Source organism: Streptomyces sp. NPDC029159 (assembly GCF_055564055.1).
On the sequence record NZ_JBVHWT010000001.1, the window covers coordinates 1 to 54702 of the forward strand.

52 protein-coding genes are annotated in these 54702 nt (G+C 72.0%); 21 read left to right on the forward strand and 31 right to left on the reverse strand.

The window, feature by feature from the left end; all coding sequences use genetic code 11:
• The first annotated feature begins 389 nt into the window (after nt 1-389).
• Nucleotides 390-1385 carry a tryptophan--tRNA ligase gene (gene trpS / locus ACZ4U4_RS00005; RefSeq protein WP_467867670.1) on the forward strand — a complete coding sequence of 332 codons (996 nt, stop codon included), beginning with the start codon at nt 390-392 and terminating at the stop codon, nt 1383-1385.
• A gap of 157 nt (nt 1386-1542) precedes the next feature.
• On the opposite strand, the gene proC is transcribed toward trpS, so the two are convergent.
• Complete coding sequence (gene proC / locus ACZ4U4_RS00010; RefSeq protein ID WP_467867672.1) at nt 1543-2352, reverse strand: pyrroline-5-carboxylate reductase; 810 nt, start codon at nt 2350-2352, stop codon at nt 1543-1545.
• Between the two features lie 415 nt (nt 2353-2767).
• Between proC and ACZ4U4_RS00015 the strand changes: the two genes are divergently transcribed.
• A complete protein-coding gene (locus ACZ4U4_RS00015) occupies nt 2768-4216 on the forward strand; it encodes a M1 family metallopeptidase (protein ID WP_467867674.1) in 1449 nt (482 codons plus the stop codon).
• 383 nt (nt 4217-4599) lie between these two features.
• Here the strand turns inward: ACZ4U4_RS00015 and ACZ4U4_RS00020 are convergent, their stop codons facing one another.
• Nucleotides 4600-5172, reverse strand: coding sequence for a hypothetical protein (locus tag ACZ4U4_RS00020; protein ID WP_467867676.1), 573 nt, complete (start codon nt 5170-5172; stop codon nt 4600-4602).
• Between the two features lie 126 nt (nt 5173-5298).
• Complete coding sequence (locus tag ACZ4U4_RS00025; RefSeq protein ID WP_467867678.1) at nt 5299-5613, reverse strand: SH3 domain-containing protein; 315 nt, start codon at nt 5611-5613, stop codon at nt 5299-5301.
• Nucleotides 5614-5800: 187 nt separating this feature from the next.
• Between ACZ4U4_RS00025 and ACZ4U4_RS00030 the strand changes: the two genes are divergently transcribed.
• Nucleotides 5801-8260 carry a serine/threonine-protein kinase gene (locus ACZ4U4_RS00030; RefSeq protein ID WP_467867680.1) on the forward strand — a complete coding sequence of 820 codons (2460 nt, stop codon included), beginning with the start codon at nt 5801-5803 and terminating at the stop codon, nt 8258-8260.
• 46 nt (nt 8261-8306) lie between these two features.
• Here ACZ4U4_RS00030 and ACZ4U4_RS00035 read toward each other — a convergent pair whose 3' ends face one another.
• A complete protein-coding gene (locus tag ACZ4U4_RS00035; RefSeq protein WP_467867682.1) occupies nt 8307-8447 on the reverse strand; it encodes a hypothetical protein in 141 nt (46 codons plus the stop codon).
• 47 nt (nt 8448-8494) lie between these two features.
• Here ACZ4U4_RS00035 and ACZ4U4_RS00040 point away from each other — a divergent pair, with 47 nt between their 5' ends.
• Together ACZ4U4_RS00040 and ACZ4U4_RS00045 are read left to right on the forward strand one after the other, a co-directional pair.
• Nucleotides 8495-8686 (forward strand): RICIN domain-containing protein, encoded by a 192-nt coding sequence (locus ACZ4U4_RS00040; protein WP_467867684.1) that lies wholly within the window; start codon nt 8495-8497, stop codon nt 8684-8686.
• 191 nt (nt 8687-8877) lie between these two features.
• Nucleotides 8878-9768 carry a DUF4190 domain-containing protein gene (locus ACZ4U4_RS00045; RefSeq protein WP_467867686.1) on the forward strand — a complete coding sequence of 297 codons (891 nt, stop codon included), beginning with the start codon at nt 8878-8880 and terminating at the stop codon, nt 9766-9768.
• 103 nt (nt 9769-9871) lie between these two features.
• Here ACZ4U4_RS00045 and ACZ4U4_RS00050 read toward each other — a convergent pair whose 3' ends face one another.
• Both ACZ4U4_RS00050 and ACZ4U4_RS00055 read right to left on the reverse strand, forming a co-directional pair.
• A complete protein-coding gene (locus tag ACZ4U4_RS00050; protein ID WP_467867688.1) occupies nt 9872-10543 on the reverse strand; it encodes a hydrolase in 672 nt (223 codons plus the stop codon).
• Between the two features lie 104 nt (nt 10544-10647).
• On the reverse strand, nt 10648-12030 hold the full coding sequence (locus tag ACZ4U4_RS00055; protein ID WP_467867690.1) for a gluzincin family metallopeptidase: 1383 nt from the start codon (nt 12028-12030) through the stop codon (nt 10648-10650).
• 221 nt (nt 12031-12251) lie between these two features.
• Between ACZ4U4_RS00055 and ACZ4U4_RS00060 the strand changes: the two genes are divergently transcribed.
• A complete protein-coding gene (locus ACZ4U4_RS00060; RefSeq protein ID WP_467867692.1) occupies nt 12252-13178 on the forward strand; it encodes an MBL fold metallo-hydrolase in 927 nt (308 codons plus the stop codon).
• 62 nt (nt 13179-13240) lie between these two features.
• Here the strand turns inward: ACZ4U4_RS00060 and cseC are convergent, their stop codons facing one another.
• The 5 genes from cseC to ACZ4U4_RS00085 form a co-directional block, all read right to left on the reverse strand.
• Nucleotides 13241-14542, reverse strand: coding sequence for a two-component system sensor histidine kinase CseC (cseC, locus tag ACZ4U4_RS00065; protein WP_467867694.1), 1302 nt, complete (start codon nt 14540-14542; stop codon nt 13241-13243).
• A gap of 8 nt (nt 14543-14550) precedes the next feature.
• Nucleotides 14551-15267 carry a two-component system response regulator CseB gene (gene cseB, locus ACZ4U4_RS00070; RefSeq protein ID WP_030288712.1) on the reverse strand — a complete coding sequence of 239 codons (717 nt, stop codon included), beginning with the start codon at nt 15265-15267 and terminating at the stop codon, nt 14551-14553.
• 9 nt (nt 15268-15276) lie between these two features.
• Nucleotides 15277-15948: a hypothetical protein gene (locus ACZ4U4_RS00075; RefSeq protein ID WP_467867696.1), complete on the reverse strand. Its 672-nt coding sequence runs from the start codon at nt 15946-15948 to the stop codon at nt 15277-15279.
• Between the two features lie 55 nt (nt 15949-16003).
• A complete protein-coding gene (locus ACZ4U4_RS00080; protein ID WP_078654326.1) occupies nt 16004-16609 on the reverse strand; it encodes a SigE family RNA polymerase sigma factor in 606 nt (201 codons plus the stop codon).
• Between the two features lie 416 nt (nt 16610-17025).
• Nucleotides 17026-17988, reverse strand: a complete 963-nt coding sequence (locus ACZ4U4_RS00085) for an HhH-GPD family protein (protein ID WP_467867698.1) — start codon at nt 17986-17988, stop codon at nt 17026-17028.
• 329 nt (nt 17989-18317) lie between these two features.
• Between ACZ4U4_RS00085 and ACZ4U4_RS00090 the strand changes: the two genes are divergently transcribed.
• Nucleotides 18318-18878: a pyridoxamine 5'-phosphate oxidase gene (locus ACZ4U4_RS00090; protein WP_467867700.1), complete on the forward strand. Its 561-nt coding sequence runs from the start codon at nt 18318-18320 to the stop codon at nt 18876-18878.
• Between the two features lie 90 nt (nt 18879-18968).
• On the opposite strand, the gene ACZ4U4_RS00095 is transcribed toward ACZ4U4_RS00090, so the two are convergent.
• Nucleotides 18969-19577: a phosphatase PAP2 family protein gene (locus ACZ4U4_RS00095; RefSeq protein WP_467867702.1), complete on the reverse strand. Its 609-nt coding sequence runs from the start codon at nt 19575-19577 to the stop codon at nt 18969-18971.
• A gap of 424 nt (nt 19578-20001) precedes the next feature.
• On the opposite strand from ACZ4U4_RS00095, the gene ACZ4U4_RS00100 reads away from it, so the two are divergent.
• Together ACZ4U4_RS00100 and ACZ4U4_RS00105 are read left to right on the forward strand one after the other, a co-directional pair.
• Nucleotides 20002-20850 carry a hypothetical protein gene (locus tag ACZ4U4_RS00100; RefSeq protein WP_467867704.1) on the forward strand — a complete coding sequence of 283 codons (849 nt, stop codon included), beginning with the start codon at nt 20002-20004 and terminating at the stop codon, nt 20848-20850.
• A gap of 220 nt (nt 20851-21070) precedes the next feature.
• Nucleotides 21071-22060 (forward strand): NAD-dependent epimerase/dehydratase family protein, encoded by a 990-nt coding sequence (locus ACZ4U4_RS00105; RefSeq protein WP_467867706.1) that lies wholly within the window; start codon nt 21071-21073, stop codon nt 22058-22060.
• 109 nt (nt 22061-22169) lie between these two features.
• On the opposite strand, the gene disA is transcribed toward ACZ4U4_RS00105, so the two are convergent.
• Together disA and radA are read right to left on the reverse strand one after the other, a co-directional pair.
• Nucleotides 22170-23294 (reverse strand): DNA integrity scanning diadenylate cyclase DisA, encoded by a 1125-nt coding sequence (gene disA / locus ACZ4U4_RS00110; protein WP_030288727.1) that lies wholly within the window; start codon nt 23292-23294, stop codon nt 22170-22172.
• A 131-nt stretch (nt 23295-23425) separates the two neighbouring features.
• The gene (radA, locus tag ACZ4U4_RS00115; RefSeq protein ID WP_467867709.1) at nt 23426-24838 is read right to left on the reverse strand and encodes a DNA repair protein RadA; all 1413 of its coding nucleotides are present in this window, start codon (nt 24836-24838) and stop codon (nt 23426-23428) included.
• A 257-nt stretch (nt 24839-25095) separates the two neighbouring features.
• On the opposite strand from radA, the gene ACZ4U4_RS00120 reads away from it, so the two are divergent.
• Nucleotides 25096-26901, forward strand: coding sequence for an RNA polymerase sigma factor (locus ACZ4U4_RS00120; RefSeq protein ID WP_467867711.1), 1806 nt, complete (start codon nt 25096-25098; stop codon nt 26899-26901).
• Nucleotides 26902-26959: 58 nt separating this feature from the next.
• Here ACZ4U4_RS00120 and ACZ4U4_RS00125 read toward each other — a convergent pair whose 3' ends face one another.
• Complete coding sequence (locus ACZ4U4_RS00125; RefSeq protein ID WP_467867713.1) at nt 26960-27853, reverse strand: DUF3109 family protein; 894 nt, start codon at nt 27851-27853, stop codon at nt 26960-26962.
• Nucleotides 27854-27974: 121 nt separating this feature from the next.
• Between ACZ4U4_RS00125 and ACZ4U4_RS00130 the strand changes: the two genes are divergently transcribed.
• From ACZ4U4_RS00130 to ilvD, 4 genes are all read left to right on the forward strand, one after another.
• Nucleotides 27975-28907 (forward strand): Ppx/GppA family phosphatase, encoded by a 933-nt coding sequence (locus tag ACZ4U4_RS00130; protein WP_467867715.1) that lies wholly within the window; start codon nt 27975-27977, stop codon nt 28905-28907.
• A gap of 38 nt (nt 28908-28945) precedes the next feature.
• Nucleotides 28946-29758 carry a sugar phosphate isomerase/epimerase family protein gene (locus ACZ4U4_RS00135; RefSeq protein ID WP_467868908.1) on the forward strand — a complete coding sequence of 271 codons (813 nt, stop codon included), beginning with the start codon at nt 28946-28948 and terminating at the stop codon, nt 29756-29758.
• 56 nt (nt 29759-29814) lie between these two features.
• Complete coding sequence (locus tag ACZ4U4_RS00140) at nt 29815-30411, forward strand: MBL fold metallo-hydrolase (protein ID WP_467867717.1); 597 nt, start codon at nt 29815-29817, stop codon at nt 30409-30411.
• A 207-nt stretch (nt 30412-30618) separates the two neighbouring features.
• Nucleotides 30619-32457, forward strand: coding sequence for a dihydroxy-acid dehydratase (ilvD, locus tag ACZ4U4_RS00145; protein ID WP_467867719.1), 1839 nt, complete (start codon nt 30619-30621; stop codon nt 32455-32457).
• A 389-nt stretch (nt 32458-32846) separates the two neighbouring features.
• Here the strand turns inward: ilvD and ACZ4U4_RS00150 are convergent, their stop codons facing one another.
• From ACZ4U4_RS00150 to ACZ4U4_RS00170, 5 genes are all read right to left on the reverse strand, one after another.
• Entirely contained in the window at nt 32847-33758 is a 912-nt protein-coding gene (locus ACZ4U4_RS00150) for a GNAT family N-acetyltransferase (protein WP_467867721.1), read from the reverse strand.
• Nucleotides 33759-33860: 102 nt separating this feature from the next.
• Nucleotides 33861-34328, reverse strand: a complete 468-nt coding sequence (locus ACZ4U4_RS00155) for a hypothetical protein (protein WP_467867723.1) — start codon at nt 34326-34328, stop codon at nt 33861-33863.
• A gap of 109 nt (nt 34329-34437) precedes the next feature.
• Nucleotides 34438-36033, reverse strand: coding sequence for an alpha/beta hydrolase (locus ACZ4U4_RS00160; protein WP_467867724.1), 1596 nt, complete (start codon nt 36031-36033; stop codon nt 34438-34440).
• Between the two features lie 14 nt (nt 36034-36047).
• Entirely contained in the window at nt 36048-36677 is a 630-nt protein-coding gene (locus tag ACZ4U4_RS00165) for a hypothetical protein (RefSeq protein ID WP_467867726.1), read from the reverse strand.
• Nucleotides 36678-36786: 109 nt separating this feature from the next.
• Nucleotides 36787-37395 (reverse strand): TetR/AcrR family transcriptional regulator, encoded by a 609-nt coding sequence (locus ACZ4U4_RS00170; RefSeq protein ID WP_467867728.1) that lies wholly within the window; start codon nt 37393-37395, stop codon nt 36787-36789.
• Nucleotides 37396-37612: 217 nt separating this feature from the next.
• Between ACZ4U4_RS00170 and ACZ4U4_RS00175 the strand changes: the two genes are divergently transcribed.
• Nucleotides 37613-38806 (forward strand): FAD-dependent oxidoreductase, encoded by a 1194-nt coding sequence (locus tag ACZ4U4_RS00175; RefSeq protein WP_467867730.1) that lies wholly within the window; start codon nt 37613-37615, stop codon nt 38804-38806.
• Between the two features lie 22 nt (nt 38807-38828).
• On the opposite strand, the gene ACZ4U4_RS00180 is transcribed toward ACZ4U4_RS00175, so the two are convergent.
• Genes ACZ4U4_RS00180 through ACZ4U4_RS00190 form a run of 3 tightly spaced genes read right to left on the reverse strand, consistent with a single transcriptional unit; the run spans nt 38829 to nt 40479 of the window.
• A complete protein-coding gene (locus ACZ4U4_RS00180; protein WP_467867732.1) occupies nt 38829-39320 on the reverse strand; it encodes a hypothetical protein in 492 nt (163 codons plus the stop codon).
• Nucleotides 39321-39352: 32 nt separating this feature from the next.
• Nucleotides 39353-39649, reverse strand: coding sequence for a DUF397 domain-containing protein (locus ACZ4U4_RS00185; RefSeq protein ID WP_467867734.1), 297 nt, complete (start codon nt 39647-39649; stop codon nt 39353-39355).
• Nucleotides 39625-40479: a helix-turn-helix domain-containing protein gene (locus tag ACZ4U4_RS00190; protein ID WP_467867736.1), complete on the reverse strand. Its 855-nt coding sequence runs from the start codon at nt 40477-40479 to the stop codon at nt 39625-39627. The genes ACZ4U4_RS00185 and ACZ4U4_RS00190 overlap by 25 nt, the downstream gene beginning before the upstream one ends.
• A gap of 167 nt (nt 40480-40646) precedes the next feature.
• Between ACZ4U4_RS00190 and ACZ4U4_RS00195 the strand changes: the two genes are divergently transcribed.
• Both ACZ4U4_RS00195 and ACZ4U4_RS00200 read left to right on the forward strand, forming a co-directional pair.
• Nucleotides 40647-40856, forward strand: a complete 210-nt coding sequence (locus ACZ4U4_RS00195) for a hypothetical protein (protein ID WP_467867738.1) — start codon at nt 40647-40649, stop codon at nt 40854-40856.
• Nucleotides 40853-41089, forward strand: coding sequence for a hypothetical protein (locus ACZ4U4_RS00200; protein ID WP_467867740.1), 237 nt, complete (start codon nt 40853-40855; stop codon nt 41087-41089). The genes ACZ4U4_RS00195 and ACZ4U4_RS00200 overlap by 4 nt, the downstream gene beginning before the upstream one ends.
• 118 nt (nt 41090-41207) lie before the next feature.
• On the opposite strand, the gene ACZ4U4_RS00205 is transcribed toward ACZ4U4_RS00200, so the two are convergent.
• Nucleotides 41208-41936, reverse strand: coding sequence for a DUF4232 domain-containing protein (locus ACZ4U4_RS00205; protein ID WP_467867742.1), 729 nt, complete (start codon nt 41934-41936; stop codon nt 41208-41210).
• A 205-nt stretch (nt 41937-42141) separates the two neighbouring features.
• Here ACZ4U4_RS00205 and ACZ4U4_RS00210 point away from each other — a divergent pair, with 205 nt between their 5' ends.
• Nucleotides 42142-43815, forward strand: a complete 1674-nt coding sequence (locus ACZ4U4_RS00210; RefSeq protein WP_467867744.1) for a helix-turn-helix domain-containing protein — start codon at nt 42142-42144, stop codon at nt 43813-43815.
• A gap of 125 nt (nt 43816-43940) precedes the next feature.
• Here ACZ4U4_RS00210 and ACZ4U4_RS00215 read toward each other — a convergent pair whose 3' ends face one another.
• Nucleotides 43941-45536 (reverse strand): MDR family MFS transporter, encoded by a 1596-nt coding sequence (locus tag ACZ4U4_RS00215; protein WP_467867746.1) that lies wholly within the window; start codon nt 45534-45536, stop codon nt 43941-43943.
• Nucleotides 45537-45714: 178 nt separating this feature from the next.
• On the opposite strand from ACZ4U4_RS00215, the gene ACZ4U4_RS00220 reads away from it, so the two are divergent.
• Nucleotides 45715-46329 (forward strand): TetR/AcrR family transcriptional regulator, encoded by a 615-nt coding sequence (locus tag ACZ4U4_RS00220; RefSeq protein ID WP_467867748.1) that lies wholly within the window; start codon nt 45715-45717, stop codon nt 46327-46329.
• Here the strand turns inward: ACZ4U4_RS00220 and ACZ4U4_RS00225 are convergent.
• Complete coding sequence (locus ACZ4U4_RS00225) at nt 46311-46949, reverse strand: M23 family metallopeptidase (protein WP_467867751.1); 639 nt, start codon at nt 46947-46949, stop codon at nt 46311-46313. The two genes, ACZ4U4_RS00220 and ACZ4U4_RS00225, sit on opposite strands and share 19 nt — an antisense overlap.
• 665 nt (nt 46950-47614) lie before the next feature.
• The gene (locus tag ACZ4U4_RS00230) at nt 47615-48214 is read right to left on the reverse strand and encodes a TetR/AcrR family transcriptional regulator (protein ID WP_467867753.1); all 600 of its coding nucleotides are present in this window, start codon (nt 48212-48214) and stop codon (nt 47615-47617) included.
• Nucleotides 48215-48307: 93 nt separating this feature from the next.
• Here ACZ4U4_RS00230 and ACZ4U4_RS00235 point away from each other — a divergent pair, with 93 nt between their 5' ends.
• Entirely contained in the window at nt 48308-49057 is a 750-nt protein-coding gene (locus ACZ4U4_RS00235; protein ID WP_467867755.1) for an SDR family NAD(P)-dependent oxidoreductase, read from the forward strand.
• A 231-nt stretch (nt 49058-49288) separates the two neighbouring features.
• Here the strand turns inward: ACZ4U4_RS00235 and ACZ4U4_RS00240 are convergent, their stop codons facing one another.
• The gene (locus tag ACZ4U4_RS00240) at nt 49289-51814 is read right to left on the reverse strand and encodes an ATP-dependent Clp protease ATP-binding subunit (RefSeq protein WP_467867758.1); all 2526 of its coding nucleotides are present in this window, start codon (nt 51812-51814) and stop codon (nt 49289-49291) included.
• 503 nt (nt 51815-52317) lie between these two features.
• On the opposite strand from ACZ4U4_RS00240, the gene ACZ4U4_RS00245 reads away from it, so the two are divergent.
• Nucleotides 52318-53058, forward strand: coding sequence for an SCO3374 family protein (locus ACZ4U4_RS00245; RefSeq protein WP_467867760.1), 741 nt, complete (start codon nt 52318-52320; stop codon nt 53056-53058).
• Here the strand turns inward: ACZ4U4_RS00245 and ACZ4U4_RS00250 are convergent.
• From ACZ4U4_RS00250 to ACZ4U4_RS00260, 3 genes are all read right to left on the reverse strand, one after another.
• Nucleotides 52989-53324: a histone-like nucleoid-structuring protein Lsr2 gene (locus tag ACZ4U4_RS00250; RefSeq protein WP_030289381.1), complete on the reverse strand. Its 336-nt coding sequence runs from the start codon at nt 53322-53324 to the stop codon at nt 52989-52991. The genes ACZ4U4_RS00245 and ACZ4U4_RS00250 overlap by 70 nt on opposite strands.
• A 157-nt stretch (nt 53325-53481) precedes the next feature.
• The gene (locus tag ACZ4U4_RS00255) at nt 53482-54000 is read right to left on the reverse strand and encodes an amino-acid N-acetyltransferase (RefSeq protein WP_051740001.1); all 519 of its coding nucleotides are present in this window, start codon (nt 53998-54000) and stop codon (nt 53482-53484) included.
• A gap of 9 nt (nt 54001-54009) precedes the next feature.
• A complete protein-coding gene (locus tag ACZ4U4_RS00260) occupies nt 54010-54567 on the reverse strand; it encodes a BlaI/MecI/CopY family transcriptional regulator (protein ID WP_467868909.1) in 558 nt (185 codons plus the stop codon).
• Nucleotides 54568-54702 lie beyond the last annotated feature (135 nt).

Consider the following 54702-nt stretch of genomic DNA (forward strand, 5'->3'; position numbering starts at 1 on the left):
CGCATAATCACGTCGCGGTGTGAAATTCGGGCATGCCGAAATTCGTCCCGGTGAGGAGTCGTGCAGTAGTGGTGTGCCGCGATGCGGCGGACGGCCGCCACAGAACCGTTACAGCTGTGTGGCAACTCGGGGAACAGTACACGAGGCCCCTGAGTGCTTCAAACCTGGGGCGGGCCCCGGATTTGCGGGGTAGCTTGGCCGCCATGACCCAGCATGCGCACGTACAGCAGTGGTGGCCCGCCTGACGGCGGCCGACCACAGCGCATGCACGACCACGGCCGCCGCCTCGGCGGCCGTTCGCGTTTCTCCCTCCCGCAGCCGGCCGTCGGGCCCGGTGGTCCGCGCGGCGCCGAACGGCGTCCGCGTACCGGACGGCAGGAGAGGACGACATGGCGAGGACGCGGATCTTCAGCGGGGTGAAGCCGACGGGGCATCTGACCCTGGGGAACTACCTGGGGGCGCTGCGGCAGTGGGCCGAGGTGGATCAGCACCGGGCGGACGCGCTGTTCTGTGTGGTGGATCTGCATGCGCTGACCGTGGCGCACGATCCGGCGCGGGTGCGGCGGCTGACCCGGCAGGCGGCGACGTTGTTGCTGGCCACGGGGTTGGATCCGGAGCGGTGCACGGTGTTCGTGCAGAGCCAGGTGGATGAGCACGCGCGGCTTTCGTACCTGATGGAGTGCACCGCATCCGACGGGGAGATGCGGCGGATGATCCAGTACAAGGAGAAGAAGGCGCAGGGCGGCGCGGAGGTGCGGCTGTCGTTGCTGACGTATCCGGCGTTGATGGCGGCGGACATCCTGGCGTACGGGACGGATGAGGTTCCGGTGGGTGAGGACCAGACGCAGCACGTGGAGCTGACGCGGGATCTGGCGGTGCGGTTCAACCAGCGGTACGGGCCGGTGTTCGTGGTGCCCCGGGCGACGCGCCCGCCGGTGGCGGCGCGGGTGAAGGACCTCCAGGAGCCCACGGCGAAGATGGGGAAGTCGCATGCGCGGACGGCCGGGATCGTCTATCTGCTGGACGAGGCGGAGACGGTGCGCAAGAAGGTGGGGCGGGCGGTGACGGATGCGTGTCCGGAGGTCGGGTACGACCCGGTGGAGCGGCCCGGGGTGGCGAATCTGCTGGAGATTCTGGCGGCGTGCACGGGAGAGCCGCCCGAGGCGCTGGCCGGGGCGTACGGCTCGTACGGGGCGTTGAAGAAGGACGTGGCGGAGGCGGTGGTGGAGCTGTTGCGGCCGGTGCGGGAGCGGCATGCGGAGCTGGCCGCGGATCCGGGGTACGTCGACGGTGTACTGCGGGGCGGGGCCGAGCGGGCGCGGGCGATGGCGCGGCCGCGGGTCGATGCGGCGTACCGGGCGGTGGGGTTGCTGCCGCCGGTGTGAGGCGGGATGGCCGTGCCCTGCGGGGCTGTGGGCTGGTCTCCCCTTACGGGCTCAGCTCTTGCCCGTAAGGCGCTCCCCTACGGGACCGGGGCGCAGGCCCCGAGCGGGCTCCCCTACGGGTCGTTGCCGGCCCGTAGGGGAGCCCCCTGGGGGAGGCTCAGCCGTTGCCCGAGGCGAGTTCGCGGCTGCGGTCGCGGGCGGCTTCGAGGGCGGCGAGGAGGGCGGCGCGGACGCCGTGGTTCTCCAGTTCGCGGATGGCGTTGATGGTGGTGCCGGCGGGTGAGGTGACGTTCTCGCGGAGTTTGACGGGGTGTTCGCCGCTGTCGCGGAGCATCACGGCGGCGCCGATCGCGGCCTGGACGATGAGGTCGTGGGCCTTGTCGCGGGGCAGGCCGAGGAGGATGCCGGCGTCGGTCATGGCCTCGACGAGGAAGTAGAAGTAGGCCGGGCCGGAGCCGGAGAGGGCGGTCGCGGCGTCCTGCTGGGACTCCGGGACGCGCAGGGTCTTGCCGACGCCCGCGAAGATCTCCTCGGCGCGGCGGAGGTGGTCGCCGGTGGCGTGGGTGCCCGCGGAGATGACGGACATGGCTTCGTCGACGAGGGCGGGGGTGTTGGTCATGACCCGGACGACCGGGGTGCCCGCGGCCAGCCGCTCTTCGAAGAAGGCGGTGGGGACGCCCGCGGCGCCGCTGATGACGAGGCGGTCGGCGGGGACGTGCGGGGCGAGTTCGGTCAGGAGGGCGCCCATGTCCTGCGGCTTGACCGTGAGGATCAGGGTGTCGGCGGCCGCGGCGGCCTCGGCGTTGGTGACCGCTTCGACGCCGTAGCGCTCGCGGAGTTGGGCGGCGCGCTCGGGGCGGCGGGCGGTGACCAGCAGGTCGGCGGGTGCCCAGCCGCCGCGGATCATGCCGCTGAGCAGGGCTTCGCCGATTTTTCCGGTGCCGAGTACGGCGACCTTCTGAGCCATGTTGCGCTTCACCTCGCCGGTGGTGGTGCCAGGGTGGGGTGCCGGTTTCCCGCCGGTCGCCCTGTCGGTTTCCCTTAGGGGCCCGGGCCGGGCGGGCGGTGGTGGCACGTCCTGGGGTTGCCTGATTGCGCGGCCATCCTCGCACTTGGGGGTGGGAGGCGGCGGGGGTGTTCCGGGGTGCGGACGGTGGGGTGGGGCCCGTAGGGGACGTGCCGGGGCGGCCGCGTGCGTGCCGGTCCCGTAGGGGATGCCCGGTGCCGCCGCCCCGTCCCCTTCGTCGCTCCTCACCGGTTCTGTCCCGTCCCGTACCGGAAAAGTCCGTAGGATCGACGGTTCGTGATCATGCGGGGCCGGACGGGGTGACCGGTGCGGTTTCGGCGCGGTGTGCCGCGTTCCGTTCTGTGTCTGGAGATTCATGAAGCGCCGGTCCCTTCGTTCCCGTCGCGCGGCCGGTGTCCCGTGCGCCGTGCTCGCCACCGTTCTGCTGGTGTCGTCCTGTACGCAGGGGGCGGCGGTCAAGGGGACGGCGGGGGCCGGCGGGGTCGGGGATCCGTTGTTTCCCTCGCTCGGGAACGGCGGGTACGACGTGCGGCATTACGGGCTGGATCTGGCGTACGACGTGGCGAAGAAGCGGCTTGAGGCGACGGCGCGGATCAGCGCCAAGGCGACGAAGGACCTCAGTGCGTTCCGGCTCGATCTTCAGGGGCTGCGGGTCACCTCCGTACGGGTCGACGGGGCGCCGGCCGGGTTCTCCCGTAAGGGACACAAGCTGACGGTGCGTCCGGCGGCGGGGCTGCGGAAGGGGAGCACGTTCCGGACGACCGTGGCGTACGACGGGGTGCCGCAGGAGATGACGGATGCGGACGGGGCGACGGAGGGCTGGGTGAAGACGGCGGACGGGGCGTTCGTTTCGGGGGAGCCCGCGGGGTCGATGACGTGGTTCCCGGGGAACAACCATCCGTCCGACAAGGCGACGTACGACTTCCGGATCACCGTGCCGCGCGGGTACACCGCGGTCGCGAACGGGGAGCTGCGGTCGAGCGTCACGTCCAAGGGCCGGACGACGTTCGCGTGGCACTCCGGGGAGCCGATGGCGACGTATCTGGCGACGGCGACGATCGGGCGGTTCGACGTGCATCAGTCGCGGACGGCGGACGGGCTGCCGCTGTACGTCGCGGTGGACCCGAAGGAGGCGGCGAGCAGCCGGAAGGCGCTCGACCGGTTGCCGGAGGTGCTGGCCTGGTCGCAGAAGCTGTTCGGGCCGTATCCGTTCGCGTCGGCCGGGGCGATCGTCGACCACACGCCGGAGCGGATCGACTGGTACGCGCTGGAGACGCAGACGAAGCCGGTGTACACGGGCGCTCCCGATACCCCGACGGTGGTGCACGAGACGGCGCATCAGTGGTTCGGGGACTCGGTGACGCCGCGGACCTGGGAGGACACGTGGCTGAACGAGGGTTTCGCGCAGTACGCGGAGTGGCTGTGGGAGGCGCACGAGGGCGGGCGCACGCCCCAGGAGCGGTTCGATGCGCTGTATGCGCTGGAGGATGACGACGAGGACGAGGCGGACGGCGATTCGTACGAGGAGTTGTGGGAGTTCCCGCCGGGGGATCCGGGGTCGGCGGAGAACGTGACGGAGACGCCGGTCTACGACCGGGGCGCGATGGTGCTCCAGCAGTTGCGGAACGCGGTCGGTGAGCAGGCGTTCTTCCGGATTCTGAAGGAGTGGCCGGCCGCCCATCGGCACGGGAACGCGGATTCCGAGGAATTCATCGACTTCTGTCAGGAGCGGACGGAGGTGGATCTGACGGATCTGTTCGACGACTGGCTCTACGGGGAGGGGCGGCCGGATTGGGAGTACTGAGCGGCCGGCCCTGGGCGGGGCGGGTGCGCGCCTCCGGGAGAGCGAGGCCCGCCCCGGGTCCAGCCGTGGGCGCGGCGGACGGCCGTGAGGTGGGTGGCGAGCGGGACGCGGCGGGTCCAGTGGAGCAGCCGGGGCGTGGGGCGCAGCTGGAGGGCGGCGAGGACGTCCGGGGCGGTTCCGGCGGCGGCTCGTGTGCCGTGGGGTGCGCCTTCCTGGGGCGGTCCCCGTACGGGTCGGGCTGCCTTGCCCTTACGGGTGCAGGGGCCGGGCCTGCCTTCTCCCCCACGGGGTGGTCCGGGCTCCGGCCCGTCGCCTCGCCCGTACGTCTACGGGATGCCCTTACGGGGCACGCGTGCCGGCCGCGCCCCGGGAAGGCGCGGCCGCTATTTCCGCTTCCCCTTGGGGGACTTCGCGTTCGGTCCGTTCTTCGTGCGCTTCGCCGCCGGGTTGCCCGTACGGGCCGTGCGGCGGCGTTCGTGGCGGGAGCGGGCGGCGGCGTACTCGGCGCGGTGCAGCTTCTCGCCGGGGGCCTCGATCAGGCTGCGGCAGAAGTAGGCGAACAGCGAGCCGAGGAAGCCGATCAGCAGAAGGCTCTGTGCGGAGCGGTCGGCGGCGCTCGCCGAGGACGGGTCGGGGCGGCGGACGAACCCGTCCCAGGTACGCCGGAACGCGAGCGCGCTGCAGACCGCGAAACCGGCGACGACCAGCACCGTCACCAGCGGGCCGACCTCGCCGATCGCCAGGCCCTGGAACGCGAACCGCAGCACGACGGCACCGGCCAGGGTGGCCAGCAGGGAGCCGGCGGCGACGGCGATGCGGCGCAGCGCGTAGCCGCGGTCGTGGTGGAGCCAGCAGGTGCCGAAGAAGCGGATCGGCTCCGGCGCGGGCCCGCCGTCGGCCGGGCCGGTGCCGGGTCCGCGCTCCGGGCCGCCGGGGGTCGTCCGCTCGTCGCTCATACCTCGATTATCGCCGCCCGCCCGGAGCGCCGCGGAACCGCGGGTCCCCTGGGGGACGTGCCCCGGAGCGCCCCTCGGAGCGCCCGGCTCACGCCCCGTACGGGCAACGGGCGAGCGGGCCCGGCATCACGAGGTGCACTGCGGTGCCACGAAGCCGCTGCTGCCCGTCCGTACGTAGCTGTCGGAGACGTAGCCGCCGCCCCCGATCGCGTCCCAGATGTCGGAGACGCCCGTCGGGCCGGAGACGCGCTGGCCGTGGCGCTGGCAGCGGATCTGGACGTACGAGCCGGCCGGGAGCTGCCGGACGACCGGGGTGGCGGTGCTGGGGCCCTGGCGGACGTTGACGCGGTAGCCGGGGACCAAGGGATAGGACTTCGCGGCTGCGGCGAGGGCCTCGACGTCGCCCGTAATGGCACCCGAAAGATCCTGGATGTCGCTCATTCGTGTACTCCCCCGTGGAGCGCGCGGTCGCGCGCGGTGGTGCGCCGTACCCGGGTGGCAGGCGCCTGTGCACCGGGCACGCTAGCAAGCCCCGTACGTCTCGTACGCGCCATCGACTAGGCTCCGCGCGTACCCCTGCGCCCTGTGGACGCGGGGTTCGGCACGGCGAAGGACACGGGGGTGGACGATGTCGCCGCTGCGGGATACCGGCGTGGAGCCGGAAGCGGAACATCCGGGATATGCGGGGCAGTACCGGCTGGAATCGCGGCTGGGCGCGGGTGGGATGGGCGAGGTGCACCTCGCCCGTTCGCCGTCGGGGCTGCCGCTCGCGGTCAAGGTCATTCATGCGCAGTTCGCGCAGGATCCGGAGTTCCGGGGGCGGTTCCGGCAGGAGGTGGCGGCCGCCCGGCGGGTCAGCGGGGCGTTCACCGCGCCGGTCGTGGACGCGGACCCGGACGCCGACCGGCCGTGGATGGCGACGCTGCACATCTCCGGGCCGACCCTCGCCGAGCAGGTGAAGCGGAACGGGCCGCTGCCGCCCGGTGAGGTGCGGGCGCTGGCCTGCGGCCTCGCCGAGGCGCTGCGCGACATCCACCGCGCCGGGGTGGTGCACCGCGATCTGAAGCCGAGCAACGTCCTGTTGGCGGCGGACGGGCCGAAGGTCATCGACTTCGGGATCTCGCGGCCGTCCGACAGCGAGATGCGCACCGAGACCGGAAAACTCATCGGGACGCCGCCGTTCATGGCGCCCGAGCAGTTCCAGCGTCCGCGTGAGGTGGGTCCGCAGGCGGACGTCTTCGCGCTGGGGTCGGTGCTGGTGCATGCCGCGACGGGCCGGGGGCCGTTCGACTCGGACAGCCCGTACCTGGTCGCGTACCAGGTGGTGCACGACGAGGCCGATCTGGACGGTGTGCCCGAGGAGTTGACGCCGTTGATCGCCGCCTGTCTGGCGAAGGATCCGGCGGACCGGCCGACGCCGCGCGCCCTGATGGACCGGCTGCGGACGGACCTGCCGACCGAGATCCATCTCGACCTGTGGGAGCGGCTGGCCGAGGACGGCCCGTCCGACACCCCGGTGGGTCTCGCGGCCGCACCGCGCATTCCAGGGCAGGCGGGGCCGCCCGACGGTTCGCTCGTTCCGGGGAATGCGGGGGCGCAGGCACGGGCTGCCGTTCCAAAGTGGCCCGCCGCGGATGCGCCGTCCGCGGAGGTGACGCACGTACGGGATGCGCTGCGGGAGGTGACGGAGGGGGAATCCGGCGCCGGGCCGGAGGCCACGTTCCAGGGTGGAACGGAGCCCGCTGCCGGGCCCGGGGCCGCGTTCCAGGATGGAACGGGGCCCGGTACCAGGCCCGCAGACGCGTTCCGGGCTGGAACGAAACCGGATGCCGAGGCTCCGTCCCGCCCCTCGAACGGCGCCTCCGGGAAGGCGCGGCGGCCGCGCCGTCGGCTCCTCGTCTGGGCCGCCGCCGCGCTCGCCACCACGCTGACCGGCGGTTTCGTCATCGCCTACGCCGCGTCCGGCGGGGAGGCGCCGCGCCGTCCCGCGCCGTCCCCCACCGCCGCGTTCCACCCCTGGCGTACGACGTTGCTGCCGCGTCCCGCCGGACACGAGGCCGAGATGCCGGCCTGTACGGCGGGGAGCGGCGGGGCCGTGTTCTGTGCGCAGCGCGGGGTGACCGCCGCCCGGCTCGATCCGGCGACCGGCAAGGTGGTGTGGCGCCGTGCCGCGCCGCCGCCGGGGAAGACGGACACCGCGCCGCCCGCGCCGCAGCTCTCCGGCGGCCTGCTCTACGTCACCTCCGCCGACCGCACCGAGCTGAGCGCCCTCGACCCGTCCGCCGCCGGCGGGGGCCGCACCCGTTGGTCCATCGACCTCACCGCCTACCAGGGCGGCGCCGCCCTCACCGGGAACACCGTCCTGCTGACCGCCGCCGACGGCACCGTCACCGCCCTCGACAGCGCCACCCACCGCACCCGCTGGCGCCGCACGTTCGCCGGGCACGCGCTGCCCTCGTTCCGGACGTACGGGGCGGACACCCGTACCGCGTACGCCGCCGAGAACAGCGCCGACGGCACCGCCACGCAGGTCACCGCCATCGACCCGGCGTCCGGCGACGTCCGCTGGCGGGCGCGGCTGCCCGGCATGCTGACCGTCGCCGGAGCGGGCGCCTCCGGGTCGCTCTATCTCACCGCCGGCGAGCCGCAGCTCGCCTCCCGGACCACCGCCGTCGTCCGCTACGACCCGCACGCCCGGCGCAGCCACCGGTTCCCGCTCGCCGCCCCGCTGGACGGCGTCCTCGCGACGGTGCGCGGCGAGACGGCGTATCTGCTGGCCGAGGGCGGTGCGCTCCAGGCCGTCGGGGCGCGGACGTGGGATGTCGAGACCTCCGTGGCGCGCGGTTCCACGCCCGTCGTCACGGCCGGCGACCGGCTGTACTTCTCCTCCGCCGACGGCCGTCTCCTCGCCCTCGACGCCCGCAACGGCGATCTGACCGGCCAGACCCCGCCGCGCCTCAAGGCCACCCGGCACAACGGTTTCCTGGAGACCGTGCCCGCTCCCGCGCCGCACGGCGACCGGGTCTACGGGGCGTCCCCGGACGGCACGGTCCTCGCCGCGACGGCGAAGGACCCGGCCATCTGGTGACCGGGCCCTGGGCCGCCGCCGCGGGGTCAGCCGTGGCGGTGCGGGGTCACGGCTTGTGGAACGTGGCGGTCTTGCCGTCGTTGCCGCTGTCGAACCAGCCGGTCATGCCCCAGTTGCCCCAGCCGCGGTCGCCGAGCGCCGGCCCCGTCCCCCGGGACGGACGAACCGCAGTTACCGCAGCCCGCATCCCGTACGGAGACCAGGACGGCCACCCTCCGCGGCCATGCCAACGCGATGCCGTACCTCGATGTGTTCCAAGGGCGTTCCGGCGACGGCACCGCCGTCACCACCTACGAAGGGACCGGTGAACACACCGGCCGCAACCAGTGGTGGACGCTCCACTCCTACGACGACGGCACCGTCGCCCTGGAGTCGGCCCAGACGCCCGGCAAGGTTCTCGATCTGGACCGGAACCACAGAGGGTGAGCCCGTGATGACGGGCCCTGCGAGCAGGGGAACGTGTGGCAGGAGTGGGCTCTCGGCAACGGCCCGAGTGCGGAGCTTCCTTGAGCGACGGCGGAGGGCCCGGTGGAGAGCCGGAAAACGGGCAAGGAACTCGCCAAACTGACTGCTATTGTCGCAGGTTCGTCTCTTTCGGATCGATACGAGGACTTCGCATGAGTGTGCCCGCTCCGCCCGGAGACCAGCAGCCCGACGGCAGACCCGAGGGCGCCGAGCGCGATCCCTGGGCACCGCCGCCGCCCGGGGCGGAACCGATCGAGCAGGCGCCCTACCCGATGGCGGCTCCGTGGGGCGCGCCGCAGCCCCGTAACGGCATGGGCATCAGCGCGCTGGTGCTCGGCGTCACCGGTGTCGTGCTCGCCCTCTTCGTCGTGCTGTTCTGGCTGGCGTGGCTGCCCGCGGTGCTGGCCCTGATATTCGGCGGCGTCGGCGTCTCACAGGCACGCAAGGGCGTGGCGACGAACCGTGGCATGGCGCTGGCCGGTGTGTTCCTGGGCGCCGTCGGACTGCTGATCGCCGCGGCGAGCGGGGTCCTGGCGGTGGTGGTCGTGGACAAGGCGGTCGACCACGCGCGGGCCGAGGTCAAGGAGATCAGGGCCTCCGACCGGGCGTCCAAGAAGGCGGAGGCGGCGGCGGAGAAGGCCCGCCATCTGGCGTTCGGGGAGGCGTACACCTTCTCCGACGGGCTGAAGGTCACGGTCGACAGGCCGGTGCCGTTCACGCCGGACGCGTTCGCCAACGGGCACGCCGAGGGCAACAAGGCCATCGAGGTCACCGTCACCGTGGTCAACACGGGCGACGAGCGGGTGCGGGTCAAGACCGGGCTGCCGGACGTCAGCGATGCGGACGGTGCGTCGGCGGAGCTGGTGATCGACGGCAGCGGGCGGCAGAAGGTCATCGACGGCTACGTCCTGCCGGGGCGGAAGGCGGCCGGCAGGTACGCGTTCTCGCTGCCGCCGAAGGCCGCCGGGAAGGCGGAGGTCGCGTTCAGCCCGGACGCGATGCAGTCGGACGACGCGTACTGGAGCGGGAGCCTGGGGCACTGACGCCCCGTGGGGGACGTATCCCGTAGGGGACGCAGGCCCAGCCCTGCCCGTAAGGGGCTCGTCCTCTACGGGCAGGGCCGGGCCCCGGGAAGCGGGGGCGGGCTCAGCGGAAGAGGGTGCCGGTCTGCTCGCCGATGGCCTGCTTGCGGCGGAAGTAGTCGTTGATGATCGTGCGGTAGAGGTCGGCGTCGGGGCGGGCCCAGTTGCGCATCAGCTCGCAGCCGAAGGCGAGCGAGGTGATCGGCCGGGCGCCGGCCTGTGTCATCCGTGCGATGGCGGTGGCGTGGGTGACCGGGGAGACGCCGCCGACCGCGTCGATCACCGGGTAGACCTCGAAGCCCTCGCGGAGCATGTCCAGGGTGGGGAAGGCGAGGCAGACCTCGGTCCACAGCCCGGCCATGACGATCTTCCGGCGGCCGGTCACCCGGACGGCGGCGCGGAAATCGGCGTCCTCCCAGGAGTTGACCCCGGTGCGGTCGATCTCCGGGACGCCGGGCAGCTCCGCGGTCAGCTCGGGGACCGTGGGTTCGTTGACGCCCATCCCGACGGCGACGGTGCTCAGCACGGTCGGGATCGCGTAGGCGCGGGCCAGTTTGGCCAGGGTGACGGCGCCGAGATCGATCTCCTCGCGGCTCGCCGAGCCGATGGTGGCGTACTGGCCCTCCTGGTAGTCGATGAGGACGACGGCGCAGTTGTCCGGGGTGAGCAGCGGGTCGGCGGCCGGGTCCCGGACCGGCTCGGGGTCCGTTTTGCGGCGTGCGGCATCGGCGGTCATGGGCGTCCCCCTTTCCTCCCCCAGCCTCTCAGGGTCCGGGCGCACCCGCTCGGGGGCGGCTGCTCACCCGGCCCCGGGGAGCGGGTGGTCGCGGCCGTGGCCCGTCAGCCCTTGGCCCAGGCGGGCCAGACGAAGTCGTCACCGGGGTAGCCGGGCGCCGCCGGGTACCAGGCGGCGAAGAACGGCTTCAGGTCCCTGCCGGAATGCCGTTCCAGGGAGGTCCGGAACGCGTCCCAGGCGGTGGGGCGGCCGGCGTGGGCGGGCAGCCAGCCCTTCAGGGCGCGGTCGAACGCCGCGTCCCCGACCAGCCGCCGGAGCGCGTACATGCTCACCTCACCGACGGTGTACACACTGGCGCGTTCCCACTGGATGTTCTTCACCCGTTCCCGGTACTTCGCGACGAGGTCCGCATCCCGGAACTTCTCCTGCCAGGCCCATTGCAGATAGGTGGGGATGGCCTCCTCCACCTTGTCGTCCTGGGCCGGGATGGCTTCCAGCCAGGTGTGGGCCAGCTCGTGGACCAGGACATCCTGGGTGATGGGACGTGTTTCCGTGCCGTCCGCGTATTCCATGGCCATGGAAATCGTGTTCCAGCCGGTCACGTTCGGTGTGTACGCGTCCTTGAAGTCCAGGAACGAGACGGTCAGGCTCTTGTGGCGGTACTTCCCGAACAGGCCCGCCTCCCAGGTGGCCGCTTCTGTCAGGGGCTCTGCCAGTTTCCGGGCACGCTCCGCGGCGCCGTCGCCGTGGACGAGGTGCACGGGGGTGCCGTCCGCCAGCTCCGTGTCTGCCTCGGTCCACTTGTCGCCGACGCCGAACTGCACGGAGGAGACCGGCATCGGGTCCGGGTTGTCCCACTCGTAGACCTTGCGGTCGCCGTCCTTCCCGGGGGCGCGGGACGGGCCGTTGGAGACGGCGGTCCAGCCGTCGGGGACGCGGGCCCGGAGGTGGACGGCCGAGCGGTCGGTGGCGTCGGTGTTGGCCGGGAAGAGGACGCCGGTGCTGTTGAGCGCGAGGTAGTGGCCGCCGTCCTTGGTCGGGGCCCAGGTCGGGTTCGCCTCGTCCGGGGCGTCGAGGATGTGGTTCGGATCGCCCACGTAGGTGACGCGCACCGTGTGCTTGCCCGGGGCGAGCGGGGCCTTCGGCTTCACGTGCAGGGTGCTCCTGTCGGCGGAGACCGTGGCGGCGGTTCCGTCGACCTGCACGGAGCGAGCGGGGAGTTGGAGCTTGAGGTCGAAGGCGTCCTGCCGGTCCTGGACGACGAGGTCCAAGGTGGCCTCCCCGGAGAGGGTGTCCCCGGCGGGGTCGTAATCGAGCCGGACATCGTAGGAGCCGACGCGGTATCCGGACGCGGCCGGGCCCGCCGCCGGGGCCGTTCCCGTGCCCGGGGCCGCTACCGACGCCGAGGCCGTTGCCGCAACTCCCAGGGCGGAGAGGAGGGTTGCCGCCGTCACGGCGCTGACACAGAGATTCTTCCGGGCGCTCATGGCCCCGACCCTAGGAAGGCGGTGTGCCCGGGGGATGCGTGGCAGATGATGCTTCCGTGACGGCGCCGCCGTGCAGCTGTGCGGCCCGGCGCGGGCCGCCCGGCCGGGGCGCTCAGGGCAGGTCCCGTACGGGTCCGCCCCGTAGGGCGCAGGACGACCCTTGAGGGGCTGTCGCCCCGGCCCGCGGTCTCTCCATACTGGCGGCGACGACAGGAGAGACCATGGCATCCACTGTCCCGAGCCCCTACTCCAGCGCCGTCCACTGGCCCGTGGGGGAGGCGACCCTGACGGCCCTCAGCGACGGGTTCTTCGCCGCCGATCTGGCGACCGTCCTTCCACGGTTCGACACCGGGGAGGCGGCGCGCCTCCAGAAGGCGTCGCACCGGCCGGAGTGCGCCGCCCTCACCCACACCATGTATCTCCTCCGCGGGCCGCGCCACCGACCCGCGCTGATCGACGCGGGCATGGGGCACGGCTGGGGCCCCACGCTGGGCCACCTGCCGCATGCACTGGCCGGGACCGGCGTACGGCCCGAGGAGATCGGGACCGTCCTGCTCACCCATCTTCATCTGGACCACGCCGGTGGGCTCGTCACCGCCGACGGCTCCCCGCTCTTCCCGCACGCCGAAGTCGTGCTCTGCACCGAGGAGCTGGCGTACTGGCTGCCGGACGGCGTCGGCGCGCCCGTACCGGAGCCCGCCGAGGGGCTGCCGCCGTGGGCGCCGGAGATCACCCGCGCCGGTGCGGCCCGCGCCCTGGCGCCGTACCGGGACCGGATCCGGACGTTCACCGGTGAGCACTCCGTCCTGCCGGGCCTCACGGCGTTCCCGCTGCCCGGCCACACACCGGGCCACTGCGGCTACCGGCTCACCGGCGGCGGCCGGACCGTCCTCCTCGTCGGCGATCTGCTGCACCTGCCGGCCGTCCAGGCACCGCGCCCCGACGCCACCGTCGTCTTCGACGTCGACGCCCCGGCCGCGGCCCGCACCCGGAAGGCGGTGCTGCGCGGCGCGGCGGCGGACGGCGCGCTGCTCGCGGGCGCGCACACGGAGTACCCGGGCCTGAGCCGGGTGGAACGGCACGGGACGGGATACCGGCTCGTCCCCGAGCTGTGGATCAGCGCGATGGTGGCGGAGGCGGGGCCGTGAGGGACGGCAGGGACCCGTAGGGGGCGGGCGGTTCCCTTACGGGTTGCCGCTCCCGTAAGGGATCACCGCTCCGGCAGATGGATCACCGGGAAGCTGCCCGTGGCCGTCGGGGCGTTCTCCGGGAGCCAGAGGATGGCGACGGCGCCGGTCGAGCCGTCGCCCAGTTCGTCGGCGTTGCGGAAGGTGAGGCGGGCGCCGAGGACCCGGGCCTGACCTGCGGCGATGGTCAGGCCGAGGCCGTGGCCACGGCCGGCGCGGTCGCTGCTGCCGGTACGGAACCGGCTCGGGCCCTCCTTCAGCAGCGCCTCCGGGAAGCCCTTGCCGTGGTCGCGGACGCGGATGATGCGGCCCTCGACCGTGACGTCGATCGGCGGTTTGCCGTGCCGGGCGGCGTTGGCGATGAGGTTGCCGAGGATGCGTTCCAGGCGGCGCGGGTCGGTGGTGACCTCCGCGTCCCGGACGATCTCGACGCCCACATCGGCGTTGAGGGCCCGCACCCGGCGGGCGACGAACTCGCCGAGCGCCACGTCCTGGAGCTCGGCGCGCTCCGCGTAGCCGTCGAGGCGCGCCACCTCCAGCACGTCCTCGACGAGGGTGCGCAGCACCTGCGCCCGGTCGCGTACCAGCTCCGAGGGGCGGCCCGGGGGCAGCAGTTCGGCGGCGGTGAGCAGACCGGTGACGGGGGTGCGCAGTTCGTGGGCGATGTCGGCGGTGACCCGGCGCTCCGCCTCGATGCGCTGCTGGAGCGCGTCGTTCATCGCGTCGACCGCCCAGGCCAGGTCGTCCGTCTCGTCCCGGATGCGGCCGCCGACCTCGTCCCGGATACGGACCGAGGTGTCGCCGTCGGCGAGCTTCCCGGCGGCGGCCGCGGCCTTCCGCAGCCGCTGCGAGAGCCGGCCGCCGACCAGGACACCGAGCGCGCAGCCGCCGACGACGACCGCGGTCGAGCCGACGACCAGCGCCTGGTCGAGGTCGTCGAGGACCTTGAAGCGGTCGTAGTAGCGGCCGTGCATCGACAGGACCCGGCCGCCGCCGAGCGGGGAGGCGGCCCACACCTCGGGGGCGGCCTCGCCGTTGTCCTGGAGGTAGGTGGCGCGGGTGTTGGTGAGGACTTCCTTGCGCAGCTCCGCGGGGATCGCCGGGTCGTCAATCTTGGCGCTGAACAGCAGCTGGCCGGTCGACTCGTAGATCCGCTGGGTGGAGTTCAGCCGCTCGATCTGGACGTCACGGCTGTTGTCGAGCATCGAGGCGCGCGCCGCGTTGTGCACGACGAGGCTCAGCGCCACCGCCACCAGCGCGCCGACCAGCGCGATGGCGGCACTGAGCTTCCACCTCAGCCCCGTCCGCAGGGGGAGCCTCAACACCTGGCGCGTCAGCCTCTCAGCTTGTAGCCGAAGCCGCGGACCGTCTCGATGCGGTCCTGTCCGATCTTGCCGCGCAGCCGCTGGACGTGGACGTCGACGACGCGGGTGTCGCCGCCCCAGCCGTAGTCCCACACCCGCTCCAGCAGGCGGTCGCGGGTCAGGACGGTGCCGGGGGCGTCGGAGAACTCCAGCAGCAGGCGCATCTCGGTCGGCGTCAGCGCGACCGGCTCGCCGCCCTTGCGGACCTCCATGCCCTCGGTGTCGACCTCCAGGTCCCCGAAGCGGAGTATCGCCTCGGCGGGCCCGGCGTCGGCGCCGGACGCCTGGCCTCCGCTGCGTGCGTCCGGGCCGCTGGCGTGGCCGAACCGGCGCAGCACCGCGCGGATGCGGGCGACGAGGACGGCGCCGTCGAACGGCTTGGTGACGTAGTCGTCGGCGCCGGCCTCCAGACCGAGGACGACGTCGATGGAGTCGGCGCGCGCGGACAGCATGATCACGGGGACGGTGGACTCGTCCCGGATGCGGCGGCAGAGGCTGACGCCGTCCAGGCCCGGGACCATCACGTCGAGGAGCGCGATGTCCGGTCGGTCGGCGCGGAACGCCTCCAGACCGGCGAGGCCGTCGGGCATCGCCGTGACGACGAAGCCGTCGCGTTCCAGGGCGAGTTGGGTGGCCTCGCGGATGACGTCGTCGTCCTCGACGAAGAGCACATGGGTGTCGGCCATGCCGTTGTCTCAACCCTCCGATGTGTCGTCGTCTCCGGGCCCGGGGCCGTCGACGGTGGCCTTGCTGTAGTCCGTGTGGTAGCGGTCCAGCTCCGTGAAACGGTCGTGGGACCAGCGGTAGGTGGTCACGTCCTCACCGGACGGGCAGCACACCGCGTCGCCGGTGTCGTAGGTCTGCTTGGAGACCTCCAGGTCCCCTTTGTCGACCCCGGCGGAGACGGACGGCTGCTCATCGCTGAACACGTTGTCATACCCGCCGCCGCCCGCGGCGCTCTTGCGGTAGACGTAGGCGCCGATACCGATGGAATCCGCGCAGGTCATGACGTTGACGATGACGTCGGGAGCCTTGCCGCCGGTGACTGAGGCGTACGTCACCTCGACCGGGTAGGCGTCCGCGACGCAGGGCTTGGCGAGGGTCCGCTTCACCTCGCCGCTGACCTTCGCGTCGCTCTTCAGCAGCGCCACCGCGTCGATCTTCTTCAGCGAGGCGCCGGTGGTGGGCGTGGGGTCGGTGGAGGGGGCGTGGCCGGGGGCCGGGGCGGTGCTGGTCGGCGTGCCCTCGCTGCGGACGCCCTCGCTGCCGGGGTGGCAGCCCGCGAGCAGCAGACCGAGCGCGGCCACCCCCGCCGTGGCCGCGCCTCCTGTGGTCAACCCGCCCGTGGTCAACCTGTTCCTGGTCAATCCGCTCCTGCTCACCGTGGTGTTCGCACGGCCGCCGTTCCTGATGCCGTACCGGTCAGGCCGCGCACCGGTCCCGCTCCGTCTCGCCACGCTCCAGCATGCGCGCGTCGATGTCACGGTCGGCCAGCTCCTGGCGGAGCCGGGCCAGGGCCCGGTGCAGCGTGCTCTTGACGGTACCTGTCGACATGCCGAGCGCGGCAGCCGTCTCCTCGGTGCTCATCTGCTCCCAGTGTCGCAGCACGACGACGCTGCGCTGCTTGGGTGCGAGCACCCCGAGGATGTCCATCAGGAGGGCGCGGTCGGCGCGCTGCTCGGTGCCGTCGTCGACGCTGGCGTCGGGCAGCTGCTCGGTGGGCACCTCTTCCAGCTTCCGCGCCCGCCACCACTCGGTACGGGTGTTGATCATGACGCGGCGGAGGTAGGCGTCGGCCAGCGACTTGTCCGCGATGCCGTCCCAGCGGCCGTACGTGCGCACCAGCGCCGTCTGCAGGAGGTCCTGGGCGTCCACGGGGTCCGGCACCAGCCGCCGGGCGCTGCGCAGCAGGGCCTCCTGCCGCGTCCGTACGTACTCCTCGAAGTCCAGTACCTTGCCGCCGCTGGTCGCCATCCCGACGCCTCCGCTCCGCTTGCGAATCCCCACGTTGACCGTGCCGGTGGTCATCTCCGGCACGAGGAGGACGCTACGGAGGGGGTGTTGCGGCGCAATGTGCGTCGGCACCACAGGCAGTGCACGGAAATCCGTCGGTTGTGTAACAGCGGGCCGGGGGTCCTACCAGGGACGGACGGCGGGTCCGAAATGCGTCATCCTCCGGACGGACGGGGGCCTCCGGAGGTACGAACGGGCCGGGACGGCGGGGGCGAGAGCCGGGATGCGGTGCCTGCGGCGACCGGGGTGCGGCGAGCCGTTCCGGAACGGTGCGGGGCCGTCCCGGGAACGGTGGCCGGACGTCCCTGGAACGCGTCCCGGTCACGGCGCCCCTGGAACGTGTCCCGGGAACGCGTTCCGGAACGGCGGAGGGACGCGCCCCGGGACGCGTCCCTCCGTCCGGCCGATCCGGCGACCGGATCAGATGGCCGTCAGGTGCGCGGCAGGCGGTAACGGCCGCCGGGCAGCGGTTCGACGAGACCGTCGGAGACCAGGCCGTCCAGCGCGCGGGCCCGCTGCACCGGCTCGTCCCACACCGCGTCCAGCGCCGCCTGCGGCACCGGCGCCAGCGCCTCCCGCAGCACGGCGAGGAGCTTGCCGCGGACCTGCCGGTCGGTGCCGACGTACGTCTGGGTGCGGCGGGCCGGGCCCTCGTGGGGCGGCGAGCCCGCCAGCTTCCAGGCGCACCGGGTGGCGATCGGGCAGCGCCCGCACTCCGGGCCGCGCGCCGTGCACACCAGTGCGCCCAGCTCCATCGTGGCCGCCGCCCACTTCGCGGCGATCCGCTCGTCGTCCGGCAGCAGCGCCCGCGCGAGCTTGCGCTCGGCGGCGGTGGTGGCGTTCGGCGGGAACTGGCGGCCCGTGACGGCGCGGGCGAAGACCCGCCGCACATTGGTGTCCAGCACCGCGTGCCGCTGCCCGTACGCGAAGGAGGCGACGGCGGCGGCGGTGTACTCGCCGACCCCGGGCAGCGCCAGCAGCTGGCCGTGCTCGCGCGGGACGTCCCCGCCGTGGCGTTCCTGTATGGCCAGCGCGGCGGCGTGCAGGCGCAGTGCGCGGCGCGGGTAGCCGAGCCGGCCCCAGGCGCGGACCGCCTCGCCGGGCGCCTCGGCGGCCAGGTCGGCGGGGCGCGGCCAGCGGGCCAGCCACTGTTCGTAGACCGGCAGCACGCGGCTGACCGGTGTCTGCTGGAGCATGAACTCGCTGACCATCACGCCCCAGGCGCCCGCCTCGGGGCGGCGCCAGGGCAGGTCGCGGGCGTGTGCGTCGAACCAGTCGGTGACGGGGGCGTGGAGCTGGGACCCGTCGGGCCCCTCCGAGGCCGGTACGGCGGCGGAGGGCAGGGAGGCGGCGGAGGGCGGGACCGTGGGGGTGGTGGCGGGGATGGAAGTCATGGCCCGACGATCCTGGCACGGGCGCCCCCGGCCAGGAAACGCGCCGGGCCCGCACCACCGCACGCCCACCCGCACGCGGGAGGCTCGGTACGTACGGGTGGCGGCTTACCGGGGGTAGGGGGCGGCCGCCGGACCGGGGCGCGGGACCGATTTCCGGGTGCGGCCCCTGGGGGTGGCGGCCCGGCCGTGCGGGGTCCGGTCCGTGCGCGGGTGCGGCTCCCCCGGGCGTGCCCCCGCCCGGGGACGGCCCGGCCGGGGCGGCAGAGTGGAGGGGGCGGGCGGCGAGCGCCGTCCGGCCGGTGCGGCACCAGGATCAGGAGACGGCGACGATGACCACGTACGAGGCGGACGGGCCCGAGGGCGGGGCACCCGGGGACGGCAGGCCCGGCGGCGCGGGCCCGGGGGCGGGCGGCGGGGCCGCGGCGGCCGGGTCCCGGGACTGCCCGGCCGAGATCCGGCAGGCACTGGCCGCCCATACGACGCTGACGCTCGCCTACGCGGACGACGAGGGGCCGCAGGCGTGCGCGGTGCTCTACGCGCCGGGCGGGGACGCCGCCGCGCCCCTGCTGTACTTCGTCACCGCGCACTCCACCCGGCACGGGCGGGCGCTGGCCCGGCCCGGCGCCCGGGTGGCGTTCACGGCGCAGCGCGACGGTCAGGAGTGGAGCGGGCTCACCGGGCTCCAGGGGCGCGGCGGGTGCCGGGAGCTGACCGGCGCCGCGCGGGCGGCGGGCTGGGACGCGTACACCGGCCGGTTCCCGTTCGTCGCCGGGGACGCACGGCTGCGCGCGGCCCTGGAACGGACCGCGCTGTGGGAGCTGCGCCCCGACTGGCTGCGCCTGATCGACAACGGCCGGGGCTTCGGCCACAAACAGGAGTGGCGGCCGTAGCGCCCCTCCGCCGGCCCGCACATACAGGAGTGGCGGCCCCAGGGCCCCTGGCCCTGTGCCGCCACTCGGTGCTCTCCCCCGCTGCGCCGGTCAGCCGGCCGCGTGCGACCCCCGGCGCGCCTCGACCAGCGGCTTCAGCGGTCCGGTGCGCAGCTTGCTCACCAGCGCGGTCATCGGACCGGCCAGCGCCAGCACGCAGACCGCCGCGATCACGGCGCCGAAGAGCAGTCCGGCGGCGACGTCGTGCGGGTAGTGCACGCCGACGAAGACCCGGGAGAAGCCGGTCAGCAGCGCCACCGGCACCGCGAGCCAGGCCGCCGCCCGCCAGGCGAGGAAGATCCCGACGGCGAGGGAGGCGGCGATCACCGAGTGGTTGCTCGGGAAGGACCAGTCCCCCTCGGGCGGACAGGTGGCGATCGACGCGGCGGCGTGCGCCACCGCCCGGCACGGCCGCTCCTCCTGGACGAAGCTCTTGAGGATCTCGCTCAGGAGGTAGGCGACGGCCGTGCCCACCGGCACCAGCACGGCCAGCGCGACCGCACGCGGTTCGAGGCGCCGCGCCCGCCACCAGCCGAGGACGGCCACCGCCATCAGGAGCAGGATCCCGCCTTCGGTACCGGCATCGGCGAAGGAATGGACCCACCCAGGGGTGCCGTGCGCGAAGTCGGTGACATCGCGATAGAGGTCGGTGCTGTTCATGAGGGCAGACGGTACGTAATGCCGGGCCCTTAGCGCATCTGGCCTACGGCTCCGGGACCCTCCGGCCAACGCGGGGCGCCCGTCCGGTGACCGTTCGGGAACGGTGCAGGACGGGACGGCCCCGGGACGCGCGGGACGGTGCGGGGGCACGGCCCGTTCCATGGCGCGGTCTGCCCCCATACGGGGGCGGAACCCTGGAACGGCGGGGAAACGCCCCGGAATGCCCTGGTCAGCCCCCTGGAACGGCCCCCGGGGGCGTCCCGGCCGTCCGCCCCCGGGACGTCCACGGAACGCTTCCGGGACGCCCCCGGCGGCGTACCGTTCCCGCTTCCCGTCCCGCCACCGGAACGATCATGAGAAAAGTTGCCGTTTCGTGCGGCGGGTACTGGCCGGTGCCGGGGGTGATCTCTCGTAGAGTTTCCGCGTGGGATCTCTGCGCAATCCGATCGGTCCGCTCCCCTCCTCCATCTACTGGCGGCGGAGAGCCGTTGCGCTGGGCATCTTCGCGCTGCTCGCCCTCCTGGTGGTGTGGATCCTCAACTGGGGCGGCGGCAACGGCCCCACCGACACCGAGGGCAAGGGCGCCGCGGACCACGGCCCGGCCGACGCCATCACCCCGGGCCCGTCCTCCACCGGCCCGGCGATCAGTCAGAAGCCGGGTGGCCGCGACGAGTCGGGCGCCGGCGGAGGCGGAGGCGGCACGGGCGGCTCGGGTTCGGGCTCCGGTTCGGGCTCCGGCTCCGGGGATTCCGGCTCCGGGGATTCCGGCTCCGGCGGCTCGGGCTCCGATGACGCGGGCTCAGGCGGCTCCGGCAAGGGCCCGATCGGCACGGGCACCGGCGGCGCTCCGGTGGCGGCCGGTTCCTCGCTGCCGAACTGCACGGGCAGCAGCGTCGAATTGACACTGCGCAGCGTCAAGGACTCCTACCACCCCGGGACGAAGCCCGAGTTCGAGCTGACCGTCAAGAACACCGGCGGCGCCGACTGCAAGGTCGACCTCGGCGCGAAGGCCGCGGTGCTGACCATCACCGACACCACCGCCGACGACCCGGTGTGGGCCTCCGACGACTGCCCCAAGGGCTCCGCCGCCGCCCTGATGAAGATCCCCGCGCACGCCACCGTCACCCGCACCGTCACCTGGGACCGCCGGGCCGGCGGCCCGCAGTGCGCCACCCCGAGCGCCGCCTCCGTCCCGGCCGGCAAGTACCGCGTCGAGGCCGCCGTCCCAGGCCTGACCGCGGTGCACACGGAGTTCACGCTCGCCAAGGACTGACCCCCCACGGGCCGGCCGGGCCGCCGCCCCACCGCCCCGCCCGGCCGCCCCGTCTCCCGCGTTCCAGCCTCTGACCTGCGCGTTCCAGGTCCCGTTCGGCGCAGCCCACGGCCCGCTCCCCCGCCCTCGGACGTACCGCCTCCGGTTGTTCCGCCCGCAGAGGATTCGCTGAGAGCATGCGCCCCTGGTGGGCCGCCGCCGGGCGGGGCACAGTCGGCGCATGAAGCTACTGATGCTGGGTGGGACCGAGTTCGTCGGCAGGTCGGTCGTCGAGGAGGCGCTGGGCCGGGGCTGGGAGGTGACGGTCTTCCACCGCGGGCATTCCGCGCCGCCCATGGGGGTGGAGGTGCGGATCGGCGACCGGAGCGTCCCGGGCGGGCTCGCGGCACTGGAGGACGGCAGCTGGGACGCGGTCGTCGACACCTGGAAGGGCGCACCGGCCGCCGCCCGGGACGCCGCGCGGCTGCTGTCCGGCCGCGTGGGGCGCCATCTCTACGTCTCCTCACGCTCGGTCCACCCGTTCCCGTGCGCCGCCGGGCTCGACGAGAGCGGCCCGGTGGTCGACGGCTCCCCCGACGACACCTCCGCCGACGATTACGCGCGGGCCAAGCGGGGCGCCGAGCTGGCGGTCCAGGAGGCGTTCGGCGACCGGGCGGTGCTGGCCCGCGCCGGGCTGGTGCTCGGTCCGTACGAGAACATCGGGCGGCTGCCGTGGTGGCTGGGCCGCATCGCCCGCGGCGGGCCGGTCCTCGCCCCCGGGCCGCGCGAGCTGCCGCTCCAGTACATCGACGCCCGTGACCTCGCCGTATGGGCACTGGACGCGCTGCACGACGGGATCCCCGGCGGTGCGTACAACCTCGTCAGCCCGACCGGCCACGCCACGATGGGGGAACTCCTCGACGCCTGCCTCCGGGTGACGGGCGCGGACGCCGAGCTGCGCTGGGCCGATCCGGACGCGGTGCTGGCCGCCGGGATCGAGCCGTGGACGGAGCTGCCGGTGTGGCTGCCGCCGGGTGAGCAGCACGACACGCTGCACCGCGGCGAGGTGTCGAAGGCGCTGGCCACCGGCTTGCGGTGCCGCCCGGTGACGGAGACGGTCGCCGACACCTGGGAGTGGCTGCGGTCGATCGGCGGCACCGCCCCGCTGTATCCGGGACGGCCCGCACCGGGACTGCCGCCGGAGAAGGAAGCGGCCTTCTGGGCGGCGTGACGGGCGGGCTGGGGTGCAGGGCAGCCCCCGGCCGGACATGAGCGCGGCGGGCCCGGAAGCCAACGGCCCCGGGCCCGCCGCATTCAGACGTACCGTCGGCGCTCCGCGCTCAGACGTACCGTTCGAGGATCGACGACTCGGCGAGGCGGGACAGGCCCTCGCGGACCGAGCGGGCGCGGGCCTCGCCGACGCCGTCCACCGCCTGGAGGTCGTCGACGCTGGCGGCCAGCAGCTTCTGGAGGCCTCCGAAGTGGTCGACGAGACGGTCGATCACCGCGCCGGGAAGGCGCGGCACCTTCGCCAGCAGCCGGAAGCCGCGCGGCGAGACGGCGGAGTCCAGCGTCTCCGGTGAACCGCTGTAGCCCAACGCACGGGCGACGGTCGGCAGTTCCAGCAGCTCGGTGTGGGTGAGCGCGTCCAGCTCCGCGAGCGCCTCGGGGACGGTGCGGGAGCGCTTGGCGGTCGGCTCGGGGACGTAGTCACGGGCGACCAGCTCGCGCTCCGGCTCGACACCGGCGATCAGCTCGTCCAGCTGGAGCGTCAGGAGTCGGCCGTCGGTGCCCAGTTCGACGACGTACTCGGCGATCTCGGTGGCGATCCGGCGGACCATCTCCAGGCGCTGGGCGACCGCGGAGACGTCCCGGACCGTCACCAGGTCCTCGATCTCCAGGGCGGAGAGGGTGCCCGCGACCTCGTCAAGGCGGAGCTTGTACCGCTCCAGTGTCGCCAGCGCCTGGTTGGCGCGGGAGAGGATCGCCGCCGACTCCTCCAGGACGCGCCGCTCACCGTCGACGTACAGGGCGATCAGCCGCATCGACTGGCTCACCGAGACGACGGGGAAGCCCGCCTGGATGGAGACGCGCTGCGCGGTGCGGTGGCGGGTGCCGGTCTCCTCGGTGGGGATGGAGGCGTCCGGCACCAGCTGCACCCCGGCGCGCAGGATCTTGCTGATGTCCTTGTCGAGCACGAGCGCGCCGTCCAGCTTGCACAGTTCGCGCAGGCGGGTGGCGGTGAACTCGACGTCCAGCACGAAACCGCCGGTGCACATCGACTCGACGGTCTTGTCGAAGCCGAGGACGATCAGTCCGCCGGTGTTGCCGCGCAGGATGCGTTCGAGTCCGTCACGCAGGGCCGTACCGGGGGCGACCGCGCTCAGCGAGGCGCGCATCAGGGCGTCGGTACCGGAACCCCCGCCGGACCTGCCGGGAGACGATGCCCGGTCGTTGGCTGCCACTGCACTCCTCCGTCGCAAGGTCTGTCGGTCCGCAGCCGCCCGGCCCCTGCCGTGGTGTCCTGCGGCGTATCAGGGAGCGTACGTGTCCCGGCGGCAGGACTGCGGAGGGGCGGGCGGGACCGGGGCAGAGTCTACCGGCGGACCTCCTCCTCCTGCGGGGCCGCTCGCCGGGGCCGCTTGGGCAACACCCGCAGCGCCTCACCGACGTCGGCGACCTCCAGCACCCGCATCCCGTCGGGGATCCTGCCCGGATCGGACGGCACCAGCGCATGGGTGAAGCCGAGCCGCGCCGCCTCGGCGAGCCGCCGCTGGACGCCGGTGACCCGGCGGACCTCCCCGGCGAGCCCGACCTCCCCGATGGCGACGAGGTTCTTCGGCAGCGGGGTGTCGCTCGCGGCGCTGGCCAGGGCGAGGGCCACCGCGAGGTCGGCGGCGGGCTCGGTGAGCTTCACCCCGCCGACGGTGGCGCTGTAGATGTCGCGCTTGCCCAGGGCGCTGATGCGGCCACGCTGTTCGAGGACGGCGAGCATCATCGAGACGCGGGAGGTCTCAAGGCCGGAGGTGGTCCGCCGCGGCGAGGGGATCTGCGAGTCCACGGTGAGCGCCTGGACTTCGGCGACGAGCGGGCGGCGGCCCTCCAGGGTGACGGTCAGGCAGGTGCCGGGCACCGGCTCGGCGCGGCGGGTCAGGAAGAGGCCGGAGGGGTCGGCGAGCCCGGTGATGCCCTCGTCGTGCAGCTCGAAGCAGCCGACCTCGTCGGTGGTGCCGTAGCGGTTCTTGACGCCGCGGACCAGCCGCAGCCGGGCGTGCCGGTCGCCCTCGAACTGCAGAACCACGTCGACGAGATGCTCCAGCAGCCGCGGGCCCGCGATGGCGCCGTCCTTGGTGACGTGGCCGACGAGGAGGGTGGCCATCCCGCGCTCCTTGGACGCGCGGATGAGCGCCCCGGCGACCTCGCGGACCTGCGCCATGCCGCCGGGGGCGCCGTCGATCTCCGGGGAGGCGACGGTCTGCACGGAGTCGAGGACCAGCAGCGACGGCTTGACGCTGTCGAGGTGGCCGAGGACGGCGGAGAGGTCGGTCTCGGCGGCCAGATAGAGGTCGTCGCTGAGCGCGCCGATGCGGTCGGCCCGCAGCCGGACCTGGCTCGCGGACTCCTCGCCGGTGACGTAGAGGGTGCGGTGCGCGTCGGAGGCGGCCTTGGCGGCGACGTCCAGCAGGAGGGTGGACTTGCCGACGCCGGGCTCCCCGGCGAGCAGCACGACGGCGCCCGGGACGAGGCCGCCGCCGAGCACGCGGTCCAGCTCGGGCACGCCGGTGGAGCGGGCGGTGGCCCGGCGGCCGTCGACCTGCCCGATCGGGACGGCGGCGGTGGTGACCCGGCCGGGCGCGGTGGTGCGGACCGCCCCGGCGCCGCCGGTCTCCTCGACCGTGCCCCACGCCTGGCATTCGGGACAGCGCCCGAGCCACTTCACGGTGGTCCAGCCGCACTCGGTGCATCGGTAGGAGGGGCGCTCCTTGGCCGACGTTTTACGGGTTGCCATGACGTCACCGTAACGGCGGGGTGTGACAGCGGGGTCCGGCGGCGACCGGCCGGGGCGACGGCGGACCGCCCTGCCCGGGCCTTGAGGGACCCGCGGGAAACGGCCGGAGGGCCCCGTCCCGCCCCCGTCGCCTTCGGGAGGCTTGGGCGGAACGGGTGGTTCATGTCCTCTTTTGAGTGAGATGCTCACTCGTTAGGGTTGAATGTGCGGCCAGACGGTAAAAGCGGCTGGATCATCGCCCTACCGTCGCCGGGGTGATGAGCAGGCCCGAGCACCCCACGCACACCACCGGCGCACACCGGTCGCGCAGCGGCGCTTCGCATCGGAGCAGGCCGCAGCCCCCCGGCCGACCGGTGCCCTCCGACCGTCCCGAGCAGGCCGTCCGCCCCGAGCGGTCGGTCCGCGTCGCCTGGCCCGTCCTGGCCCCGCCCCCGGGGACTCCGGGCGGGCAGCCGCATGCCGCGCGTCCCGGCACCCCCGACCGTCCCGGGCAGCCCGTCCGGGCCGCGGGCTACGAGCCGTATCTGGACGGGCTGTTCACGTACTGCCTGTCCGTGCTGTGCGCGCACGACGCGGCGGCGGCGGTGCTCGGGGAGACGCTGGCGCTCGCCGAGCGGCAGCACGGCAGACGCCCCGACGATCCGGGCCTGTACCGCCCCTGGCTCTACGCCCTCGCCCGCTGGGCGTGCCTGCGGCGGCTGGCCGATCCCGGTCCGCCGGACCCGGCGGCGGACCCGGAGTCCGGGCGGCGCGAGCTGGCCCGGCTGGCGTGGCCCGAGGCGGCGGGGATGACGCCGGAGCAGCGCGAGGCGCTGGAGCTGTCGGTCCGCCACCGGCTGCCCGCGGCGGAGGTGGCCGCGGTGCTCGGCACCGAGCCGGTCGCCACCCGGGCGCTGCTGGCCACCGCGTCCTGCGAGGTCGAGCGGACCCGTGCGGCGCTGGCCGTGGTGGAGCGCGGCCACTGCCCGGACGTGGCGCGGCTGGCCGGCGGCACCCGGATGCTGCTGGGGGCGGTGCTGCGGCGGGAGCTGGTGCGGCACGTCGACGACTGCGCCGAGTGCCGCTCCACCGCGGAGTGTGCGACGGCCGCCGGTCCCTGGCCGGGCACCGCGCCCGCGGCCCGGGGGACGCTGCCGCTGGTCGCGGCGCCCCGGGAGGCGGTGTTCGGGGCGCTGGCGGCGGCCCGGCGGGCGCGGTCCGGGCGGGCCGAGGGGGTGGCCGGTTCGGGTGTGCCGAGCGGCGCGCGCCGGACGGGCCGCAGCGGTGGGGCAAACGGTTCTCCACGCTACGACCGCCGGGGCTTCCCGGTCCGTGCGACGGATCTGGCGGCCCGCCGCGCGCGGCTGCGCAGCCGCGCGATGACGACCACGATCGTGGCCACCGTGCTGGCCGCCCCGGTGCTGGCCCTGTGGGCGGCGTACCGGAGCACCCCCGCGCCGGGTGCGGCGGAGAGCGCGCCCCCGGTGTCGGCTGTCGACTCGGACAGCGGGCAGCTGGACGGCCGCCCGTACGAGAACGCGGGCAACGCCGGGGCGACCCCGCGCTCGACGGTGTCCGGGGTCCCGGGGGAGGTGACGGCGCGGGTGACCGGCGCGGACGGCGGGCGCGCGCGCCGGGCGACCGGCCCCGGGCGGCTGACCGTGGCGGCGCAGCCGCACGGGGCGACGACCGTCATCACGCTCAGCGCGTCCGGCGGCACCCCGGTGCGCTGGACGGCGGCGGCGGGCGCCCCGTGGCTCCAGCTCAGCCGGACGGCCGGGGAGCTGGAGCCGGGGCGGACCACGGCGGTGACCGTCGTCGTCGATCACGACCGGGAGCCGGGCGGGCCGTGGCGGACCCGCATCGTCATCGGGCCGGGAGCCACCGCCGTCACGGTGGAGGGCCGGGGCGCCGACGCCCCGGGCCGCCCGCGCCCCACGTCCCCGGATCCCGCGCCGCCCCGCCCGGCCACCCCGGTGCCCCGGCCGACCCGACCGTCGCCGACGCCCCCGGCGTCACCGGATCCCACGCCCACCGGACCGACGCCCGCGGATTCGTCGACGCCGGTGGCCACCGTGCGGTAGCCGGAAGAAGGCTGGAACGGGCAGGTCAGAGGCCGGAACGGCGGGGTGGAACGCCTCTTTAGGGCTGCTCTCCGGGCTGCTCTCCGTCCAGCACTTCCAGCTTCACGGCCTTCCCCGAGCGGGCGGACTCCGGCGGGGTCACCGGGTCGGCCGGGTGCGGGGCCAGCGGGAGGGTGGCGGCCAGCCGCTCCTCGCAGAGTTCGGCGAGCTTGGCGTAGCCCTCCTTGCCCATCAGCTCGGTGAGTTCCGGTTCGTACGAGACGTAGACGGGGTCGCCGGCGCCGTGGGCCGAGGTGGCGGAGGTGCACCACCAGTGCAGGTCGTGGCCGCCGGGGCCCCAGCCGCGGCGGTCGTACTCACCGATCGTCACCTGGAGGATCTGGGTGTCGTCGGGCCGGTCGATCCAGTCGTAGGTGCGGCGCACCGGGAGCTGCCAGCAGACGTCCGGTTTGGTCTCCAGCGGCTCGCGGCCCTCGCGCAGCGCCAGCAGGTGCAGGGAGCAGCCGGCGCCCGCCGCGAAGCCGGGGCGGTTCTGGAAGATGCAGGAGCCCTGCCAGCGGCGGGTCTGGCGGTCGCCGTCCTCGTCCTCCTCGGTCCAGCCGCTCTCCGTGCCGACGTCGTGGAACTGCCACAGCTCCGGCGTGAGCCGCGCCACGTGACCGGCGACCCGCTCCTCGTCCTCCTCGTCGGAGAAGTGCGCGCCCAGCGTGCAGCAGCCGTCGTCGGCGCGGCCCGCCTGGATGCCCTGGCAGCCGCTGCCGAAGATGCAGGTCCAGCGGGAGGTCAGCCAGGTCAGGTCGCAGCGGAAGAGCTGCTCGTCGTCGGCCGGGTCCGGGAAGGTGACCCAGGCGCGGGCGAAGTCGAGGCCGACCTCGTCGGCCGGGGCGCCCGCCTGGCGCTTTGCGCCCTTCTCCGCGGCTTTCCCGCGCTTCGCCTTGTTCGTCTTAGCCACGACTCCAGCGTACGGGTCCGCCGCCCCCGCGAGGCGCCGCCGGACCGGGCCCCGGTGGTGCGCACCCCGCGGGCGCCCCCGCGCCCCCGGCGGCCCCAGGCTCCGCAGTAGGTTTCCCCGTATGAGACTCGGTGTCCTCGACGTGGGTTCGAATACGGTCCATCTCCTGGTGGTCGACGCGCACCCGGGCGCGCGCCCGCTGCCCGCCTACTCGCACAAGGCGGAGCTGCGGCTCGCCGAACTGCTCGACGCGGACGGCGCGATAAGCGAGGCGGGCGTGGAGCGGCTGGTCGCGACCGTCCGGGAGGCCGGGCAGGTGGCCGAGGACAAGGGCGTCGAGGACGTGCTGCCGTTCGCCACGTCCGCGGTCCGCGAGGCCACCAACGGCGAGCAGGTGCTGCGCCGCGTCACCGAGGAGACCGGCGTCGCGCTGCGGGTGCTCTCCGGGGAGGACGAGGCGCGGCTGACCTTCCTCGCCACCCGCCGCTGGTTCGGCTGGTCGGCCGGGCGACTGCTGCTCCTGGACATCGGCGGCGGCTCCCTGGAGATCGCGTACGGGCTGGACGAGGAGCCGGACGCGGCGACGTCGCTGCCGCTCGGCGCGGGCCGGCTGACCAGCGGCGCGCTGCCCGGCGATCCGCCCGGCCCGGAGGAGGTGCGGGCGCTGCGCCGCCGGGTGCGGGCCGACATCGCGCGGGTGGTGAGCGACTTCACCCGCTACGGCCACCCCGATCATGTCGTCGGCACGTCGAAGACCTTCCGGCAGCTGGCCCGGATCACCGGTGCCGCCCGCGCCTCGGACGGGCTGTACGTCCAGCGGGAGCTGGAGCGCAAGAAGGTGGAGGAGTGGGTGCCGAAGCTGGCCGGGATGACGGCGCAGGAGCGTGCCGCGCTGCCCGGTGTCTCCGCGGGCCGCTCGCGCCAGCTGCTGGCGGGGGCGCTGGTGGCGGAGGCGGCGATGGACCTCTTCGGGGTGGATGCGCTGGAGATCTGTCCGTGGGCGCTGCGCGAGGGCGTGATCCTGCGCCGGCTCGACCACCTGCCCACGCCCTGAGCGGTGCGGCCCGTACCCTGTCCTTCGTGACAGAGCCAGTGGTGCGCATCCCCGATGCGAAGGTCGCGCTGTCCACGGCCTCGGTCTACCCGGAGTCGACGGCGACGGCGTTCGAGATCGCCGCGCGTCTGGGGTACGACGGTGTCGAGGTCATGGTGTGGACCGACCCGGTCAGCCAGGACATCGAGGCGCTGCGGCGGCTGTCCGACTATCACGGTGTGCCGGTTCTGGCGGTGCACGCGCCGTGTCTGCTGATCACGCAGCGGGTGTGGTCGACCGATCCGTGGGTCAAGCTCCAGCGGGCGAAGAACGCCGCGGAGCGGCTCGGCGCCTCCACCGTCGTCGTCCACCCGCCGTTCCGCTGGCAGCGGTCGTACGCGCGGGAGTTCGTGCGCGGGGTGTGGCGGATGGGGCATGAGACGGACGTCCGGTTCGCCGTCGAGAACATGTATCCGTGGCGCTACCGCGACCGCGAGATGCTGGCGTACGCGCCGGACTGGGACCCGACCAACGACGACTACCGGCACTTCACGGTCGATCTCTCGCACACCGCGACGTCGCGCAGCGAGGCGCTGAAGATGGTGGAGCGGATGGGCGACCGGCTGGCGCACATCCATCTCGCCGACGGCAGCGGCTCCGGCAAGGACGAGCATCTGGTGCCGGGGCGCGGTTCCCAGCCCTGCGCGCAGCTGCTGGAACAGCTGGCGGTGACCGGTTTCGACGGCCATGTCGTCGTCGAGGTCAACACCCGCCGCGCGATGTCCGCGGCGGAGCGCGAGGCCGATCTCGCCGAGGCGCTGGCCTTCACCCGGCTCCATCTGGCGTCGCCGCCGGGGACGCCGGGCGCGTAAGACACCCCTAGGGATCGACGGGCGCCCCGCCCCCGCCCGCAGTACCTTGGGGCGTCATGCGGATCACGAAGTACACCCACGCCTGTGTACGGCTGGAACGCGACGGCCGGGTACTGGTCATCGATCCCGGCGTGTGGAGCGAACCGGCCGCGCTGACCGGCGCGGACGCCGTGCTGGTGACGCACGAGCACACGGATCACGCCGACGTCCTCCGCCTGGCCGGGCTGGGCGTACCGGTCCACGCCCCGGCCGGCGCCCGCCTTCCCGGTCTTGACGTCATCGGGGTGTCCCCCGGCACGGAGTTCACCGCCGCCGGTTTCCACGTCCGGGCGGTCGGCGGGCGCCATGCGACCGTGTTCGACGGCCAACCGGACTGCGCGAACCTCGGCTACCTCGTCGACGAGGCGGTCCACCACCCCGGCGACGCGCTCCACGTACCCGACCGGCCCGTCGAGACGCTGCTCGTTCCCGTCCACGGCTCGTGGATGCGGACGTCGGAGGCGATCGACTTCGTCAACGAGGTCCGGCCACGGCGGGCGTTCGCGATCCACGACGGGCAGCTCAACGAGCGGGGTCTGCACAGCGTCAACGGCTGGCTCACCGAGGAGACCGACCACGGCTACCGCTATCTGCGGCCCGGCGAATCGCTCTGAGGGCCCGCCCCGCACGGCGTCCGCACTCCGGGCACCCGTCTCACCATGTGGAGGACGTGTCCGGATCGCGGATCGGCAGCGTACTCTCGGGACAAGCTGATACAGGACGGCTGATGTACGACGCCGCCGGTACGCGGCGGGGTGGACGTCCCCCCTCCGGTGCCGCAGCGGCGGTCGTCCGAGACGATCCCCTAGGGAGTGACCATCGTGCCCGAGCTGAGGTCCCGCACCGTTACCCATGGCCGCAACATGGCCGGCGCCCGAGCCCTTATGCAGGCCAGCGGCGTAGCGCGCGAGGACTTCGGCAAGCCGATCATCGCCGTCGCCAACAGCTTCACGGAGTTCGTGCCGGGCCACACCCACCTCCAGCCGGTGGGCCGCATCGTCTCCGAGGCGATCCACGCGGCGGGCGGCATCGCCCGGGAGTTCAACACCATCGCCGTCGACGACGGCATCGCGATGGGCCACGGCGGCATGCTCTACAGCCTGCCCTCCCGCGATCTGATCGCCGACTCCGTGGAGTACATGGTCGAGGCGCACTGCGCGGACGCGCTGATCTGCATCTCCAACTGCGACAAGATCACCCCGGGCATGCTGATGGCCGCGATGCGCCTCAACATCCCGACCGTCTTCGTCTCCGGCGGCCCGATGGAGGCCGGTCAGACCACGCTGGTCGACGGCACGGTCCGCAAGCTCGACCTCGTCAACGCCATCTCCGAGGCGGTCAACGAGAACGTCTCCGACGAGGACATCCTCCGCATCGAGCAGAACGCCTGCCCGACCTGCGGTTCCTGCTCCGGCATGTTCACCGCCAACTCCATGAACTGCCTGACCGAGGCGATCGGTCTGGCCCTGCCCGGCAACGGCTCCGTCCTCGCCACCCACACCGCCCGCAAGGCGCTGTACGAGAACGCCGGCCGCACCGTCGTCGAGATCACCAAGCGCCACTACGAGCAGGACGACACCACCGTCCTGCCGCGCTCCGTCGGCTCCCGCGCCGCGTTCGAGAACGCCGTCGCGCTCGACATCGCCATGGGCGGCTCGACCAACACGATCCTGCACCTGCTCGCCGCCGCCCAGGAGGCCGAGCTGGACTTCGACATGAAGAAGATCGACGAGCTGTCGCGGAAGCTGCCGTGCCTGTCGAAGGTGGCCCCGAACGGCGCCTACTACATGGAGGACGTGCACCGCGCGGGCGGTATCCCCGCCATCCTCGGCGAGCTGTACCGCGCCGGGCTGCTCAACGAGGACGTCCACACCGTCCACTCCCCCTCACTCGCCGACTGGCTGAAGAACTGGGACATCCGCGGCGGCTCCCCCTCCGCGGAGGCGACCGAGCTGTTCCACGCGGCGCCCGGCTGCGTCCGCTCGGCGAAGGCGTTCTCGCAGTCGGAGCGGTGGGAGTCGCTGGACACCGACGCGGCGAACGGCTGCATCCGCGACATCGAGCACGCCTACTCCACCGAGGGCGGCCTGGCGATCCTCTACGGCAACCTCGCCGTGGACGGCTGCGTCGTGAAGACCGCCGGTGTCGACGAGTCGATCTGGACGTTCGAGGGCCCCGCCGTGGTCTGCGAGTCCCAGGAAGCCGCGGTCGACGCGATCCTGAAGAAGCAGGTCAAGGAGGGTGACGTCGTCGTCATCCGCTACGAGGGCCCCAAGGGCGGCCCGGGTATGCAGGAGATGCTGTACCCGACGTCGTTCCTCAAGGGCCGCGGTCTGGGCAAGGCGTGCGCACTCGTCACCGACGGCCGCTTCTCCGGCGGCACCTCGGGCCTCTCCATCGGCCACGCCTCCCCCGAGGCGGCGTCCGGCGGCACCATCGCCCTCGTCGAGAACGGCGACCGCATCCGCATCGACATCCCCCACCGCACCATCGAACTCCTCGTCCCCGACACGGAGCTGGAGTCCCGCCGCCTCGCCCTCGGCGGCGTCTACGCCCCCAAGGACCGCGACCGCAAGGTCTCCCAGGCGCTGCGCGCGTACGCCGCGATGGCCACCAGCGCGGACAAGGGCGCCGTCCGCGATGTGAGCAAGCTGAGCTGAGCCAGGCGGAGTCCGTACGCGCGACTCCGGTACCCGTGGGCCCTCGCCGGGAGGCGGGGGCCCACGTGGCGTTTCGGGGCGCCGGACCTTCCTTTACGCAGTGTTCGAATGTGACGCCGCCGCAGCGGAGGCATCTTCAACGGAAATTCCATGCCTCGGCCGGACGAAATCGAGCTGCCCGGCGGGGCGTTCAGGATCCCCTGGAACTCCACCGTCCCAGGTCGATCCGCAATTCCCCTTGGCGCGGAAAGCCGTCAAGCATTCCCACCGAATGGCATGGGGAATGCCTGCCGGAATTCCTGAGGGGTACGACACCTTCCCCCTCGGGCCTCATTCCTTCCGCATTCCCTCCGCAGGCGCGGGACAACTTCGGGAAATTCGACGGAAGTTCACCCGGCGACAGGAAGCGACCGGGCCGTCTCCAGTACCCGGAATCCGGCGCTGTCGTAGAGATTCATCGCCACCTCGTTCCCGCCCCAGACCGTGAACATCAGCGCCGTGTCCCCGGCGGCGCGGGTGGCCTGCTCCCCCACCGCCATCGCGCCGCGGCCGTAGCCCTTGCCGCGGTGCTCGGCGTCGACGTTGAGGCTGAAACCGTAGGTGACGCCGGGCAGATTCCCGTGGTGGAGCCAGGCGCTGCCGACCGGGGCGCCCTCGGCTTCCAGGACGAGGACGGCGTGGCCGGGGGTGGACAGGCCCTGCGGCAGCAGCTCGGCGAAGTCCTTCTCCGCCTTGCGGAGGGCTTCATCCCTGGTCAGGGCACCGGCGCGGACGATGCCGAAGACGTAGGCGTCCTTCTCGGCGGCGAGCCAGCGCGGATACTCGTCCGCCGTCATCGGCCGTACGGCGACCGGGTCGGACGAGGGCGGCGGGCCGTCGAAGGTGCGTATCCGGACCTCCCCCTCGACCGGGTAGTCCGCGAAGAGGCCGCCGTCCGGTCCGGCGACCCGGACGTCGACCCGGCGGGCGCCGCGCTCGGCGCACCATGCCTCGGCCCAGGACCTGGCGGCCTGTTCATGGCCCTGACCTGCGTGTTCGGCGTCCACCCAGAGGTCGCCGATACGGCCGGCGGATATGCCGTGGTGAGTGGTGACGCCCACCGCGACGTACCCGATCCGGGCCCCGTCCTGGGCGATCTCCGCAGCGGTCCACTCCGCCGTCTTCTCCCGCTCCCGGGTCTTGCCGACCCGGGTCCCTGCCGCTTCCGCTCCGAGCCCGGCGGCGAGGTACGCGTCCCGCAACCGCCGCTCGAAGTCCCGCTGCCAGTCGGTGCGTTCGTCCAGCACTCTGATGTCCGTCATCGGGTCACCGTAGCCACGGCCTGCCCGCGGTGCGCGGGCATTTTCGCTGCGCACGTCCCTCACCTGGCAGTTCTCGCCTGCCGGGTGAGGGCGCGGCACCGATCAGAACTTCTGTTGCGTCGCCCCCGGAGGAAGGAAGCAGGGGGTGCTGACGGAGAGGCGGAGGAGGTCGGGGGTCTTGCGGACGCTGTCGGCGATGAGGGAGAAGTGCTCCTTCGTATGCCTGCCGTCGAGGATGACCTGCTGCTCCTCGGGGCGCTCTTCGTAGCCGGAGACGTCCATGTCGCCCTGTGCCTTCAGTACCGCGCGGAGCTTGCGGACGGCCGGGATCTGCTCCTCGCGCCGGACGTCGGCGTAGGCGGTGTACGTGAGGGTGTACCGGCCGTCGTCGGCCACCTCGTCGCCCGCACCGACGCAGTCCTCGAAGGAGGTGAACGGGCCGAACCTGTCGCCGAGGGTGACGCCCGCATGGTGGGCCATCGCGGCGACGTACTGCTTCGCCCAGGTCAGCGAGGCATCGCGGCTCTTGCGCGGCAGTGGCTTGTTCAGGTCTGCGGAGGTGTCGGACATGCAGGCTCCGGTGGTGGACAGCAGGGCCGTGACGGCCAGGGCGGACAGGAGGGCACGTATGCGGCGGGCCGTGCGCGGGGGCCGCCGCACACCGGCCCCCGCCGAGGGTTCACATCTGGATGGGCGCATACATCGCCTTGTCCGGCTTGTCGCCGGCGATGATCCGGCCCTGGTTGGCAAGGCTCTTGCTGTTGTCGTCCCAGTAGCCGCTGTGGCCGTGAGTGTCGGTGCTGAAGCGGGTGCCGCCGAAGACCTGGGTGTTGGGGTCGGGGCCGAGGGTGAGGCCCTGGGCCTGGCGGATCGGGTCGTCCTCGGCGAGCCCGGAGTAGAAGTGGTCGGCGCCGACGTGCAGGTCGGAGGCGCGGTCGACGGTCATGCCGGGGCTGCCCACGACGGAGATGTCGTCGGCCCCGAGCCCCTTGCCGCCGGCGTCCGCGTCGCCGACGACGGTGGCGCCGTAGCTGTGGCCGAGAACCGTCATATGGGCGGGGGTGTCGCCCTCGCGGGAGGCGCGCAGCCCGTGGGTGAAGTCCCGTAGGGCCGGGGCCGCGTCGTCGGCGCGGCCGGTGCCCGCGACCGCGAGGTTGGGCGCCTCGGCGACCGGTATCTCGGGGGCGTCGTAGCCGAGCCAGTAGACCATCGAGGTGCTCTCGGACGGCTCGGCCTCCTCGGCGGAGCGCTGGAGCTTTCCGAGCCGGTTGAGCTGACCGCCGGTGGAGTCCATCGTCGTGCCGGTGCCGGGCACCTGGACACCGACGTTGTCGGCGGTGTCCGGATTGCCCATGGCGATGACGGCCTTACCGTCCTCGAACTCGTCGAAGTCGAGGAGGTAGAGCTGTTTGCTGCCGGTGGCGCCGTCGCGCTTGTCCAGCTCGTCCTTGAGGACCTGGAGGTTGTGGCGGTCCTCCGGGATACCGGGGATGGCCTGGTCGCTGCCCTCGACGAAATTCAGCTCCTGGTCCAGCCGGAGGCGGTTGGCGTCGTCGCGGACGTCGCTGGGCAGGCCGTTGGTCTTACCGATCTGCTCCGGGTAGAGGGTGGTGTACTCGCGGCGGGTGTCGTCGTCCAGCGACTTCCACCAGGCGGCGGCGTCCTTGGGGTTGTCGGGGATCTGCGGCCCCTGGACCCCGATGTCCTTCATCGCCTGCTGGGCGTCGGCGGCGGACTCGGCGGCCATGTGCTTGTTGGAGCGGTCCATGAGGTCGCCGCGTAGCTCCGACAGCGCCTTGTGTCCGTCGGCGCTGGCCTTCCGGGCGTCCTTGATCGCGGTGTCGATCTCGTCCTGGAAGTGCTGCATCCGGTCGAGCTTGCTCTTCGCCTCGTCCGGACTCTCGTCCACCTCGCAACTGGCCTCGCCCACGGCGCCGGAGTCGTCGACGACGAACCCCTCGGACTCGGCGCTGCGGACCGCGTTGCGCAGGTCGGTCTGGGACTGCTCCATCCAGAAGCGCGTGATGTCGAGGGTCTTGGCGATCGTCATCGCTTCCGTACGGGCGACGTGGAGGCGCATCTCGATGTCTTCGAGGAACGTCAGCGCCGCGGTGGCGTCGTCGCCCGTCCAGTCGGCGTGGAGCGGGCCGGTGACCTTCGTACGGTGCCGGTCGAAGGCCGTCTCCATCTCCTCGGAGACCCGCTGCCACGACTCGGAGGCGGCCTTGAGATCCCCGAAGTCCTGCTTCAGAAGGCGTGCGTAATCGGATGCCATGGTTTACTCCCCGCCTATCCGAAGGGGTTGCTGTCGGTGCCCTGGGGCCGCTCGGCGGGGGCGGGCCGCACCTCGACGGGGTCGTAGACCGGCATCGCGGGCTTGGCGTGCAGCATGTCGTCCGTGTCGAACGACCGCCTGCCGGGGCCGCCCGGCGCCGCGCCGCCGACCGCTTCGCGCGCGGGGTCGGCCGTACCGGGGTCCGGCAGCCCCACGGAGACCGGCCCGCCACCGACCGCGTCACGCGCCGGATCCGACGCGCCCGGACGCGGCAGCCCCACGGACGCCGCCCCTGCGGAGCCACCCGGCGCCGGGGCGGTCATGATGACGCCCTCCATGTCGCCGTCGAAGTCCTCGAAGTCCTGGTCGACCCACTGTTCGTTCCACTCGTGGTTCTTCGCGGTGTCGCGGAGATTGCCGGCGCCCGTGCGCAGGCGCTTGCGGAGTCCTTCGAGGGCGGGCTTCCAGGTCTCGCCGATCATGTGCAGCGACGAGGCGACGGACCAGCCGTGCAGGGCGTCCCCGGCCGTCCCGGAGTCGCTGATGGCCTTGTCACAGGGCTTGTCGAGGTCGTCGGCGATGCCGTCCTGCGCATGCGCCGAGGCGCGCAGCTCTTCCGGCGCGACGGTGAGTTTTCCGGACACGCTCTTCTCCCCCGAACCCCGAACCCGAACGTCATGAAATCAACGCCTACGACGCTACCAACCGGTACTGACAACGCGGCCGCCCCTCGGCCACTTGACCGCCCGCCGCTCACCCCCGACCCCACCCGTTCTCCAACAGATCGAACGCCGCGTCCAATGCCGCCACCTGGTCATCCGCCCGGTACGCCAGCGCGACCGCCTCCAGCGCGAAGTGGGCCAGCGCCGCGCTGCGCGGATCGTCCGGCGCGGCTCCGGCGTCCTCGGCGATGGCGTGGGCGAGGGCGGTCTGGTGCCGCATCCACATGCGGTGGGCGTACGCGGCGAGCGCCGGGGTGCGCTCGACGAGGGCGAAGAACTCCGCCGCTCCGGAGGCTTCGTCAGCGATCTTCCGGCGGGCCCATTCTGCGTGGGCGCGGAGCGCCGCAGGGACGCTGACGCCCTTCTTCCGGTCGCGTACGGCGGCGACGAGCCCCGCCTCCTGGTCCGCCTCCTCGTCGAAGACCAGCGCTTCCTTGCTCGGGAAGTACTTGAGCAGCGTGGTCGTGGAGACATCGGCGGCGTCGGCGACGGTGTGCAGCGTCACCGCGTCGTAGCCGTGTTCCAGGAAGAGGCGCAGCGCGGCGTCGGCGAGCGCGCGGCGGGTGGCCGCCTTCTTGCGCTCGCGGCGCCCCACGGGGGCGGGATCGGCAGGATCGGCGGGCTCAACAGGACGGGGCATGCCCCCACCCTACCCAAGGTGGCACGACCAAAAAAGTTACACAGTTGCACTTTTCTCGCGGGTGCCCTTTCATGGTGAGGGTTCCCGCAGGGATATGGGGAGCCACAAGGCCCTGGCCTGCCCTTTTGCCCTGCCCTGGCCTCTTCCTGGCCGTCCCGCGCCCGTTCGGCCGGCCCGCCGCCGGGACGTCCCGCTGCCCCGAATCGAGGACACCGCCATGCCGTCTTCCCGTACGCCTCGCACGCCCTGCACACCCCGCACGCCCCGTATCGCCGTCGTCGGCGCCGGTCCCGGCGGTCTGACGTGCGCCCGGATCCTTCAACTCCACGGCGTCGCTGTCACCGTCCACGATCTCGACGCCTCCGCCACCGCCCGCGACCAGGGCGGCAGTCTCGACATGCACCCCGACACCGGCCAACATGCCTTGAAAGCGGCCGGGTTGTGGGACGCCTTCCAGCCTCTCTCCCGGCCCGAGGGCCAGCAGATACGGGTGGCCGACCGGCACGGGCGGCTGCTGCTCGACGCCGCGCCGCCCGAGGACGGGAACGCGGACGGGGACGGTGCCGACGCCCGCCCCGAGATCGACCGTGGCCGGCTGCGGCGTCTCCTTCTCGACTCGCTCGCGCCCGGCACCGTCCGGTGGGGGCAGCGTCTGGAACGCGCCGAGCCACTGGGCGACGGCGTCCACCGGCTGCACTTCGCCGACGGTTCCACGACCGAAACGGACCTGGTCATCGGCGCGGACGGCGCCTGGTCCCGGGTCCGCCCGCTGGTCTCGGACGCCCGCCCCGGCTACACCGGCGTCACCGTCGTCGAGGCCGAACTGCTCGACGCCGACCGCCGCCACCCGGAGCTGTCCGCCTTCACCGGCAACGGCATGATGATGGCCCTCGACGCAGGTCAGGGCGTGATCGCCCAGCGCAACGGCGGCGGCCGCATCCGCGTCCACCTCGGCATGCGCACCGCCGAGGACTGGCACCGCACGGCGGGCGTCGACCTCGCCGACCCCACCGCCGTCCGCGCCGCCCTCCTGGCCCGCTTCGCCGGCTGGGGCGATCCGCTGCGCGCCTTCCTGCGCACCACCGACACCGGGTACGTCAACCGCCCGCTGTACGCACTGCCCGTCCCCCACACCTGGCGGCGCACGCCCGGTGTCACCCTGCTCGGCGACGCGGCGCATCTGATGTCCCCGATCGGCGGCATGGGCGCCAACCTGGCGATGCGCGACGGCGCGGACCTCGCCCGCGCCCTCCTCGACCACCCCACCCTCGACGCCGCCCTCGCGTCCTACGAGAAGGTGCACTTCCCGCGTTCTGCCGAAGCTGCCGAGGGCGCCGCGTCGGGGCTGGCCGAGGCGTTCTCCCCGGACGGCGCCGCGCACGTCCTGGCCCGTATGGCGGGCGAGGTCTGAGGGCGGCGAGGGCGCGGCTGCGCTACCGCCCCACCGGCGGGCGGAGGCATTCCGTGGTGAGTGCCAGCCGGACCGTGTGCGGCGGTTTGGCGGAGGCGACGGCTATGTGGATGCGGTGCGGCCCGTCGGCGGCGTCGAGTTGGGCCTCCTGGACCTGCGGCCGCTCCTCGTACGCGGTGACCTCGACGCCGTCCTTCCGCTCCAGCGCCGCCCGCAGCCGTCGCAGTGCGGCGATGTGCAGCCGGTCGGGCAGGTCCCCGTACGCGGTGTACGTCAGGGAGTACGGGCCTCCGGCGGGCGCCGGGGCGCCGGGGTGGTCGCACGCCTCGTAGGACGCACCCGGGTTGTACCGCCCGCTGATACCGATACCGGCATCGGCGGCGACGTTCCGGAGCTGCTGTTCCGTCTCGGCGAGCGCCGCCTCCCGGCTCCGCAGGGGCGGCGCCCCCTCGTCGGACGCCCGGACCAGCCAGAAGACGGCGGCCACGCCGATCGCCGCCGCGACCGCGATCAACCTGCCGCGCCGCCCGCTTCCGTACCCGGAGCTCAACGCCCGGACAGCGCACCACCCTTCACCGCTCCGACGAACGACGCCCACACCGGCGCCCCGAACACCAGCGCCGGACCCGCCGGAACCTTGCTGTCCCGGACGGGGACGAGGGGGGCGAGGTCGTCGGAGACCTCGATGCAGTTGCCGCCCTCCTGGTTGCTGTAGCTCGACTTACGCCAGCTGACGGTGGAGAGCAGGTCGTCCGAGACCTCGATGCAGGCGCCGCCCTCCTGATTGCTGTAGCTCGACTTACGCCACTGGAGAGCGCTCAGTTCGACTCGGCGGACGGACATGGGATTTCCTCCAGAAGACGCTGAATGAACTCGACGGACTTGCGCGGGGAAAGAGCGTGGTCGCGCAGCCGATCGTAACTGAACTGCAGCCGCTCAACTCCGGCGTTATCAGTCACCAGTTGTCCGTCGAATCCGGTCTCGACCCAGGCCACCGTGCGTCCCTCCGGCAACCGGAGGAGGGCGGTGTCCGTGTTTATCAACTCGCACGGACCGGCGGCGAGCGGCAGCACCTGAAGGGCGATGTTGTCCTGCTCGGCCATCTCCAGGAGATGGGTCAACTGCTCCCGCCACTCGACGTCGCTCAGCAGACGGCGCCGCAGGACAGCCTCATCGATCACCGCGCGGAAGTGCGGCGCCAAATCGCCGGACAGCACCTCGCTGCGCGCCACCCGAGCATCGGCCTGCTGCTCCACCTGGTCGGCCTGCGCCAGGCTGCCCAGCATCAACAGCCGCCGTGCGTACGCCCGTGTCTGGAGAAGTCCCGGGATCACGCTGGGCGAGTACTGCTGGATACCCGTGGCCTCGGACTCCAGCGTCATGTACCGCCGATACTGCTCGCGGAACTGCTGCGAGGAGCCCAGCGCCAACTCCCACATCGCGATCAGCAGCCCCTGCGGTGTCTCGTAGTACACCTCCAGTGCTTCCACAACTTCCGGACTGCCGATCGTCTGCCCTCCCTCCATTTTCCCGAAGAGGGACGCATCCCAGCCCAGCGCCTCCCCCATCTCCCGGAAGCTGACCCCTTTCTTCGACCGCAGTAACCGCAACTCTTCCGCGAACCTTTGACGCGGCTCCTGACTTCGACCTGTGACCGCACGCCTTGGCGGCATAACGACCTCCCCGAGAAGATCTGGACCTATGTTCTGGAGCGACCGAAAGGACTCCGACATGCGGAATTGGGGCTCCATCGCGGGTGCATTCTCGTAACACCCGGAATACGCACGGTAGTTGATGTGGCGCGTCCCGGCATTCGAACACCGAAACACAGGAGTGAGCCATGGGGACGGAACAGACCGAGGACGCCGAGACCGTCTGCGTCGCGCTGGACGCGGCCCTCAGGGCGGCGGGCGTGGCCCTGCCGTCGCTGGGCGTCGACCCGCTGTCGTACGGCAGCGCGCTCCCGGTCGTCCTGATCGAACTGGGACGCTGCAACCTCGACACCGCCCGGCGGCTGACCACCGTCGTCCTGCGCGGGGCCGACGCATGAGCGGGCAACGCGACCTCTACGTGACGAGCACCGTCCAGCCGTACCTGGTGAACATCGTCCGGCGCGGCGGCGCAGGCGACCTACGGCCGTACGCCGTCAAGCCGTATCTCTCGCCCGCCTGTCACGTCGGACGGCATCCGTGGTGCGACAAGGGATGGGTGGAGCCGGGTGCGGTGCCCGGGGTGCGGCACGAGGTGTGCACCTGCACCTGCCACGGCACGGCAGGGCACTGAGGAAGCGCGGGCGGGGCCCGGCGCGGGGTGCGCCGGGCCGTTCTCGGGTGCGGGCTCCGCGCCCGGCGGGACGGGGGAAGAACACCGCCGGGCGCGGAGGTCGGGGGACCTCATCGGCTCAGAAGGAGAGCGCGACATTGGGGTCGGTCTGCCAGTAGGTGACGAAGGCGTTGTCGTCGATCTTGGTGCCGTCCGGCAGAGAGAGGTTGACGCTGTGACCGGCGTCGGGCTCGTTCTCGTCCAGGCCCTTGAAGTGGATCTCCAGGTTGCTGGCGTCACGCAGGTGGTTGTCGCCGCCCGGCTCACCCGTCAGCCCGACACCGGCGAACGCGGACTCGCCCGGGTCGAGGCTGACGACCGCCTGCGGCTTGGAGTCCTCCAGCTCACGGGTGGCGGCCTGGTCCTCGTCGAAGCGGAGCGCGGGGGCGTAGTACGCGTTGCAGCGCTTGCTGCCGGTGTTGGTGATCTTGATGAGCAGGTGGTTGATCGGGCGCCGCGGCTCGGAGACCTCGGCCTTCACGTTCGCGCCGGTGCAGGTCTCTTCCTCCGCGGAGTCGCCCCCGGAGGCGTTCTCCTTACCGGCGCCGCTCTGGCCGCCGCCGTTCTGACCGGAGCCGCCCTTGCCGGCGTCGTCGCCGCGCTCAGTGGTGGAGCGGGCCTCTCCCTTGCCGCCGCTCTCACCGCCCTTGACGTCGGTCGTGTTCTGCCCCTGCTCCTCCGACGCGGAGGGCACGGACTTGAGCGCGTCGTCCTTACTGTCCGCGGGACCGCAGGCGGTCAGGGACAGGGCCGCGAGGGCGGTGACGGCGAAGAGAGCGGGCTTGCGGACACGGCGAAGAGCAGACATGACAGACCCCTGTTATGTGGTGGAAGTGGATGACCGCGGTGGAGAACCTCAACGCCGCGGCGTGGTCATCACATTCGCCGTTCCAGCCCGCCAGCTGCAAGAAATCCCAGCTCATACGGGACGCCGGAATGATTCCACCCCACCTGACCTGCGGGGTTGTCCACAGCCTGGAACGCCTGCCTGGAACGGATGGAATAGTTGAGGCATGACGAAGGACGATGGGGAGGGCTCCTTCGCGGCCATGCTGCGGGAGTTGAAGGGGCGTTCGGGACAGAGCTACGGCACGCTGGCGAAGCGACTGCACGTCAGCACCTCGACGCTGCACCGCTACTGCAACGGCGACGCGGTACCCGCGGAGTTCGCCCCCGCGGAACGCCTCGGGCGGCTCTGCGGCGCGAAGCCCGACGAACTGGTCGAGCTGCACCGGAGATGGATCCTGGCGTCGGCCGCCCGCGGCGAGAAGAAACGCCCGGCGGGCACGGAGCAGGGGGAAGCACAGGACACGGCCGCGGCACCCGCGCCGGGCACGGCTCCCGGACCGAAGGCGAGCGGGACGGGGGCGAGCGGAACGGGGGCGGATCCGACGCCCGGGCCGAAGCCGGAGCAGACAGCGAAGTCGACCGCGGAGTCGACGTCCGAGCCGGTGCCGGGGGGCGCCGCGGGACGGCAGCCGGAGTGGGCGCGGGACGCGGAAGCGGCGACCACGGACGCAGAACCGCCCCTGGCGGGGATGCTCTACACGCCGCCCGCCGTGGACCCGGACGAAGCCGCGGCCGAGAACGCGGCCCATACCGTTCCGTGGCCGGCCGACCGGGCGCCGGACGAGGACGCCGCCCGGAACGCGGCCGATCCCGCGGACCGGCCCCCGCGCCCGGCCGCCCGCGCGGATGAAGAGGCGGCGGAGAACGCGGCGTTCACCGTTCCGGCGAAGGCGTCCCGGAAGCGGCGCCCGCTCCTGATCACGGCGGCGGTGGCCGTCGTCGCCGCGCTCGCGGTCACCGCCACGTACAGCTTCTCGGGGGACGACGCCGCGAACCGCGTCACCACCGCCCGCGACGGGGACGCGCAGAACGGCGACCGCGAACCGGGCGACGGCACCCCGTCGGCGACCGCGAAGGAGAAGGGGAAAGACGCGGGGAAGAAGGCGGACGGCAAGGAGAAGGACGGCGAGAAGGACGCGTCCGCCCCGCCCGGCAAGGGCGGCCAGGACCCGTCCGGCGATCCGTCCGCCGGTGCGGGCAGCGGCCATTCCGGCGGCACCCCGCTGACCGCCAACGTCCGCCCGTACGTCTGGGGCGACGAACTCCCCTGCTTCCAGACCTTTCTGATCAACCGGCCCCCGGAGAACATGCCCGGCACCCCGCAGTCCGGGGACACCGTCGGCTGGGCCCGCTCCCTCGGCGGGGTGGACGCGGAGCACTCGCACATCGGAGTGGTGGTCCGCGGCACGGAGAAGGAACCGGTGGTCCTGGAGGCGCTGCGCGTCCAGGTCGTGGGCCGGGGTCCGGCGCTGGGCTGGCAGCACTACAACCCGTCGGGCGGCTGCGGCGGCGGGCTGACCCCGTCCTCGTACTCCATCGCCCTCGACAACACCAGCCCGGTCGTGAAGCCGGTCCCCGGAGAGCAAGGGGGGAAGACCATCCCGGCCAAGCCGTTCCCGCGCACCGTCAGCGCCTCCGACCCGGAAGCGCTGGCCATCCGGGCGGACGCGGTCTCCTGCGACTGCAGTTGGTACCTGGAGCTGGACTGGAGCAGCGGCAAGCGCAGCGGCACCCTCCGTATCGACGACGGTGGCCGCCCGTTCCGCACCAGCGGCGCCGCCAGCAAGACGACATACACGTACGGCGGCGACCCCGCGAAGTGGTGGGGCGACGACTGAGCCACCGAGCGCCTCCGGACCCCTGGCCGTGGAACGCCCACCGGCCCCGCCCCGGAACGCACGAAGCGGCCCCCGCCGAAGCGGGGGCCGCTGTTCGTCTGCGCAGGTCAGGCCGGTGAGACGGCTCAGACCGGCTCGGCGACGGGCGCCGGGGTGGCCTCGTCCCGCTCAGCGGCGGGAGCGGCCGGACCGCCGCGCAGCGGGATCTCCTTGAGGAACCATCCCGCGGCGAACCCGATGACGCTGATCAGCGCGCCCCACAGGAACACCTGGTGCGTACCGGAGGAGACGGCGTGCAGATACGCGTCCTTCACCATCGGCGGCAGCTGCGCCAGCCCCTTCGGGTCGAGCTGCGTGGCACCGCCGGACGACAGCTTGCCGCCCGCCGCGCCCAGCCGCTCGGACATCGTGTCCGTCACCTGCTGGGTGAAGATCGCACCGAAGATCGCGACACCGAAGGAACCACCGATCGTCCGGAAGAGCGTGGCGGACGACGAGCCGACGCCCATGTCCTTCATCTCCACGCTGTTCTGCGCGATCAGCATCGTCGTCTGCATCAGGAAGCCCATACCGGCGCCGAGCACCGCCATGTAGGCACCCGAGGTGAAGCGGGTGGTGCCGACGTCCATCAGGGACAGCAGCGCCAGACCGACGGTGATCAGCCCGCCACCGACGACCACGAAGATCTTGTACTTGCCGGTCGTGGTGGTGACCCGGCCCGCGAACAGCGAGACCGCCATCATCGCCAGCAGCATCGGGAGCAGCAGCAGCCCGGAGTTGGTGGCCGAGGCGCCCTGGACCGTCTGCTGGAACAGCGGCAGGAAGGTCATCGACCCGAACATCACGAAGCCGACGAGGAAACCGATCAGCGTGACCAGCGAGAAGTTGCCGTTGCGGAAGATGTGCAGCGGCAGCACCGGCTCCGCGACCTGCCGCTCCACCAGCACGAACAGCACCAGCGCGACGACCGCACCCGCGCCCAGCCCGATGATCTGCGGCGACGCCCAGTCGTACTCGGTCCCGCCCCACGTCGTCATCAGCACCAGCGAGGTGATGCCGACGGTGAGCAGCAGGGCGCCGACGTAGTCGATGCGCGCCTGCGCCCGCTTCTTCGGCAAATGCAACACCGCGGTGACCATGGCGAGGGCCACGGCGCCCAGCGGCAGGTTGATGTAGAAGCTCCAGCGCCAGCCGAGGTGGTCGGTGATGGTGCCGCCGACCAGCGGTCCGCCGATCATGGCGATGGCCATGACACCGGCCATCATGCCCTGGTACTTGCCGCGCTCCCGCGGCGGAATCAGATCACCGATGATCGCCATGACGCCGACCATCAGACCGCCGGCGCCCAGCCCCTGCACGGCACGGAAGCCGATGAGCTGGCCCATGTCCTGGGCCGCGCCGGAGAGCGCCGAGCCGATCAGGAAGAGCACGATGGACGACAGGAACACGCCCTTGCGTCCGTACATGTCGCCGAGCTTGCCCCAGATCGGGGTGGACGCGGCGGTGGCGAGCGTATAGGCGGTGACCACCCAGGACAGGTGCTCCAGCCCGCCCAGTTCGCCGACGATCGTGGGCATCGCGGTGCCGACGATCATGTTGTCGAGCATCGCGAGCAGCATCGCGATCATCAGCGCGAAGAGCACCACACGCACGCTGGCGGGCTGCTTGCCCTGCGCAGGCTGGTCCGCCTGCACCGGTTTGTCGTCATTGGCCGTTGTCATGCCATCCCCCGTCGGGGCCGCTCTCCGCGACTTCCCCATCGTTCTCACTTGCTCCCACTTACTTGCCGCCCGGCTAGTTCAGTACAGTGAGGAAAGGTAAGACGTCACTAGCCGGTCGTCAAGTAAGTTTTTTCCTTGGCGCGCCCGGGGCACCACACCGAGGACGCAGGAGAGCACCATGGGCACAGGTCAGGCGCGTAGGGGCAACACCCGCCGACGCATCCAGGACGCCGCACTGGAACTGTTCTCCGCGCACGGCTACGAGAAGACCTCGCTCCGCGAGATCGCCGAACAGCTCGACGTCACCAAGGCGGCGCTCTACTACCACTTCAAGACCAAGGAAGACATCGTCATCGGGCTCTTCGAGGACGCGGCGCAGCCGATCGACGACCTCCTCGCCTGGGGACGGGAGCAGCCGCCCACCACGGAGACCAGGGCCGAACTGATCCGCCGCTACGGAGAGGCGCTGCGCGGCGCCGAGTCGCTGTTCCGCTTCGTCCACGAGAACCAGGCAACGGTGCGGGACCTCAGCATCGGCGAGATCTTCAAGCAGCGGGTGTTGGAGCTGTTCGCCCTGCTCAAGGACCCGGACGCCGAGCTGGTCGACCAGATGCGGTGCCTGACCGCGGTCCACGCACTGCACGCGGGTCAGTTCACGATGCAGCACGTCGAAGGCGACCCCGAGGAGAAGCGCAAGGCCATCCTCGAGGTCGCCACGGAACTGGTCACGGCGGCCAACCCGCCGTACCGCCGGCCAGCCCGGCCGGACTCAGCTCAGACGGCGTCGCCGTGAGCCCGCAGGAATCCGGTCGGCTCGATGCCCGACCCGTAGTTGGGACCGGTGCGGACCTCGAAGTGCAGGTGGGGACCGGTCGAGTTGCCGGTGGAGCCGGACAGACCGATCTGCTCACCGGTCTTGACCGTCTCGCCGACGCTCACCTTGATCTGTGACAGGTGGGCGTACTGGGTGTACATGCCGTTCGCGTGCTTGATCACGATGGCGTTGCCGTACGCGGGACCGTCGCCGCCGCCGTTCGGGCCGGCCTTGACCACGGTGCCGTTGTGCACGGCCTTGACGGCGGTACCGGTCGGCACGACGAAGTCCTGACCACTGTGGTTGTGCGACCAGTGGGTGCCGGCGAGACCGAAGGTGGAGCCGAGGGTGTAGTTGTCGACCGGCTTGACCCAGGCGTCCGCGGCCTGCTTGGCGCTCTGGACGGCCTTGGTCTGGGCGTCGGCCTGCTTGGCGACGGTGGAGCTCACATTCGAGGTGAGGCTCGTCAGTCCGGAATCCGCGGCGTTCGCGATACCCGCACCCAGCGCGACGGAGGCGCCGAGACCGACGGTGACGGCCACCGCACGGGTACGGAGAACAGACTTCTTGGAATTGCGGAGCTTGGCGAACTTCGACATGCGGGTTGTACCTCCGGAAAGGAAGGGAAAGGGATCTGCGTTCCGGCTGCGGACCGGCATCGCCATTCCTTGGTAACCCGCCATCGCCGTGCTGCCAAGGCCCCTTTCTACTAGCCCGGACCGTAAGCACGGCGGGGCCCGGATGCCGGCGGGACATCCCGAACAGCCGGTGGATCAATCCCCCAAATCACCCCATCCCGCCCAGGCATCGGCGGCCTCCATACCGTGCTTGAACTGGACATATGGACTTACGTCGCCCACCCCTCGGGGGCTGCGCCCCACCCCCGGTCGGCGCGCTCCGCGGCGCCCTTCCCGCCCCCCTCCACACCCCCGCGGAACTCCCCCTAATTCCGCTAGTAGGCCCGAATTCGACTGTGCGGCACGTCACCGGAAAGCGGCTTCTCAGCCCTTCTGGCGGGACTTTTGATGCCCGCGCCGGGACCTTCGCCCTTCTGTGACCTGGGTTACCCACCGGCCGTCCCGACCCCCTTTCCTTCATCATTTCCGAGGTTTTATGTGACCGCGGCTACTTGGAATGGGGTGAATGTGACGGGGGTTATGTGACGGCGATTACCCGAACGGTGAATAACGCGACCGCCCCGGCAGACACAAGGGCTCACCTTCACCCCGCGCCCCCGATCGGCAGCGTTCTCCTCGCGGCACCCTCAGGCGGACGGCCAGCTCCACAGCGCCATGTCGGCCACCTGTTGCAGGTCGTCACGGGTGGCGCCACCGGCAGCTTGGACGGCGATACCGTTCGCCACGGTCATGAGGTAGCGAGCGAGCACCCCGGGATCGCTCTCCGGTGGCAGGTCGCCTTCGTCGATGGCCTGCCGGAACCGGTCACGGAGGACCGCGATGGCCTCGTTGCGCCAGACGACGAGGGCGTCGTGCCCCGGGTCGCCGGCGGCGCGAGAGCCTTGGACACCGAGGCACCCGGCGGGGCAGCCGGGGCGGGTGGTGGCCCGAACGGAGCCGTTGAGGAACGCGACGGCCACCTGCCGGGCGGTCGGTTCCCGCAAGGCCCGGTCACCGTACGAGGCGGGGCCTTCGGTGTAGCGCTCCAGGGCCTTGCGGAACAGGTCCTCTTTGTTGCCGAAGGCCGCGTACATGCTGGTGCGGGTGATGCCCATGGCGCCGGTCAGATCGGTGAGGCTGGCGCCTTCGTAGCCCCGCTCCCAGAAGACCCGCATGGCGCGCTCAAGGGCCTCGTCGGCGTCGAACCCTCTCGGCCGGCCGACCGGCGCTTTCCGATGGGTCTCCATACCGCCAACCCTACCGTTCCGCACCGGTCGGTACAGAAGTGCTACGGTCTCATTCAGTACCGATCGGTACTGAACTATGGGGAGGTCATTCGCATGGGACAGCTTGAGGGCAAGACCGCCGTCGTGACCGGGGGCGGCACCGGGATCGGCCTGGCCACCGCCATCCGACTGGCGGACGAGGGCGCACACGTATTCATCACCGGCCGACGTCGGACCACGCTGGACACGGCCGTGGAGACCATCGGCCCGGCGAGGGCCACCGCGGTGGCGGGTGACATCTCGAACCTGGCCGACCTGGACCGGCTGTACGACGCGGTCCGCGCCCGGGGTCATGGCCTGGATGTGCTGTTCGCCAACGCCGCCACCACGTCGTTCGCGACGCTGCAGCAGATCACCGAGGAACACTTCGACGAAATCTTCGGCGTCAACGTCCGGGGCACCGTGTTCACGGTGCAGAAGGCACTGCCGCTGCTCAACGACGGCGCGTCGGTGATCCTGAACTCCTCGGTGCGCGCCGATGACGGTGTCGTGGCGTTCGGCACGTATGCGGCCTCCAAGGCAGCGATCCGGTCCTTCACCCGGACCTGGGCCAACGAGCTCAAGGACAGGAACATCCGGGTCAACGCGATCTCCCCGGGCACCATCGACACTCCCGGGCTCGACGGCCTGGCCGGTACGGGGGACGCCCCCGTCACCAAGGCGCAATTCGCCGCAGGTGTCCCACTCGGCCGGATCGGCCGCTCGGACGAGGTCGCCGACGTGGTGGCCTTCCTCGCCTCCGATCAGAGCAGCTTCATCCTCGGAGCCAACCTGTACGTCGACGGCGGCGAGAACCAGATCTGACCTGCGGACGGACATGCCGCGCCGGTCGAAGGCCGGGCCGCCCGCCGCGACCGGGCTCTTCCTCACCCGTCTCCGCCCGGCGCCAGGCACCACCCTCTCGCCCTGCGTCAGACGCGCCCCCCCGGAGCCCCGCGCCTGAAGGCCCCCGCCCCCGGTACGCAAAACGGCACCGCCCCGAACCGTCCAAACGGTTCGGGGCGGTGCCACAGCCACTAAGCCAGGCGCAAGCCGTTACGCATCCTTGCTCAGGTTGGGCCCGGACCCACCGGCAGCCGACTCGATCGGCGGCGCGTCCGGCAGGGCCGACTTCTCCTCGCCGCGGAAGGTGAAGGCGGCGGAGTCGCCCTCGCCCTCGACGTCGACGACCACGATGTGACCGGGGCGCAGCTCGGTGAAGAGGATCTTCTCCGAGAGGGCGTCCTCGATCTCGCGCTGGATCGTGCGACGCAGCGGACGGGCGCCGAGCACCGGGTCGTACCCGCGCTTGGCGAGCAGCGACTTGGCCTCGGAGCTCAGCTCGATGCCCATGTCGCGGTCCTTCAGCCGCTCGTCCACCTTGGCGATCATGAGGTCGACGATCTGGATGATGTCTTCCTCGGTGAGCTGGTGGAAGACGACGGTGTCGTCGACACGGTTGAGGAACTCGGGGCGGAAGTGCTGCTTCAGCTCCTCGTTGACCTTGTTCTTCATCCGCTCGTAGCCGGTCTTGACGTCGCCCTGGGCGGCGAAGCCCAGGTTGAAGCCCTTGGAGATGTCCCGGGTGCCGAGGTTCGTCGTCATGATGATGACGGTGTTCTTGAAGTCCACGACCCGGCCCTGGGAGTCGGTCAGGCGACCGTCCTCCAGGATCTGCAGCAGCGAGTTGAAGATGTCCGGGTGGGCCTTCTCGACCTCGTCGAAGAGCACGACGGAGAACGGCTTGCGGCGCACCTTCTCGGTGAGCTGACCGCCCTCTTCGTAGCCGACGTAGCCGGGAGGCGAACCGAACAGCCGCGAGACGGTGTGCTTCTCGCTGAACTCCGACATGTCGAGGGAGATCAGCGCGTCCTCGTCGCCGAAGAGGAACTCGGCGAGCGTCTTGGACAGCTCCGTCTTACCGACACCGGACGGGCCGGCGAAGATGAACGATCCACCGGGACGCTTCGGGTCCTTCAGACCGGCACGGGTACGGCGGATGGCCTGCGAGAGCGCCTTGATGGCGTCCTTCTGGCCGATGACGCGCTTGTGCAGCTCGTCTTCCATCCGCAGCAGCCGGGAGGACTCCTCCTCGGTGAGCTTGAAGACCGGGATGCCGGTGGCCGTCGCCAGGACCTCGGCGATCAGCTCCTCGTCCACCTCGGCGACGACGTCCATGTCGCCGGCCTTCCACTCCTTCTCCCGCTTCGCCTTCGCGGCCAGGAGCTGCTTCTCCTTGTCGCGGAGACCGGCGGCCATCTCGAAGTCCTGCGAGTCGATCGCGGACTCCTTCTCGCGGCGCACGTCGGCGATCTTCTCGTCGAACTCGCGGAGGTCCGGCGGCGCGGTCATCCGGCGGATGCGCATCCGGGAGCCGGCCTCGTCGATGAGGTCGATGGCCTTGTCCGGCAGGAAGCGGTCCGAGATGTAACGGTCGGCGAGGGTCGCGGCGGCGACCAGCGCGGAGTCCGTGATGGACACCCGGTGGTGCGCCTCGTAGCGGTCCCGCAGGCCCTTGAGGATCTCGATGGTGTGCGGCAGCGACGGCTCCGCGACCTGGATGGGCTGGAAGCGGCGCTCCAGCGCGGCGTCCTTCTCCAGGTGCTTGCGGTACTCGTCGAGCGTGGTGGCGCCGATGGTCTGCAGCTCACCACGGGCCAGCATCGGCTTGAGGATGGAGGCGGCGTCGATCGCGCCCTCGGCGGCGCCCGCACCGACCAGCGTGTGCAGCTCGTCGATGAACAGGATGATGTCGCCGCGGGTGCGGATCTCCTTGAGGACCTTCTTCAGGCGCTCCTCGAAGTCACCGCGGTAGCGGGAGCCGGCGACCAGCGCGCCGAGGTCGAGGGTGTAGAGGTGCTTGTCCTTGAGGGTCTCGGGCACCTCGCCCTTGACGATGGCCTGCGCCAGGCCCTCGACGACGGCGGTCTTGCCGACGCCGGGCTCGCCGATGAGGACCGGGTTGTTCTTGGTGCGGCGGGACAGCACCTGCATGACCCGCTCGATTTCCTTCTCACGCCCGATGACCGGGTCGAGCTTGGTCTCCCGGGCCGCCTGCGTGAGGTTGCGGCCGAACTGGTCCAGGACGAGGGAGGTCGAGGGCGTGCCCTCGGCGGGGCCGCCCGCGGTGGCGGCTTCCTTGCCCTGGTATCCGGAGAGCAGCTGGATGACCTGCTGCCGCACCCGGTTGAGATCGGCGCCCAGCTTCACGAGGACCTGGGCGGCGACGCCCTCACCCTCGCGGATCAGGCCGAGCAGGATGTGCTCGGTGCCGATGTAGTTGTGGCCGAGCTGAAGGGCCTCGCGGAGCGACAGCTCCAGGACCTTCTTGGCACGGGGAGTGAAGGGGATGTGGCCGGACGGAGCCTGCTGGCCCTGCCCGATGATCTCCTCCACCTGCTGGCGGACCGCCTCGAGCGAAATCCCGAGGCTCTCCAGGGCCTTAGCGGCGACACCCTCACCCTCATGGATCAGGCCCAGGAGAATGTGCTCGGTGCCGATGTAGTTGTGGTTGAGCATCCGGGCTTCTTCCTGAGCCAGGACGACAACCCGCCGCGCGCGGTCGGTGAACCTCTCGAACATCGTAAATCGCTCCTCAGAGCGGTCGGGCAGTGAAGGGGGCGGTCCCCTCCCTGTCCTTCCGCATGCTAGTCCCGCAGGGCGGGACAGCTCATTCCAACTGCCGACACCCGTACGCGGCTCACCCCACTCTCGTAGGGACGTCACCTGCCCCGAACAGCCGACAACTGCTCCAACCCGATGGTGCGAGACGATGTTCCCGCAGGCCAGGCATATACGCCCACCACCACTACGCCCGTGGCGAACGCGGCCCGTTCCGGCGCGGCGTCCCGGAAACCGGCCGAGATGCCGATATCCGGGCGTCGAACGCCGTCACACCGTCTTTTCCCATGATGAATGTCTTACCCGCCGCCACTGACACTCCATGCGGCACGGGCCCCCTCCATCCGCTACGGGCGAACACCGCCGGACCGATCCGGACCGGTGCCCGCCGAGCGGACGGACACGGAGCGTTCCGCCGACCCGACCCAACGTAACCTTCGGGGTGTCCGGCAGTTGCACCGGGCATGGTCAGCGCGCTTCCGCGTCCCCGTGTGCCCCTCGCCGCCGTCCGCCGCTGGTACGAGCGGGAACTCGGCTGGCCGACGGCCCGCGGGGAGCCGGTGGAGCTGCTGACGGGGGTGGCGTTCGACGTTCTGGAGATGCCTGCGGAGGCAGGCTGGGCGGTGCTGCGGCGGTTGCCGGGCACCGGGCCGGCCGCGCTCCTGGGCGGTCATCTCTGTGCGCCGTACGGTCCCGGGGCGGCGGGCTGCCGCGCCGGGAGTGTTCCGTCCGGGGCCGACGGGATTTCCCGCGCCGATCGGCCGAAAATACTCATGCTCATGGCGGCGGGCTGCGCCGAGGAACTGCCCGGAATCCTGGAATGGCTGGAGTGGGACACTCTCGTGCCCGATCTCACGGCACGGGGCGCCGGAGAGCGGATGCCCGCTCCGTCATTCCCCACTTCCGGACCGTCATCATGCGCAATCGGCTCGCGGGAGGCCGCGGTATGGGTGCGGCCTCCCGAACCGGGATACGAGGCCGAGAATTCCCTGCCCGTCACGGGGATCGGGGCAGGTTTCGGGGAGCGCGGTAGCGTCCCCGACCTCGTACGGCTCGTGAGCGCGGCGGCGACGGAATGCCACCGGGCCCGGTTGCTGCGTGCTCGTAATGACCAAACGGAGCGCGCCGGAGGCGATCAGCCGTTGGCCTTCTCGTATGCCTCGCGAATGTCGGCGGGGACACGGCCACGGTCATTGACGTTGTAGCCGTTCTCCTTGGCCCAAGCGCGCACCTTCGCGGTGTCCTGGCTGCCACCCGAAGCCGCGCGCGCCTTGCCGCGACCGGAAGCGGAACGGCCCCCGGTACGGCGGCCGGCCTTCACGAAGTCGGCAAGGGACTCACGCAGCTTGTCCGCGTTGGCAGTGGTGAGATCGATCTCGTAGGACTTGCCGTCGAGAGAGAACGTCACGGTCTCGTCGGCCTCGCCACCGTCGAGGTCGTCGACAAGAAGAACCTGAACCTTCTGTGCCACCGGGTTTCCCTTTCATCGAATGCGGATTACGACGGAAAGCAAACCGCTTTTCCCGGAAAAACACAAACCCCCGGGTAGGGTTCACTTGCCCGCGCACCGGGGAACGCGTCGTGTCCTGGCCATGGGATAGGGGCGCGATTCGGACATAGAACGCCGGTCAGAGGTGCAGAAGCATGCGACTGTTGCCCAGGGTGTTGGGCTTCACTCGTTCGAGACCGAGGAACTCCGCCACTCCCTCGTCATAGGAACGCAGCAGCTCGCTGTAGACATCACCGTCCACCGGGGTCTCACCGATCTCGACGAAGCCGTGCTTGGCGAAGAAGTCGACTTCGAAGGTGAGACAGAAAATGCGCCGCACACCGAGCCAGCTCGCGGTCCGCAGCAGCTTGTCCAGGACCTGATGGCCGACGCCGGAGCCCTTGAGCTGCGGGTCCACGGCGAGGGTGCGGACCTCGGCGAGGTCCTCCCACATCACGTGGAGCGCGCCGCAGCCGACGACCTCGCCGTCCTCGTCCCGCTCGGCGACCCAGAACTCCTGGATGTCCTCGTAAAGCGTGACGGTGGCTTTGTCGAGCAGGATGCCGTCACGGGAGTACGAGTCGATGAGGTGGCGCACGGCGGGTACATCGGCGGTCCTGGCGCGGCGGATCGTCAGCCCTTTTGAATGCGGAGGCATGCGGCGACGCTATCGCTCCGTGGTGCTCGCGTCCGCTCCGGGTTCTTCGCCTTCCGCCGGGACCGTGCGGCGGGGCTCTTCCGTCACTTCTTCCGCGGCCGTACCGCGCGTCCGGGCGGTGTTCCGCCGAGGGGTCCGCCGCGGGGCGTCTTCCGCTTCCGTGGCCGGTTCGGAGGCGGATGTCTGTTCGGGGGCGGCGGGGACTTCCGCGGTGTCGGGGAGTTCCGCGGGCGGGGCCTTGGCGTCGATCTGAACCATACGGACGGCATCGCGCAGCGCGTTGCGTTGTTCGGGCGACATCATGCCGAAGAACGCGACAAGAGCGGCCGCGGGGTTGTCGCTCGCGGACCAGGCTTCGTTCATCAGTGCGGCCGAGTATGCGGCACGTGTGGAGACCGCCTCATATCGATAGGCGCGGCCTTCCGCTTCGCGCCGGACCCAGCCCTTCTGGTGAAGGTTGTCCAATACCGTCATGACGGTCGTGTACGCGATCGACCGTTCCTTCTGCAGGTCTTCCAGAACTTCTCGGACGGTGACCGGGCGGTTCCACTCCCAGACCCGTGTCATGACGGCGTCTTCCAGCTCACCCAATGGTCTCGGCACACTTGAAGAATAGTGGGAGATGTCGCGATTGCCGGTTCATCGGGTGCGTTTGCACGGGAAAAACGAGGTACGGCCCGGGAAGGAATCCCGGGCCGTACG

Bases quoted from the DNA above. Each gene is read 5' to 3' on its own strand.
- ACZ4U4_RS00035 (WP_467867682.1), bottom strand. From the start codon at position 8,447: ATGCGGGCTGCGGTAACTGCGGTTCGTCCGTCCCGGGGGACGGGGCCG.
- ACZ4U4_RS00255 (WP_051740001.1), bottom strand. From the start codon at position 54,000: ATGCCTCCGCATTCAAAAGGGCTGACGATCCGCCGCGCCAGGACCGCC.
- ACZ4U4_RS00190 (WP_467867736.1), bottom strand. From the start codon at position 40,479: ATGCCGCCAAGGCGTGCGGTCACAGGTCGAAGTCAGGAGCCGCGTCAA.
- ACZ4U4_RS00210 (WP_467867744.1), top strand. From the start codon at position 42,142: ATGACGAAGGACGATGGGGAGGGCTCCTTCGCGGCCATGCTGCGGGAG.
- cseB (WP_030288712.1), bottom strand. From the start codon at position 15,267: ATGGCCGACACCCATGTGCTCTTCGTCGAGGACGACGACGTCATCCGC.
- ACZ4U4_RS00040 (WP_467867684.1), top strand. From the start codon at position 8,495: ATGCCGTACCTCGATGTGTTCCAAGGGCGTTCCGGCGACGGCACCGCC.
- ACZ4U4_RS00105 (WP_467867706.1), top strand. From the start codon at position 21,071: ATGAAGCTACTGATGCTGGGTGGGACCGAGTTCGTCGGCAGGTCGGTC.
- ACZ4U4_RS00120 (WP_467867711.1), top strand. From the start codon at position 25,096: ATGAGCAGGCCCGAGCACCCCACGCACACCACCGGCGCACACCGGTCG.
- ACZ4U4_RS00230 (WP_467867753.1), bottom strand. From the start codon at position 48,214: ATGGAGACCCATCGGAAAGCGCCGGTCGGCCGGCCGAGAGGGTTCGAC.
- ACZ4U4_RS00130 (WP_467867715.1), top strand. From the start codon at position 27,975: ATGAGACTCGGTGTCCTCGACGTGGGTTCGAATACGGTCCATCTCCTG.
- ACZ4U4_RS00085 (WP_467867698.1), bottom strand. From the start codon at position 17,988: ATGACTTCCATCCCCGCCACCACCCCCACGGTCCCGCCCTCCGCCGCC.
- ACZ4U4_RS00020 (WP_467867676.1), bottom strand. From the start codon at position 5,172: ATGAGCGACGAGCGGACGACCCCCGGCGGCCCGGAGCGCGGACCCGGC.
- proC (WP_467867672.1), bottom strand. From the start codon at position 2,352: ATGGCTCAGAAGGTCGCCGTACTCGGCACCGGAAAAATCGGCGAAGCC.
- ACZ4U4_RS00195 (WP_467867738.1), top strand. From the start codon at position 40,647: ATGGGGACGGAACAGACCGAGGACGCCGAGACCGTCTGCGTCGCGCTG.
- trpS (WP_467867670.1), top strand. From the start codon at position 390: ATGGCGAGGACGCGGATCTTCAGCGGGGTGAAGCCGACGGGGCATCTG.
- ACZ4U4_RS00205 (WP_467867742.1), bottom strand. From the start codon at position 41,936: ATGTCTGCTCTTCGCCGTGTCCGCAAGCCCGCTCTCTTCGCCGTCACC.
- ACZ4U4_RS00025 (WP_467867678.1), bottom strand. From the start codon at position 5,613: ATGAGCGACATCCAGGATCTTTCGGGTGCCATTACGGGCGACGTCGAG.
- ACZ4U4_RS00050 (WP_467867688.1), bottom strand. From the start codon at position 10,543: ATGACCGCCGATGCCGCACGCCGCAAAACGGACCCCGAGCCGGTCCGG.
- ACZ4U4_RS00170 (WP_467867728.1), bottom strand. From the start codon at position 37,395: ATGCCCCGTCCTGTTGAGCCCGCCGATCCTGCCGATCCCGCCCCCGTG.
- ACZ4U4_RS00015 (WP_467867674.1), top strand. From the start codon at position 2,768: ATGAAGCGCCGGTCCCTTCGTTCCCGTCGCGCGGCCGGTGTCCCGTGC.
- ACZ4U4_RS00095 (WP_467867702.1), bottom strand. From the start codon at position 19,577: ATGAACAGCACCGACCTCTATCGCGATGTCACCGACTTCGCGCACGGC.
- ACZ4U4_RS00245 (WP_467867760.1), top strand. From the start codon at position 52,318: ATGGTCAGCGCGCTTCCGCGTCCCCGTGTGCCCCTCGCCGCCGTCCGC.
- ACZ4U4_RS00045 (WP_467867686.1), top strand. From the start codon at position 8,878: ATGAGTGTGCCCGCTCCGCCCGGAGACCAGCAGCCCGACGGCAGACCC.
- ACZ4U4_RS00160 (WP_467867724.1), bottom strand. From the start codon at position 36,033: ATGGCATCCGATTACGCACGCCTTCTGAAGCAGGACTTCGGGGATCTC.
- ACZ4U4_RS00080 (WP_078654326.1), bottom strand. From the start codon at position 16,609: ATGACCACCGGCACGGTCAACGTGGGGATTCGCAAGCGGAGCGGAGGC.
- ACZ4U4_RS00260 (WP_467868909.1), bottom strand. From the start codon at position 54,567: ATGACACGGGTCTGGGAGTGGAACCGCCCGGTCACCGTCCGAGAAGTT.
- ACZ4U4_RS00030 (WP_467867680.1), top strand. From the start codon at position 5,801: ATGTCGCCGCTGCGGGATACCGGCGTGGAGCCGGAAGCGGAACATCCG.
- ACZ4U4_RS00090 (WP_467867700.1), top strand. From the start codon at position 18,318: ATGACCACGTACGAGGCGGACGGGCCCGAGGGCGGGGCACCCGGGGAC.
- ACZ4U4_RS00225 (WP_467867751.1), bottom strand. From the start codon at position 46,949: ATGTCGAAGTTCGCCAAGCTCCGCAATTCCAAGAAGTCTGTTCTCCGT.
- radA (WP_467867709.1), bottom strand. From the start codon at position 24,838: ATGGCAACCCGTAAAACGTCGGCCAAGGAGCGCCCCTCCTACCGATGC.
- ACZ4U4_RS00175 (WP_467867730.1), top strand. From the start codon at position 37,613: ATGCCGTCTTCCCGTACGCCTCGCACGCCCTGCACACCCCGCACGCCC.
- ACZ4U4_RS00215 (WP_467867746.1), bottom strand. From the start codon at position 45,536: ATGACAACGGCCAATGACGACAAACCGGTGCAGGCGGACCAGCCTGCG.
- ACZ4U4_RS00240 (WP_467867758.1), bottom strand. From the start codon at position 51,814: ATGTTCGAGAGGTTCACCGACCGCGCGCGGCGGGTTGTCGTCCTGGCT.
- ACZ4U4_RS00150 (WP_467867721.1), bottom strand. From the start codon at position 33,758: ATGACGGACATCAGAGTGCTGGACGAACGCACCGACTGGCAGCGGGAC.
- ACZ4U4_RS00235 (WP_467867755.1), top strand. From the start codon at position 48,308: ATGGGACAGCTTGAGGGCAAGACCGCCGTCGTGACCGGGGGCGGCACC.
- ACZ4U4_RS00220 (WP_467867748.1), top strand. From the start codon at position 45,715: ATGGGCACAGGTCAGGCGCGTAGGGGCAACACCCGCCGACGCATCCAG.
- ACZ4U4_RS00155 (WP_467867723.1), bottom strand. From the start codon at position 34,328: ATGTCCGACACCTCCGCAGACCTGAACAAGCCACTGCCGCGCAAGAGC.
- ACZ4U4_RS00200 (WP_467867740.1), top strand. From the start codon at position 40,853: ATGAGCGGGCAACGCGACCTCTACGTGACGAGCACCGTCCAGCCGTAC.
- ACZ4U4_RS00060 (WP_467867692.1), top strand. From the start codon at position 12,252: ATGGCATCCACTGTCCCGAGCCCCTACTCCAGCGCCGTCCACTGGCCC.
- ACZ4U4_RS00055 (WP_467867690.1), bottom strand. From the start codon at position 12,030: ATGAGCGCCCGGAAGAATCTCTGTGTCAGCGCCGTGACGGCGGCAACC.
- ACZ4U4_RS00185 (WP_467867734.1), bottom strand. From the start codon at position 39,649: ATGTCCGTCCGCCGAGTCGAACTGAGCGCTCTCCAGTGGCGTAAGTCG.
- ACZ4U4_RS00140 (WP_467867717.1), top strand. From the start codon at position 29,815: ATGCGGATCACGAAGTACACCCACGCCTGTGTACGGCTGGAACGCGAC.